The organism is Mesorhizobium sp. M0174, assembly GCF_040322275.1.
GTDB lineage: Bacteria > Pseudomonadota > Alphaproteobacteria > Rhizobiales > Rhizobiaceae > Mesorhizobium.
The window spans coordinates 553,483-599,552 of sequence record NZ_JAMYTB010000003.1; the positions used below are offsets into that span (position 1 = coordinate 553,483).

A 46,070-nucleotide genomic window follows, 5' to 3' on the forward strand; every position below is an offset into this window, starting at 1 on the left:
TCGGCTCGTCCGGCATCTGCATGCATCTGCTGACCATGCCGCCGGGCGCCCGCGCCAAGGCGCATATGCACGAAAGCCACGAAACCGCGATCTATGTGCTCTCGGGCGAGGTCCATACCTGGTACGGCGACCGGCTTGAACGGCATATCGTGGTCAAGGCCGGCGACCTTTTCTACATTCCGGCCGGCGTCCCGCATCTGCCGGCCAATCTGAGCGACAGCCCCGCCTCGGCGGTCATCGCCCGCACCGACCCCAACGAACAGGAAAGCGTCGTCCTGCTGCCGGAACTGGAGGGGATGGTCGCCTGAGGCCTGCGCCGAGACAGGAGACCCGGCCGTCATCGGCACCTGGAGACTTCCCCCATGACCATGCCGTCCTCATCGGCGATCACCAGTGCCTTGGCATTGTTGGGGCTGCGCCTGACGGTGAATGCGATTGGCGACTGGCCTTCCTCGCCTTCCGCCTCGCATAGGGTTTTCAGAGCCAGCGAACCGTCGGCCTGCGGCTGCTTTTCTGTGAACGTGCAGGCGCTGGTCGCCGTGATGAGTTCCGTGTCGTTGAGCAGCAGCATGTCCTCGGCATAGACCTCCTGGCCGTTCTTGTTGATGCAGCCCGACTTGTTGCCGTAAGGCTTGGACAAGTCGATCGCCGGCGCCGCGGCAGCCTGGGCCGCGGCCAGTACGGCTGCCGCGGCAAACAACATGCGAAACCTGCTCATGGTTGCGAACATGATTTGAGCGGCCCAATCTCATCGAGGCCGGGAATGGTCACGAAGAAACCGTCCTCTCCCTTGTTGGCAACCTTGACGATGTCAGTGGTCGACCCCTCCTCGCCCTCGGCGAAACAGCTGGAGCTCAACAACTGGGTCCCAGCCGTCGTCGTCAATCGCTGCACGAACCGGCAGCCACTGCCATAGGTTTCGATGCCGTCGGCTGTAAGCACGACATAGTCGTCGCCGTCCTGGTAGCCGGCGACAACACCCGCACACCCGACATCATTGCCATAGGAACCGGTCAGGACGCCTGCAGCCGCCGGACCGGCAGCCAGGATCAGCACAGCCGTTGAGACACTCGTTACCGGGCTGGCCAAGCTCAAACTCCCGTCGCCGGGATGCCTGTGCGTTCCACCTTGCGCGGTGCGGTGATGTCCTTCCAGGTCGACAGCGCCCGGTTGACCGCTGCATTCGGCTCGCGGCCGACAAACTCGCCATGACCGGGCTTCGCCTTGACCTCAGCCTCTTCGATCGCCAGTTCGCCGCGCGAGAAGACGAAGCGCGGCAGGCCTGTCACCTCAAAACCCTCGAAGACGTTGTAGTCGATCACCGATTGCTGCTTCTTGGCGGTGATCTTCTTCTTGCGCTTTGGGTCCCAGACGACGATATCGGCGTCGGCACCTTCGACGATGGCGCCCTTCTTCGGATACATGTTGAGGATCTTGGCGATGTTGGTCGAGGTCACCGCGACGAATTCGTTCATCGTCAGCCGGCCGGTGTTGACGCCCTTCGTCCACAGCACCGACAAGCGGTCCTCGAGCCCGCCGGTGCCGTTCGGGATCTTGGTGAAATCGCCGACGCCGTTGCGCTTCTGCTTGGTGGTGAAGGCGCAGTGATCGGTCGCCACCACCTGCAGCGACCCGGCCTGCAGGCCGGCCCAAAGCGAATCCTGGTGCAATTTGTTGCGGAAGGGCGGGCTCATGACGCGCCGCGCCGCATGGTCCCAGTCCTTGTCGAAATATTCGCTCTCGTCGAGCGTCAGGTGCTGGACCAGCGGCTCGCCGAACACGCGCATACCCTTCTGGCGCGCCCGGCGAATGGCTTCATGGGCCTGCTCGCAGGAGACGTGCACGACATAGAGCGGAACGCCCGCCATGTCGGCGATCATAATGGCGCGGTTGGTCGCTTCGCCTTCCACTTCCGGCGGTCGCGAATAGGCGTGACCTTCCGGGCCATTGTTGCCGGCCGCCAGCAGCTTCTGCGACAGGGCGGCAACCACGTCGCCATTCTCGGCATGGACCAGCGGCAGTGCGCCAAGATCGGCGCAGCGCTGGAACGACGAATACATCTCGTCGTCGTCGACCATCAGCGCGCCCTTGTAGGCCATGAAATGCTTGAACGAGGTGATGCCCTTGTCGACCACTTCTGCCATCTCGTCGAACACCTGCTTGCCCCACCAGGTGATCGCCATGTGGAAGGAATAATCGCAGGACGCCTTCGATGTCTTGTTGTCCCACATCTGCAGGGCTTCCAACAGCGACTGCTGCGGCGCCGGCAGGCAGAAATCGACGACCATCGTCGTGCCGCCGGAGAGTGCCGCGCGCGTGCCGCTCTCGAAATCGTCGGCCGAATAGGTGCCCATGAACGGCATTTCGAGATGCGTGTGCGGGTCGATGCCGCCCGGCATCACATAGCAGCCGGTGGCGTCAAACTCGTGGTCGCCATGCAGGTTGGAACCAATGGCGACGATCTTGCCGTGCTGCATCAGCAAATCGGCCTTCCAGGTGCGGTCGGCCGTGACGACGGTGCCGTTTCGGATGACTTTGGTCATTTTTTTGTTCCCTTGTTCTCTTCGCGCTTCTTGTGAGCGTCTTGCTTGATCAAACCGGTTCAGGATCGAAGCCGTCTCTACATCACTCCAACTTTCCGCAATATCTCCTCGACGCAACCATCGAACGAACTTGCCAAGTCTCCTGTCGAAAACCGCAGCACACGATAGCCCTGTCGGCCAAACCATGCATCGCGTATTCGATCCTTTTCCATTTGCTCAGGCGTGAAGTGATGCTCTCCGTCCACTTCGATCACGAGGTTCTTCTCATGCAAAACGAAGTCCGCGACGTAAGGTCCGATCGGCGCCTGCTTTCTCGCATGCAGCCCATAGAGGCGACGGAACTCCTTCAACTCAGACCAGAGCTTGCGCTCGCCTTCCGTCATGTTCCGGCGCAGCATCCTTGCACGCTTGATGGCGGCTGGATCGATGGCGCTCGGTGCCAAGACGAGTACCCCCACCCTCAATCTCTTCCCGCAAAGGCAGAGAAATCGCATAAGAATTTTTTGCGAAGAGGGACCCCCACCCTAACCCTCCCCACAAGGGGGAGGGAATGCTGCCGCGCAATCCGACTTACGACCTTGGCGTTGGAAACGTTGGTAATTTGCCGCAGATCAACGCCGACAGGAGTTCCCTCCCCCTTGTGGGGAGGGTTAGGGTGGGGGTCCCTCTTCGCAAGAATCCATCTGGTCCAGCCCAAACCTCTCACGCCACAATCACCGCCGTCTCGACCACCGCATGAAACAGCACGTCGGCGCCGGCCGCTGCCCATTCCTTGGTGATTTCCTCGGCCTCGTTGTGGCTGAGACCGTCGACGCAAGGGCACATCACCATTGCGGTGGGCGCAACGCGGTTGATCCAGCAAGCGTCATGGCCGGCGCCCGAGACGATATTGCGATGCGTATATCCCAAGCGCTCCGCCGCATCCCGCACAGCCTTGACGCAGCCCGCGTCGAAGGTGACCGGGTCGAAATGGCCGACCTGCTCGATTCGATATTTGATATCGAGCGCATCGCAGATCGTGTCGATGCCTTCGCGGATGCGCCCGTCCATGGCGTCCAGCACCTCCTTTTCCGGCGAACGGATGTCGATGGTGAAGACGGTGCGCCCAGCAATGATGTTGCGCGAGTTCGGATAGACCTCCATATGGCCCACTGCGCCGACGGCGTCGGGTTGGTAGTCCATGGCGATCTCGTGCACCAATTCGATCACCCGCGCCATGCCGAGCCCGGCATTGCGCCGCTTCGGCATCGGCGTCGAGCCGGTGTGCGCCTCCTTGCCGGTCAGCGTCACCTGCAGCCATTTCAACCCTTGCCCATGGGTGACGACACCGATGTCGATGCCCTCGTCCTCGAGGATCGGGCCCTGCTCGATATGCAATTCGAAGAAGGCGTGGATCTTTCGGTCACCGACTTTCTCGGTGCCCTTCCAGCCTATGCGTTCGAGCTCCTCGCCAAATTTCTTGCCGTCCTTGTCGACATGTGAATAGACGTCGGCCTGGTCGAGCACGCCGGCGAATACCCCGGACGCCATCATTGCCGGCGCAAAGCGGGCACCTTCCTCGTTGGTCCAGTTGGTGACGACAATCGGGTGCTTGGTCTTGATGCCGAGATCGTTGAGCGAGCGCACAACCTCCAGCCCACCGAGCACGCCGAGCACGCCGTCATATTTGCCGCCGGTCGGCTGGGTGTCGAGATGGCTGCCGACATAGACCGGCGGCAGGCTGGGGTCGGTGCCTTCGCGGCGGGCAAACATCGTGCCCATCTCGTCGACGCCCATTTCGAGCCCCGCCTCATCGCACCAGCGCTTGAACAGGTGCCGCCCTTCGCCGTCCTCGTCGGTAACGGTCTGGCGATTGTTGCCGCCGGCAATGCCGGGGCCGATCTTCGCCATCTCCATTATCGAATCCCACAAACGGTCTGAATTGATTCGCAGATTCTCGCCGGGGGCGGCCATATTCTAAAACCTCATCGGTTGCGGCACGCCAGCCTCCCCCTCCCCCTCGAGGGGAGGGTGGCCGCGAAGCGGTCGGGTGGGGTCGGCTGACATGCGCGCGACCTTCTCCTTGACCACCTGTGCGACATGCCAAGCGCTGTTTATGACATCGGGCTCATCGACGCGAAAGATATCGAACCCAAGCGATCGCAGATAGGCATCACGGACGGCGTCGTGCCGTTTGCCCTTCTCCTGTTCGTGCAAGTCGCCATCCACTTCCACCACCAGCTTTACAGCGAGGCAAGCGAAGTCGACGATATACGGTCCGATGGGGCACTGGCGCCGGAACTTGATGCCGGCCGATTTCAGCTCGCGCAGTTCATACCAAAGCAGGGATTCGCCCTTGGTCGCGTGAACTCGCAGCGCCCGTGCCTTTTGGCGCATTTCGAAGCTCACACGGGTACGGGGCATCAAAAACGACCTCGCAGCAAAAGATCAGGTCGGCGCACTGCCGCACCGACCCCACCCGGCCGCTTCGCGGCCACCCTCCCCTCAAGGGGGAGGGATATCCGCGCCCGGTTCTTCAATCCACCGCCCTCAGCACTTCGCGCACATGGTCGATCAATTCGTTGATCTGGCCTTTGGTGATGATCAGCGGCGGTGACAGCGCGATGATGTCGCCGGTGGTTCGGATCAATGCACCGCGCTCGAACGCCTTCACAAAAGCCGAGAAGGCGCGTTTCGTCGGCTGGCCGGCGATCGGCGCCAGTTCGACCGCACCGATCAGGCCGATATTGCGGATGTCGATGACGTTCGGCTCGCCCTTCAGCGAATGCAGCGCGTCCTCCCAGTACGACGCCAGTTCCTCGCCGCGCGTCAGCAGCCCCTCTTCCTTGTAGGTGTCGAGCGTGCCCAGCGCCGCGGCGCAGGCGATCGGATTGCCCGAATAGGTGTAGCCGTGGAAGAACTCGATCATGTGCTCGGGCCCGGTCATGAAGGCGTCGTGGATTTCCTTCTTCACGAACACCGCGCCCATCGGGATGACGCCGTTGGAGACGCCTTTGGCGGTGGTCATGATATCGGGCGTGACGCCGAAATAGTCGGCGGCAAACGGCGTGCCGAGACGGCCGAAACCGGTGATGACCTCATCGAAAATCAGCAAGATGCCGTGCTTGGTGCAGATCTCGCGAAGCTTCTGCAAATAGCCCTTCGGCGGCAGGATGACGCCGGTGGAACCGGCAACCGGCTCGACGATGACGGCGGCGATTGTCGAGGCGTCGTGCAGGGCGACGATACGCTCCAATTCGTTCGCCAGTTCGGCGCCATGCTCGGGTACGCCCTTGGTGAAGGAGTTCTTTTCCGGCAGATGGGTGTGTGGCATGTGATCGACGCCGCCGAGCAGCGTGCCGAACATCTTGCGGTTTGTAACGATGCCGCCAACCGAAATGCCGCCGAAATTGACGCCGTGATAGCCGCGTTCGCGGCCGATCAGGCGGGTGCGCGAGCCCTCGCCTTTTGCGCGGTGATAGGCGATGGCCATCTTCAGCGCGGTCTCGACCGATTCCGATCCGGAATTGGTGAAGAACACATGGTCCATGCCCTTCGGCGCGATATCGACCAGCCGGTTTGCAAGCTCGAACACGATCGGGTGACCCATCTGGAACGCCGGCGCATAATCGAGCTCTGCCGCCTGGCTCTGGATCGCCTCGGTGATTTTCGGACGGCAATGGCCGGCATTGACGCACCACAGGCCGGCGGTGCCGTCGAGAACCTTGCGCCTGTCGCTGGTCGTGTAATGCATGTCCTTGGCGGACACGAACATGCGCGGCGCCTGCTTGAACTGCCGGTTTGCCGTGAACGGCATCCAGAATGCGCTGAGATCGTTCGGCGTGACTTTCAGCCGGTTGGACATGACCAAGACTTCCCCTTGTAACCCGTTTCGATGCGGCTAACGCCTGGTCTTTCCAACACTTGGTCTTTGCTGCGTTTTCGTGCTACGCAAATTTTTGACCGGTTGGACAAACGTTAGCACCGCCTTATCAGCGGTCAAGGGATTACTAGCGGAAATGCGGCTTTCGAAGTGCGCTCCACAGGGCGGAGAAAAACTGGTCCAGAGAATTGGTCCAGACACCCCTCGCGGCGAAGGTTTTTCGAGGTGACGGGGGCGGTCGAAAGCTCCGCTCCTCGCCGCACCCGCATTCAGCTGGAAAAGCGCGAGCTCATCCTAGAGGCGGCGCTCGAAGTCTTCTCCACCAACGGTTTTCGCGGCTCGACCATCGACCAGATAGCCGAAGCCGCCGGCATGTCGAAGCCGAACCTGCTCTATTATTTCCGCCGCAAGGAGGACATCCACGAGACGCTGATGCAGCGGCTTCTCGACACCTGGCTGGCGCCGCTGCGCGAACTCGACGACATTGGCGATCCCTTGACCGAACTGCGCAGCTATATCAGGCGCAAGCTCGAAATGGCGCGCGATTTCCCGCGCGAGAGCCGGCTGTTCGCCAACGAGATCCTGCAGGGCGCGCCGCGCATCATGCCGATGCTGGAGGGCGAATTGAAGACACTGGTCGACGAGAAGGCCAACGTCATCAAGGGCTGGATGCGCGCCGGCAAGATTGCCCGCACCGACCCCTGGCACCTGATCTTCTCGATCTGGGCGACGACGCAGCACTATGCCGATTTCGACGTCCAGGTCCGCGCCGTGCTCGGCCCCGATCGCGGCGGCGACGGCCGCTTCGAGGATGCCGCAAGGTTTCTCGAGCAACTGTTCATTGACGGGCTGAAGCCGAAGGGCTGAGGCTTCAGCGAAGCGATGGGCATCACGCGCTGCGCCGCTCGGCCGGAAGCGTCTCCAGCAGTTGTTCGAGCTTGGCGATCGAGTTTTGCTCGGCGAGCGGCGTGTAGACGATCAGCTTCATGTCCGAGCCGTCGTCGATCGACAGGCTCATATGCTCGAAAGCCATAGCGCCCGCTATCGGGTGCCGGACATGCTTCACACCCGATAGGTTGCGGGCCACGTCGCGTAGCGGCCACCAGGCGCGAAACTCCGGGCTCGAGCGCGTCATCAGCGCGATCAGCCGCTCGAAATCCGGATCGCCGACATATCTGGCGCTTTCTGCCCGGAATGACGCCAGCACGGCACGCGCCAGTTCCTCCCAGTCGACGAGCAGGCGCCGGTGCTGCGGGCTGGTGAACACCATATGGACAATGTTGCGGGCATCGCCCTCCAGCAGACCATAGTCGCCGAACACGGCTGCCGCGGCAGAGTTCCAGGCCAGCACGTCCCAGCGCCGCCCAAGGACATAGGCCGGCTGCAGGACCAGGCTCTGCAGCATGTGCAGTAACGGGCTATCGACTTTTTCCGGCGCGTCGAAGCGACGCTCCGGCTGCGGTCGGCCGGCAAGGATGAACAGATGCCGTTGCTCGGCCGCGTCCAGGCGCAGCGCCCGGCTGAGCGCCGCCAGCACCTCTGCCGACGGCCGAACGTCGCGGCCCTGCTCCAGCCAGGTATACCAGGTTGTGCCGACGCCGGCGATCATCGCCACTTCCTCACGCCGCAGCCCGGGCGTGCGCCGGCGCAATCCCGTCGATATGCCGGTGGCCGAAGGCGTCAGCCTTTCGCGCCGCGAGCGCAGGAAGGCGCCAAGCTCGCGGCGGCGGCTGTCTTCGGCGGAGTGCGTGGTGGAATCCATCGGCGCTATTATAGCAGTACCGATACCAGGATAAAGTTTGAACTGTTTGGCAAGTGGCTGGTGCCCCATCTTTCCGCTCAGAGCTATGAGATGGAGGCTCCGAACATGGAACTGAAAGACAAGACAATCCTCATCACAGGGTCTACCGACGGTGTCGGCCGCGTCGTCGCGCAAAGGCTCGGCGCCGGCGGCGCGCGCATCCTGGTGCATGGCCGCGACGCGACAAGGGGCAAGGCGATCGTGGCCGAAATCGAAGCCGCCGGCGGCAAGGCCGAGCTGCTGGTCGCCGACCTCTCCTCCCTGGCGGAAGTTCGCCGCCTCGCCGAGGCCGTGCGCGCAAGGACCAAGCGGCTCGATGTCCTCATCAACAATGCCGGCGTCGGCACCGCCGGCCCAAACGCGAAACGGCAGGTCAGCGCCGACGGCTACGAGTTGCGCTTTGCCGTCAACTATCTCGCCGGTTTCCTGCTCACCACGGAGCTGCTGCCGCTGCTCAAGTCCAGCGCGCCGGCGCGCATCGTCAACGTCGCCTCGGCCGGCCAGCAGGCGATCGACTTCGACGACGTCATGCTGACCCGCTCCTATGACGGCGTCCGTGCCTACTGCCAGAGCAAGCTGGCGCAGATCATGTTCACCATCGATCTGGCGGAGCAGCTGAACGGCACCGGCGTCACGGTCAACAGCCTGCATCCGGCAAGCTACATGAACACTACGATGGTGCGGCAGGCGGGCATCACACCCTGGAGCTCCGTCGAAACAGGCGCCGAGGCCATCATCAACCTCGCCACATTGCCGGCGCTAGAGGGGCGAAGCGGCCTCTATTTCGACGGCCAAAGAGAATCCCGTGCTGATGCACAAGCCTATGACGCGAAGGCGAGGCAGCAGTTGCGCGAATTGAGTCTCGGCCTTGTCGGGCTCGCACGCTCCTCCGCAACATCGAAGAAAGAAAATTCATGATCGAGAAAACCAATCACACCGTGGTGGTCGGCGGCTCCTCCGGCATCGGCCTGGCCACCGCGAAAAAGCTGCTCGACACGGGCATGAAGGTGACGATCACCGGGCGCAACCAGGAAAGGCTCGACAACGCATGGCAAAGCCTTGGCGGCGCGGTCGAAAAAGCTGCCTTCGACGCCGCGAAGCCGGACGAGGTTCGCCAGTTCTTCAGCGATCTCGGCCCTTTCGATCACCTGGTGCTGGCCGCTAGCGGCGGCAAGGGGCTCGGCCCGTTCGAAACACTTGACCTGACCGACATCGGCGGTGGCGTCGACGAGAAGGTCCGGCCACAGCTCTCCTGCCTGCAGGCCGCCTTGCCGACGCTGAACAAGAGCGGCTCGGTGACTTTCATCTCGGCGGTGTCGGCGCAATTGTCGGCGCCCGGCGTCGCCGGCATCGCCGCCGTCAACGGCATGCTGCTGACCGTGGTGTCGATCCTGGCGATGGAGCTGAAGCCGTTACGCGTCAATGTCGTGGCGCCGGGTGTCATCGACACGCCATGGTGGGATTTTTTGCCCGACGATCAGCGGCAGGCGGTGTTTGCCGAATATGCCGGCAAGACGCCGGTCGGCCGCATCGGCCGCGCCGAGGACGTCGCCGAGGCGATTGCGTTCCTGGTTTCGAACAGCTTCGTCACCGGCCAGGTCCTGACCTGCGACGGAGGTTTGCGGTATGCGGCGTAAAGCGGCTGCCCCATGCGACGGTCGTTGTCAAAGCGGCTGCGCGATCAGCGCCAGAAATCCTCCGGTCAACGCCACGTTGCCTACAAAGCCATTGATGCGGGACGCGCGCTCCGGGCCCTGATGATCCCAGAAATTATGGAACATCGGCGTAGCGACAATCAGGAACAGGATCAGGCATGCCGCCGCCAGAGCGGTCCAGATGCCTGCGATCACCAGCGCTCCGGCGATGATCTGCAGGACGATCCCCAGCCACAGCACCAGCCGCGCCTGCGGCACGCCGCGCGTCGTCATCAATTGGCTCACCAACGCCGCGTTCTGAATGTTGCGTAGGCCGGCAAAGACAAAGGCGCCGCCAAGCAGCAGGCGGGCGGCGAATAGGATCTCATTATTAAAGCTTGAAAACATGCTGTCGGTCCTTGGAAAAGAGGCGCGCGGCGCAAGGCCGCGCGCCTGGTTCTCAAGCGGCCATGACCGCCGGCATCGGATGGATTGCATGGAACGGAACGCAAAGCCGGTTCCAGGTGTTGATCATGCCGAGCGCAACCGACAGCTTGACCAGCTCCTCTTCCGAGAAATGCTCGAGCGTCCTTGCATAGAGTTCGTCCGAAATATCGTTATCGGCGATCCTGGTCAGCGCGTCGGTCCAGGCGAATGCTGCGCGTTCACGCTCGGAAAACAGCGGCGATTCCTTCCAGGCGGAGACCAGATAGAGCCGCTGCTCGCTTTCGCCGTCGCGGCGCGCTTCGCGGCTATGCATCTCAACGCAATACGAGCAGCCATTGATCTGCGACGCCCTGAGCTTGATCAGATGCAACAGGCTTTTTTCGAGCCCGCATTCGTCGACTGCCTTGTTGAGCGCCGACACCGCCTTCATGATCTCCGGCGCCGCGCCGAAAAATTGCAGCCTCTGTTTCATCGTCTGTAGCCTTTCATGCTTGCTTGGTTGAACTTGATTTCTGCGGCCGCTGATGGCGCTCGACGAAGGCGCAGTTCGCGGCGATCGAACGGGGATCGGCATCGGCCGTGTATTCTGCAACGATGTCGGACAGCCGGGCGTCGGCGAGCGCGGCGCGATAGGCGCGCTCGGCCTTCAGCATGGCTACGTTGATGCCGCAAGGTTTGACATAGACCGAGGCATCGAGCTTCGCTGGGCCGCGCTGGCGGATTTCGGCGCAGCGGAAGGCCGGTTCGCGCCCCTCGACGGCCAGCACGATATCGAGCAGCGTTATGCGTTCCGCCGGCCGCGCCAGCCGGTAGCCGCCGTATGGCCCCGGCACCGATTCCAGAATGCCCGACGTTGTCAGCATGTTGAGATGCTTAAGCAGATAGCTCGGCGACAGCCCGAACGCTTCCGCCATGGCAGCACCCGGCATAGTCGCCGCGCCTTCCATGCCGGCTAGCATGGCGGCGCAGTGGATGGCCGCTTCGACGCCCTCGCCCAGCTTCATTTCGCTCTCCTATTCATGGATACATGTTATCCTGGATAAGAAGCATCCGCAATATCTATTTGAAAAAAGCGGCGCCCGCAGGTGCCGCTTTCCCACAACGCGCTGTTCGCTACTCCGCCGCCACCTTGGCCATCGGATTGTTCGGATGCGTCGTCCAGTTGGCATAGATCGGCGACACCGGCCTGCCGGTGCGCTGGTCGATCACGCCGGCCGCCAGCGGCTCCATGGTGATGCAATTCTCGACCGGACAGACATTGACACAGAGATTGCAGCCGACACATTCGGCCTCGATCACCTCGAAATGCCTGACGCCGTCGACCATGCTGGTGATCGCCTGGTGCGAGGTGTCCTCGCAGGCGATGTGGCAGCGGCCGCATTTGATGCAGGCGTCCTGGTCGATATGCGCCTTGGCGACGTAGTTGAGGTTGAGATACTGCCAGTCGGTGACGTTGGGGGTGGCGCGGCCGACGAAGTCGTCCAGCGAGGCATGGCCCTTCTCGTCCATCCAGTTTTCCAAGCCGGCGATCATCTCCTGCACGATCTTGAAGCCATAGGTCATCGCCGCCGTGCACACCTGCACATTGCCGGCGCCGAGCGCCATGAATTCGGCGGCGTCACGCCAGGTGGTGATGCCGCCGATGCCGGAGATCGGCAGGCCCTTCGTTTCCGGATCGCGCGCGATCTCGGCCACCATGTTCATGGCGATCGGCTTCACCGCCGGGCCGCAATAGCCGCCATGCGAACCCTTGCCGTCGATCGTCGGCTCCGGCGCGAAACTATCGAGATTGACGCCGGTGATCGAGTTGATGGTGTTGATCAGCGACACCGCGTCGGTGCCGCCGGCAAGGGCAGCGCGTGCCGGCTTGCGTATGTCGGTGATGTTGGGCGTCAGCTTGGTGATGACAGGCATGCGGGTGTTGGCCTTGCACCAGCGCACCACCATTTCGATGTATTCCGGCACCTGACCGACCGCCGCACCCATGCCGCGTTCCGACATGCCATGCGGGCAGCCGAAATTGAGTTCGATGCCGTCGGCGCCGGTCTCCTCGACCACCGGCAGGATCGCCTTCCAGGCATGCTCCTCGCACGGCACCATCAGCGAGACGACTATTGCCCGGTCGGGCCAGTCCATCTTGACCTGCTTGATCTCGCGCAGATTGACCTGCAGGTCGCGATCGGTGATCAGCTCGATGTTATTGAGGCCGAGCAGACGACGGTCGGCGCCCCAGATCGCGCCATAGCGTGGCCCGTTGACGTTGACCACCGGTGGGCCCTCTTCCCCGAGCGTCTTCCACACCACGCCTCCCCAGCCCGCCTTGAAGGCGCGGATGACGTTGTAAGCCTTGTCGGTCGGCGGCGCCGAGGCCAGCCAGAACGGGTTCGGCGACTTGATGCCGACGAAATTGTTGCGGATGTCTGCCATGCTCATGCCCTCCCGTTCGAGGTCAGTGCCCGATGAATGCTCTCCGCCGCATCGCGGCCTTGCGCGACGGCTGAAACAGTCAGGTCGTCGCCGCCGAAAATGCAGTCGCCGCCAGCCCAGACATTGGCCAGCGAGGTGCGCCCTTCCGCGTCGACCTTGATGCGGCCGGCTTCCAGGGCAAGCAAGGCTCCGCTGCCGTTGAGCGCAGCCGGGACAAAGCTCTGGCCGATCGCCTTGAACACCTGATCGGCGACGAGCGTCAGCCGCTCGCCGGTGCCGACGAGCCGGTCGCCGTCCATCGCGGTGTATTCGAGCTCGATCGCCGACACCTTGCCGGCGTCGGCAATGACCCGCTTCGGCTGCAACCAGTGCCGGATGATGACGCCGTTGGCGGCAGCCAGATCCTGTTCGAATTCGGAGGCATTCATGTGCTCCGGGCCGCGCCGATAGCAGATCGTCACCTCTTCGGCACCGAGCAGCTTCGATTGCACCGCCGCGTCGATCGCCGTCATGCCGCCGCCGATGACAACAACACGCCGTCCGACCGGCAGGCTGGCCAGATCACTGGCCTGACGCAGCTCGGCAATGAACTCGACGGCATTGGTGACGCCTTGCGCCTCCTCGCCGTCCGCTCGCAAGGCATTGACGCCGGCAAGCCCCATGCCGAGGAACACCGCATCGTAATTCCTGATCAGGTCCGACAGCTGGTAATCGCGGCCGAGCGCCTTGCCGTTCTGGATGTCGATGCCGCCGATCGACGTGACATAGTCGACTTCGGCCTGAGCGAAATTGTCGACGCTCTTATAGGCCGCGATACCGTACTCATTGAGGCCGCCGGGCTTCGGGCGGGCTTCCAGGATGGTCACGTCGTGGCCATGACGGGCAAGCCGATGCGCGGCCGCAAGCCCGGCCGGTCCGGCGCCGACCACGGCGACCGTCTTGCCGGTCGGTTCGGAGCGTTTGTAGAACTGCTTGTTTTCGGCCATCGCGACATCGGTGGCGTAGCGCTGAAGGCGACCAATCTGCACCGGCTTGCCTTCTGCCACCTCGCGCACGCAGACCTCTTCGCACAGCGTCTCGGTCGGGCAGACGCGGGCGCACATGCCGCCCAAAATATTCTGGTCGAAGATCGTCTTGGCCGAGCCGATCGGATTGCCGGTCGCGATCTGGCGGATGAACAGCGGGATGTCGATCGAGGTCGGGCACGCATTCATGCACGGCGCGTCGTAGCAGAAATAGCAGCGGTCGGATTCGACCAGCGCCTCGTGATGATCGAGCGGCGGATGCAGATCGGAAAAATTGTCGGCATATTGTTCCGGCGAAAGTCGCCCGCCGGCAATGCCTTGCTTGAACTGGCCTTCTGGCATCGTCAGTTCCCCATGTTCTTGTTTGGGGAAGGCTAGCACGTTTTATTTTTTTATCAATTGGTCAATTTTCGGCGCAAGCCGCTGGAACGGTTCAACAAACATGATAACCAAACTCATATTTTGACCTGCCTGATGGCTCTGTCGAAAGGCCGAAATGCCGCTTCGTCGGCGCTAGGCGCTTGCATAAGCTTGAGCACTTGATGCCATCCCCCGCGAACGAGGAAGAAACGCATAACAACCATGCGGATGCACGTCTCGCCGGCTAAGCCGCCACGAGCGATATAGGCCGCCGGCGTTCCAGCCGGGTGGTATAGACCGAAGATCCTCCGCTGTAGGAAAATCCAAACACAAAGCGCGCAGGCCACGGGCTGTGCGCCATAACTTTTTTGGCCGCTGTCTGATTTTCGTCGCGAAGATCGTCCTAGAATGGATCGCGCATGATCGATGTACAAACCGCAAGGAGCACGACAATGCCACAGTCCCCGATGCCCTTCTTCTGGTACGAGTTGATGACCACCGATCTCGACGCCGCCGAGGCGTTTTACACCTCGGTGGTGGGCTGGAGGGGGCAGCCTTTCGAAGGCGCCCCGGGCATGCCGCGCTATATCGTCATGAATGTCGGCGAGCGCGGCGTCGGCGGGCTGATGACGCTGCCCGAGGACGCGCGCAAGATGGGCATGCCGCCGGCCTGGATCGGTTATATCCTCACCAGGGACGTCGATGCCGCAACGGCGTCCCTCAAGAAGGCTGGTGGCGCGGTTCACCGCGAGCCCGACGACATTCCTGGCGTCGGCCGCTTCGCCGTCGTTGCCGACCCGCAAGGCGCGATATTCAACTTCCTGCAGCCCAGCGGCCCCGACCAGCCGCCGCTACCGTTGACGACACCCGGCAACATCGGCTGGCATGAGCTCTACACGTCAGACTGGAAGGCGGCGTTCGATTTCTATTCCAGCCAGTTCGGCTGGGAGAAGGGCGACGCCATGGATATGGGTCCGATGGGCGTCTACCAGCTTTTCGTCTTCGGCGGCGAGCCCGTTGGCGGCATAATGAACAAGCCCGAGCAGATCCCGGCGTCGGTCTGGCAGTTCTATTTCAACGTGCCCGGCATCGACGCGGCAGCCAAGCGTGTCACCGACAATGGCGGCAAGATCCTCATGGGTCCGATGGAGGTTCCCGGCGGCAGTTGGATCGTGCAGTGCACGGACCCGCAAGGCGCCCATTTCGCGCTAATGGCACCGACGCGGTAACAGGCCGCGCCAATTGCGGGGCCGCCTTCGTGCGGCCCCAAGACTGCAGCACTTCTCACGACTCACTCACCGCAGTTGATGGCAGGCCGGATCATGTGAATGGTCCGGCCTTTGGCGATGACCTATGGCCGGGCGAGGTGAAAATGGAGTCGTAGATGAAGCTTTTCGAAGGCCTGGCCGGATATCAACCGTTCGCTCTTGCCGCGTTGCGCATCATGACGGCGCTGCAGTTCATCGAGCACGGCACTCAGAAACTTTTCAATTTCCCTGTCGGCGACCATGCCGGCACCCTGAGCGGGCTGTCGCTGACTGCGGCCATCCTGGAATTCGCCGGCGGCATCCTGCTGGTATTGGGGCTTTTCACCAGGCCGGTGGCATTCCTTCTCAGCGGCGAGATGGCGATCGCCTATTTCATGGCGCACATGCCGCGCGACTTCTTCCCGGTCAACAACGGCGGCGATGCGGCAATATCGTTCTGCTTCATCTTCCTCTATCTGGTGTTCGCCGGCGCCGGCGCCCTGGCGCTGGATAACCGCCGGGTTTCGTAATTGACCGTCTCCCGGCCGTGGGCCCGCTGCCTCCGGCAGCTCCCCGGCGTTCGGAACCTTTCGCCGTGCCACCGGCACGGCGAATTCGCTGTGCGAACCGGTTCCTCACCCTCTCATCCGTTCGAAATTCGCGTCGAACAGCGGGGTCGGCTGCATGCGCGCGGCGTGGCGTTTGCCCAGAAGCTCAATCTCGAAACCGTAGGCCTCGTCGGCGATCTCTTTCGGCACATAACCGATGGCGACAGATTTTTTGGAATGATGTGCGTAGCCGCCGGACGTGACCCAGCCGCGCACGGCGCCGCCATACCAGATTGGCTCGTCGCCGATGACGTCGGCATCGGCAGCATCGACGACAAAGGCCCGCAGCCGCAGTCTGCCGCCTTGCTTGCGCTCGGCCAGCGCCGCCTGCTTGCCGATGAAATCGGCCTGCTTGCCGTAGGCGACGAAGCGGTCGAGGCCGGCCTCCAGCGGCCCATAGATCGGCCGGTATTCGCGCGCCCATGAGCCGTAATTCTTCTCGAGCCGCAGCGCATTGAGCGCGCGCGAGCCGAACAGGCCGATGCCGAATTCCTCGCCCGCCGCCATCAGCGCCTGATAGGCGGCACGCTGATATTCCGGCGCCACCCAGATTTCGTAGCCGAGGTCGCCGGTGTAGCTGACGCGCCCGACCAGGCACGGCGCCATGCCGATATCCATCCTGCTGATGGCCATGAATGGAAAGGCCGTATTCGACACGTCAGATCGTGTGACCTTTTCAAGAAGCTTCCGCGCGCTCGGCCCGGCGATCGATAAGCCGGTGAGTTTTGCTCCCAGCGCCTCGATGCTGACAGAGCCGTCCTCCGGCAGATGCGCTTCGAACCAGCGCATATGGTACTGCTCGGCGACGCCGGAGCCTGCCAGGAACCAATCGTCACTTTTAGAATTGCCGAGATTGGCCAGCGTGAAATCGCCGATCAGCCTGCCGTCTTCCTTCAGCATCGGCGCCAGCGTCATGCGGCCGGATTTCGGCAGCTTGCAGGCAAGCAAGCGGTCGAGCCAGGCCGCAGCGCCCTCGCCGGTTACCCTGTATTTGGCGAATGACGAGATTTCCGACAGACCAACGCCTTGCCGAACCGTCTCCACTTCTTTCGCGACATGCTCGAAATCACTCGAGCGGCGCCAGGAGAATTCGTCCTTGACCCCTTCGGGCGCGTACCACAGCGGCACCTCCAGCCCATAGGCGACCCCCCATTGCGAGCCCTTCGCCGACAACAGATCGTAGACCGGTGTCGTCTTGAGCGGCCGGCCGGCCGGTAATTCCTCGTTTGGGAAGCGGATCGAAAACCGCCGCGAATAGTTTTCGCGCACCTTGGCGTTGGTGTAGGCCATTGTGGCCCAGTCGCCGTAGCGCGAAACGTCCATCGCCCAGATATCCGCGCCGGGATCGCCTTCGATCATCCAGTTCGACAGCGCCAGCCCGACGCCGCCGCCCTGCGAGAACCCCGCCATGACACCACAGGCCACCCAGAACCCCGGCAGGCCGCGCACCGGCCCGACCAGCGGATTGCCGTCCGGCGCAAAGGTGAAGGGTCCGTTGATGATCTGCTTGATGCCGGTGTTCTGGAACGCCGGGAAATGCCGGAACCCGACCTCCAGCGACGGTGCGATGCGGTCGATGTCGGGTTCGAGCAGTTCGTGGCCGAAACTCCATGGCGTCTGGAACTCGGACCATGGCTTGTTGGCCTTTTCGTAAGTGCCCATCAGCATGCCGCCGCGCTCCTGGCGCAGATACAGCTCGCCGTCGAAATCGACTGCATGGATGATCTCCGTACCAGTCTTCTGGTTCCAGGCGGCGACTTCCGGCATGTCCTCGGTGATCAGGTACATGTGCTCCATCGCCAGCACCGGCAGCTCCAGCCCGACCATGCGGCCGACCTCACGCGCCCACAGGCCGCCGGCGTTGACGACATGCTCGGCCACCACCTCACCCTTGTTGGTGATGACACGCCACAACCCGTCGGCGCGCCGCACGATGTCCTCGACCTTGGTGAAACGCTCGACCTCGGCACCAAGCTTCCTCGCGGCCTTGGCGTAGGCGTGGGTGACGCCGGAGGGGTCGAGATGACCGTCCTCCTTGTTGCGAACGGCGCCGACGAACTGCTTGGGGTCGAGCAACGGCATCAGCTCGGCCGCCTCATCAGGCGATATCTCCTCGAGCTCGATGCCGAGATAGCGGCCCTTGGCGACGACGCCGCGCAGCCAGTCGAGGCGCGCCTCGGTCGCCGCCAGCAAGACGCCGCCAGTCAGATGCACGCCGGTCGCCTGGCCGGACAGTTCCTCGATCTCCTTGTAGAGCGAGATTGTGTATTTCTGCAGCTTGGCGACATTGGGATCGCCATTGATGGTGTGCATGCCGCCGGCGGCGTGCCAGGTCGAGCCGGAGGTCAATTCATTGCGCTCCAGGAGCACGATGTCGGTCCAGCCGTGACGGGCCAGATGGAACAGCACGGAGCACCCGACAACGCCACCGCCGATAACCACGACCTTTGCATGCGATTTCATGGGATTCTCTCTGACGTCAACGAGTTGGATGGGAACGATGAATTCGGGGAGGAGCCCCACGAGCGCGAGCCTTCGATCATCACGGCTCGCTTTGCCCGATCGCTTCCTTGCGCTTGGCCACGTATGCCTCCAGCGCTTCGCGCCTGGAGATTTCCATCACCGGCTCGACATAGTCCTCCAGCGCCTTCTTCCACAGCCGCGTCGCCCGCGCCGTGGCATCGAGCCCGCCAGCCTCCTGCCAGGCCTCGAAATTTTGCCAGTTGGACAGCATCGGCTGGTAGAAGGCTGTGGCGTAGCGCTCCAGCGTGTGCGGCTCGCCGAAGAAGTGGCCGCCGGTCGGAACCGCACCCAGAGCCTCGACAGCAAGCTCGGCCTCGTTGACCTCGATCGGGCGCAAAAACTCCATCATGTGCTGGATCATCTCGACATCGATGATGAACTTTTCGAACGACGCTGTCAGTCCGCCCTCTTGCCAGCCGGCGGCATGGTAGACGAGGTTGCCATGGCCGAGCACCGCGCCCCACAGCGCCATCAGCGTCTCATAGGCGCCTTGCGCGTCGGCGGCATTGGAAGCCGAGCCCGGCGTTGTGCGATAAGGCAGGTTGTAACGCCGCGCCAACTGTCCGGACGCGATATTCGCCTTGGTGTTTTCAGGCGTGCCGAACGCCGGCGCTCCCGATTTCATATCGACATTGGAGGTGAAGGCGCCATACATCACCGGCGCGCCGGGGCGGACGAGCTGCGTCAGCACCACGCCGAACAGCGCCTCGGCATTCTGCTGGGCGAGCGCGCCGGCAAGCGTCACCGGGCTCATCGCCCCCATCAGTGTGAACGGTGTTACCGCGACCGACTGGCCGAACTCGGCCATGGTCATCAGCCCCTCGGCCATCATCTCGTCGAAGCGGCGCGGCGAATTGACCGAGATGATGGTGGTGACGCCGGGATCGTCGCGCATCTCGTCAAGCGTCAGTCCGCGCGCGATTGCCATCATCTCGATGCCGTCGAGCGCCCTGCCGCGGCCGATGGCCGAGACGTGAAAGCTTTTGTCGGTCAGTGTCAGATTGGCGAAATAGGTGTCGAGATGACGGGAATTCGCCGGCAGTTCTACCGGCGCGCAGACCTGGTTGCCTAGCATGTGGATGCAGTTGAAATGCTGCGCCAGCCGGACGAGGTCGGAATAATCGCGCAAATTGCCGGCACGGCGGCCGCGCTCCATGTCGTGCACATTCGGCGGCCCGGCGACGAGGGTGAAGTTGATGGTGTTGCCGCCGAGGTGGACGGCATGGGCGGGATTGCGCGGCGTAAGCATATAGCTGGACTGTGTCGTCTTCAGCGCTTCCTCGACCATGCCGCGATCGATGCGGACGTTCATCGTGGCATGATCGACCTTGGCCCCGGCCTTCTCGAACAGCGACAGCGCCCGCGGGCTCATCACCTCGATGCCGAAATTCTCCAAGATATGCATCGACGCCTGGTGGATCGCCTCGATCTGGTCGGCCGAGAGCATCGCCATCGGCGGATAAGGGTTTGTCACCCGCCTGAGCGGCAGTTGCGGGATGGCGGTCGGTCCCCTGTTGCTGGTTCGCTCGGCGCCGCGCTTGCGTCTTGGTTCGATCATGCGGCGCATCAAAGCGCCGGCACGAGGATCGAGCTGTCAGAAATCCGCCATTTGCGGGCGTGATTTTAGCCAAGGCGGCATTCTTGGCAGTCATCCACTATGAAAGCGACGAAACAGGTCGAAATATCGACAATTGATCCGCTGGCCGGCAGAGATGGCGAGCGTTAAGAAACGCCGCAAGATTCCTTTTATGTTTTCGGCCTAATGCTCTTCCGATGCGTAGGTCGAGTTTTAGTAAAATTGTAGCGATTGCCGTGCCGCTGACGCTTTCGGCCTGCGCGACGCCGCCGAACCACATCAACGATGTCTGCGCCGTTTTCGACCAGAATGACGGCTGGTTCGACAATTGGCAGGCGGCGGCACAACGCGCCGAGCAGAAATACGGTGTGCCGGTTCCCGTGCTGATGGCGACGGTGCGCAAGGAGTCCGGCTTCAAGAGCAACGCCAGGCCGCCGCGCACCAAGCTGCTGGGCTTCATTCCCTGGAAACATATCTCCAGCGCCACCGGCTTCTCGCAGGCGCTCGACGGCACCTGGGCGCAATACCAGAACGAGACCGGCAGCTGGGCGGCGCGCCGCACCCGCTTTGCCGATGCCGTCGATTTCGTCGGCTGGTACCATTCCAAGACCGCCGAGACCCTCGGCGTCGCCCGCAACGACACCTACAATCTGTATCTCGCCTACTATCTCGGCTGGAATGCCTATAAGCGCGGCAATCGCGGCGACGCCGACGTGCAGCGCTATGCGCATGCCACCGAACAGATGGCGCAGGACTACGCCGCGCAGCTACGGCAATGCGCGCCCTAGCCTATTAACGGCTCTCAGCCGCCCTTGGGTTTGCGCGGCTTGCGCGTGGCGTCCTCGGCCTGGCGGCCGTCGCCGACAGTCGGCGGCATGATTGGTGCCACCGGGCTGTCGGCAGAGCTTGAGGTGCCGGTCTCTGAAACCTCGTCGCGAACCTCGTGACGGCGGGCTTTGGCGACCGCTTCGGCATTCTCCACTGCCTGGCCCTCGGCATCGGCTTCAACGCTGCCAGTCTTGCCATGCGGGCGCTTGGGCGGATCTCCGGCAAAGCCCGGGCCAACACCGTGGTTTGCATCATCCGGCACGCCCTCATTCGCGGCGTGCTCCTTGTCGAATTTGATCACCGGCTCCATTTTCGCCAGCACGTCGTCGGACAGCCAGCACAAGCTCATATGGCCGTCGCCGAGATTTTTGACTGGCGGCACCGTGGTTTCGCAAAGGTTGTCCGGCACCAGTGTCTTGTAGCCGCAGCGCGTCTGGAACGGACAGCCGGACGGCGGGTTCATCGCCGAAGGGATGTCGCCCTCCAGCACGATGTGCTTCTTGACCACGCTTGTGTCGGCGATCGGGATCGCCGACAGCAATGCCTCGGTATAGGGGTGATAGGGCGGCGCGAATATCTGGTCGGTCGTGCCTTGCTCAACGATATAGCCGAGATACATGACGACGACGCGGTCGGCGATGTAGCGCACCACCGACAGATCGTGGCTGATGAACAGCATCGTCGTCCTGTTCTTGCGCTGGATGTCCATCAAGAGCTCGGTCACCGCGGCCTGGACCGACACATCCAGTGCCGAGACCGGCTCGTCGGCCACCACCACCTTGGCGTCGCCGGCAAAGGCACGCGCAACGCCGATGCGCTGTTTCTGGCCGCCTGAAAGCTGGCGCGGCTTGCGCGACTCGAACGCCCTCGGCAGCTTCACCAGGTCGAGCAATTCCAGCATCCGCTTGCGGCGGTCGGCCACCGTGTCGCCGACATTGAACTTTTCCAGCGTACGGATGATCTGCGAACCGACCGAATGGCTGGGATTGAGCGTGTCGAACGGATTTTGGAACACCATCTGGATCGATGACACCGTGTCGACGCTGCGCTTCTCGATCCCGGTCGACTGGATCTCCTTATTGCCGAGCTTGACGCGGCCGGAGCTTGCCGTTTCGAGGCCGAGCAGCACCTTGGCCAGGGTCGATTTTCCGCAGCCGGATTCGCCGACGATAGCGACGGTCTCGGATTCGCGCGCCATGAACGAGATCGTCTCATTGGCCTTGACGACACGGCCCTCGCTCGAGCCGAACACTTCGCTGCCGCCGACCTTGTAGTACTTCCGGAGGTCTTCGATCTGGAGCACCGGCGCACCGGGCACCACCCGCTCGTTGACCTTCTTGGCGCCGGGTGGCAGCGCCTCCCAGTCGATCTCGTTGAAGCGCACACAGCGCGAGAAATGCCCGTCATGGCCTTCGACCGCGATCATCGGAATTTCGGCGGCGTTGCAGACGCCCTCGACGAAATGGTGGCAGCGCGGGCCGAAATTGCAGCCCTTCGGCCGCTCGTGCGGCAGCGGCAACTGCCCCGGGATCGAGATCAGCGGCCGCGAATTCTTGTCGGCGCCGGGCAGCGGGATCGAGCGGAACAGGCCTTGCGTGTAGGGATGGCGCATCCGGTCGAAGACGTCCTTGATCTTGCCGGTCTCCACCGCTTCGCCCGAATACATCACCGTAATGCGGTCGCAGGTCTCCAGGATCAGCCCGAGATTGTGCGATACGAAGATCATCGAGGTGCCGAACTTCTCGCCCAGCCCCTTGACCAGGTCGACGATGCCGGCTTCCACCGTCACGTCGAGCGCTGTCGTCGGCTCGTCGAGCAGGAGCAGCGCCGGCTTCGACAGCAGCGCCATGGCAATGACGATGCGCTGCTGCTGGCCGCCCGAAAGCTGGTGCGGATAGGAACGCATCATGCGTTCGGGATCCGGCAGCTTCACCGCGCGCACCATTTCCAAGGCGCGTTTATAAGCTTCGTCCTTCGACACCTTGTCGTGGATCAGTGGCACTTCCATCAGCTGCTGGCCGACCTTCATTGCCGGGTTCAGACTGGCCATCGGCTCCTGGTAGATCATCGCGATCTTGTTGCCGCGGATGGCGCGCAGTTCCTCGTCGGACAGTTCTCCCATGTCCTTGCCCTGGAACTTGATCTTTCCGCCGACGATCTTTCCGATGTTGGAGAGGTCGCGCATGATGCCGAGCGACACGGTCGACTTGCCGCAACCGGATTCGCCGACAATGCCCATTGCCTCGCCGGGCATGACCGTGCAGGAAAAATCCATGACCGCCGGGATCTCGCCCTTGCGGGTGAAGAAGGAGATCGACAGGTTCTCGATCTCGATGATCGGCCCATTGGTCGGGCCATTGGTCGGCTTGGCGGGATTTCGAACTGCCTCATTCATGGGTCGCTCCAATCCTTGTTCTTCAGGCACGTCGGGCCGAACCCGGCATCGGTCTTCCCAGCGTCAATCTTTCCCGGCATCAATCTTTCCCGGCATCAATCTTTCATAGACTGTTCGCGCAGCGAATCCGCCAGGAGGTTGAGGCCGAGCACGAACGACATCAACGCGATCGTCGGCGGCAGCGCCGGGTGGATGAAGGAGCGCAGCAGCCGGCTTGCATCCTTGATCGCCGTGCCCCAGTCCGGGCTTTCCGGCGCTAGTCCCAGCCCGAAATAGCCGAGCGTGCCGAGCAGGATCGTAGTGTAGCCGATGCGCAGGCAGGCGTCGACGATCAGCGGCCCGCGCGCATTGGGCAATATCTCCCACAGCATGATGTACCAGGGCGATTCACCGCGCGTTTGAGCCGCCGCAACATAGTCGCGCGTTTTGATGTCCATGACCAGGCCGCGCACGATGCGGAACACGCCCGGGCTGGAGGCGAACACCACCGCCACGAAGATGTTGAGCTGGTTGGGATCGATGTGGATGATTTTGAACGGATCGGCATCGAAGACAAGGCCGGCATAGATCCAGCCGCCAAGCACCAACGTCAGGCCAAGCAGGATATAGAGGCGGTCGGGACGGTTCTTGTAGCGCGTCCAGAACAACACACTGAAGAAGATGATCGGAAACAGGAAGAACAGCCCTGCCATCGCGTAGGGGATCGGCGTGTCCATGATGCCCGGCGTCACCAGCAGGTAGAACAGCAGGATCACCGGGAAGGCCAGCACAAGGTTTGCGAGGAAGGACAGCACCGTATCGATCCTGCCGCCATAATAGCCGGCCGGCAGGCCGAGCGTAATACCGACCATCAGCGCAAAACCGGTCGCCGCCGGCGCGATGATCAGCACGATCTGGCTGCCATAGACCATGCGGGAGAACACGTCGCGGGCGAGCTTGTCGCCGCCGAAATAGTATATAAGTTTCGACGCCGGCTCGATCGCGCCCGGCAGCGCGTCCTTCATGATCGGCACCTGGGCAAGCGGATCGAAGGGCGAGATGGTCGACGCGAAGATCGCCGTAAACAGCCAGAACAGGCAGATGCCAACGCCGACGATGCCGACGCCGCTGTCGAAAAGCTGGCCGTAAAGGCCTAGTTTCTTCTTGTAGCCGAAGCTCGCTCCCATCACCAGGGCGAGAGCGATCCAGACCGGCCAGAAGCGGGCAAGCACGCCGAGTACGACGTTGAGGGCGCTGAGATATTCGACCTGCATCCGCCCGGTCTCCTATTGAACTCTGATGCGCGGATTGAGGAACGCGTAGCCGACATCGGAGATGAGCTGTGTGATCAGGACGATAAACACCGAGACCAGTGAACAGCCGAGCAGAAGATCGATGTCGTTGTTGCCGGCAGCCTCGACCAGCGTGTAGCCGAAACCCTGGTAGCGGAACATCACCTCGACGATAACGACACCGGTGAGCAGCCAGGGAAACTGCAGCATGATGACCGTGAACGGTGCGATCAGCGCATTGCGCAGAGCGTGCTTTATCACCACGCTGCCGAAGGAGAGGCCCTTCAGCCGGGCGGTTCGGATATATTGCTGTGTCATCACCTCCACCATCGAGGCGCGGGTCATGCGGGCGATGTAGCCGATGCCGTAGATCGCCAGCGTCATTACCGGCAAGGTGAAATTGTAGAAGGTGATGCCCTGGCTGGCCGAGGCCGCCGAACCGTTCAGCACGCCGAGCCAGGAGGCGAAGATCACGGTGAAGATGACGCCCGAAACGTATTCGGGCGTCGCCGTCGAGGCGATCGAAGCCACCGACAATGTACGGTCGGTGCGTGAGCCCTCGCGCATGCCGGCGAGAATGCCGATCAAAAGCGAGACCGGCACCATCACGGCCAGCACGCAGAGCATCAGGATGCCGGTGGCGCTGAGCGCCGGGAAGAGTTTCGAAGCGACCGTCGTCTTGAACTTCGTCGAGCAACCGAAATCGCCTTGCAGGATGCCGGAGAATGTCGGCACGACCGGATCGTTGCAGAAGGAGAAACGCTGTGCGGGCTTGCCGGTCGCCGGGTCGGTCACCGGCTGCTTTGGCATGATGCCCAGCCATTGGCCGTAGCGGACAAAGAAATTCTGCCGATAGCCATGGTTGACCAGCCAGGCCTCAAGCTGCTCGGCGGATGTGTGCATTTCGGTCTGGCTGATCGCCAGCTTCTTCAGATTGGGCCCGAGATTGACCAGGAAGAAGACGATCATCGTCAGGCACAGCATCGTCAATGCCATGGTGCCGAGACGCCTGATAACGAAAGAAAGCATGGCGGTCCCCTGCCGGTCGGGTTGGGGGTTGGAACCGGTTTGCAAGCCGCCCTGCCGCCACGGCAGAACAAGCCTTCAGACCAGTCCCAGATGCAATACCCTTTTTATTGCAGACCCCGGCCGAAGAGTCCGCAACTTTTTGCTGCGCCGACTTCCGGTCCATGGATCATGCAAAGAGCGACGGAAAGGGGCGAGACGCCCCTTTCCGGATCGTCCGGTCAGGCCTGCTCGAGCCAGACCTTGCCATAGTCGCGCTCGAAGGTCGGGTGCATCTTGTAGTTCTGCACCGCCTTGACCGAATGGCTGTAGAGCTTGCGCCAATAAGGCTGGATGATAATGCCGGAATCCTGCAGGATCTGCTCGATGTCCTTCATCATTTCCTTGCGCTTGGCGGCGTCGGCGACTGCGAGCGCAGCATTGAGCTTGGCATCCCACTCCGGATTCGACCAGGCCGTCTCGTTCCAGGCTTCACCTGTGCGATAGCCGATCGCCAGAACCTGGACGCCGAGCGGCCGCATGTTCCAGTTGGTCATCGACAGCGGATACTTCGTCCAGTCGTTCCAGAAGGTCGAACCCGGCAGCACGGTACGCTTCACCTTGATGCCGGCGTCGCGCATCTGCGCGGCGATCGCATCGCCTGTATTCTTGTGCCAGTCCTCGTCGACCGTGATCAGCTCGTGCTCGAAATCGGCCTGGCCGGCTTCCGCCATCAGCGCCTTCGCCTTTGCCGGGTCGCGAGCAATCTTCGGCAGTTCGTAGTATTCCGGATGGATCGGGGCGACATGGTGGTTTTCGGCAACCGTGCCGGCATTGCCGTAGCCGAGCTGGAGGACGACATTGTTGTCGACCGCGAGCTGCAGGGCGTTGCGAACCTTCTGGTCGCCATAAGGCTTGTTGGTCACATTGGTGCGGCAGACGATCGTCGAGGCGGTGACGATCTCCGACTTCACCAGGTCCATGCCGTCGAGGATCGACACATAGTCGGCCGACGTCTCGAAATTGGTGTGTACCTCGCCTGCTTCGAAGGCGCTGACCATGGCCGCCGGATCGGTGCCGTAGTCGACGAACTCGATGCCGTCGAGGAAGACCTCACCATCCCACCATTTGTTATCTTCGCGGCGCTTGTAGACCACTTTCTGGCCGACATCGTAGGAGACCAGCTCGAACGGCCCAGTGCCGATCGGGCAGGACTTGAAGTCGCCGCCTTTTTCATCGAACGTCTTGTGGACGATGAGGCCGGGATAGTCGCACACGTTGGGAATGAGGGCGATATCCGGCTTGCTGAGCGTCAGCTTGATCGTGTGGTCGTCGACCTTGGTCACCGCGCTCTCATCCAGTTTGTCGTCCTTGACCAGCGAACCGAGGCGACCCGGCATGGAATTGCCTTCGGCCTTCTTGTCGGCCCAACGCTTGAGGTTGAAGATGACGTCGTCTGCGGTGAACGGATCGCCGTTGTTCCAGGTGACGCCTTTGCGCACATGCAGCGTGTATTCGGTAGCGTCGTCATTCACGTCCCAGCTCTCCAGCAGATAGGGGCGGAATGTGTATTCGGTGGTATATTTGACCAGCGGCTCGAGCGCCTGGCGCTCGGCATTGGCGATTTCCGACCAGTCGGCCTTGCGCGGATCCTTCGGATCCTTGATCCATTGCGCGACCTTCAACACGCCGCCTTTCTTGCCCTGGACCTCTTCCGCTTTGGCCGGCGTCGGGTCTGCAAGGCCAAGCATGCCATAGGCCATCGCCGTCGAGGCTCCGAAGACGCTGGCGAGAGCCAGAAATTCGCGACGATCCATCTTGCCTGCCTTGGCGTCTTCGGCCATGGCCAGGATGTGATCGGGAACGCGGTCGCCGTTACTCTTGTAGATCGTCATGACTAACTCCCATTGTTGGCTTTCTGCCTTTTAACATTCCGCATCCGCGCCATGATGTCAAAGACGGCACGGATTGGGAACATGCCAAGGAATGTGCAACTTTGGAAGCAGGCCGGTTCGCGCGTTAACGACAGTCTTGGCGCAAATTTGCTAGTGCGCCAGGGATTTCGCCCGAAATCTCCACGGGCAATTAAACCGGGACATTTGCTGCTGCGCCGCTCGTTCATCGGGCAACCAGCTGTTCTGCGCGAACGGCCGGTTTCAATATTCCCGTTCGTAGAAAACACCGCCTTTGGCTTCGCCGGCGTCGGTTGCCTCACCACGCAGCTTGACGCCGCGCCCAACGTCGAGATCGACGGTTGCCTTGCCCGAGCCCGGCCTGTCGCCCTTCTGGATCGTCACGTAGGTGCGGTCGTTGAGATACTTGCCCGCCGAGACGGCGGTGCCGCCCTCTTCGTCGGTGATCACGTCGAGGTCGTCGACGCCGATCGCGCTGCGCAGGTTCTGCAGCAGGGAGGTCGAGCCGCCGATGCCGGCCAGTTGTCCGGCAGCCTCGGCAAGCTGAGCGATCTGCAGCGGCGACAGGTTCGACATCGAACGGCCGAAGATCAGCTGCGCCAGCACCTCGTCCTCCGGCAGCGCCGGTACCGAGGAGAAGGTGAATTTCGGGTTGGTCGCCTCGCCCGACACCACGATGGTCACGGTGGCGCTGGTCGTCTTCGATTGCGCCGTGAGATTGAGGTAGGGCACCAGAGAGCCGGAAAAGCCGACCGTGCCTTCGGTGAAGGTCAGCCGCTTGGCAAGGATCGTCAGCCGACCGCGCCGCAAGGTGAAGGTGCCGACCGCCTGGGGTGACGATGCCGGGCCGGTCAGCCGCAACGACCCGCCGAGTTCGGCGTCGACGCCCCTGCCCTGGATGAAGATCTGGCTCGGCGCATTGACCGTGACGTCGAGAATGAGGCCGCTGCCGCCGCCACCGCTGCTTGCAGCGGCCGGGTGCAACGCCTTGTCCTGCGCACGCACGGCGGCCGGCGCATTCTTGTGCTTGACGTTGAGCTCGGCCAGCGAGCCGGGCAGTTTTTCGGGTACGGTGATGACGGTCTTGGCCAGGTTGACGGTACCGGAAATCATCGGCGCGGAGGTGAGCGGCCCCTTAACGGTCAGGTCGCCGCCAAGATTGGCGGTGACTACCTTGCCGTCGGTATAGCGGCCGTCGACAAGCTTGATCGACAGATCGGCCGGAAAACCCTTAGCCGGATCGATGCCGACGGTGCCGCTGGCCGAAAGGCTGCCGCGCGTCGACAGCGTGCCGGTCAGTCGATTGATCCTTGCCACGCCGCCACCGACGGCGACATCGGCAGTGATGTCGTTGATCGCAAGCCCCGAACGCGCGTCGAGCAGGCGGGCGCCTGACGTGCGGACCGTGCCTGAGATCACCGGCGACGTCGCCGGGCCGCGTACCTGTATATCGACGTCGGCCGTGCCGCTCAGGGACAAGCCTTGCGCGGCGAGTGTCCTGGTGAGGAATGCGAACGGCACCTTGCCGGAAAAGTTGAGATCAAGGGTGGGCGCGCCTGATGTCGTCATCGTGCCGCCGCCCTTGAGACCGAGGCCGGCGGCATCGCTCATGTTGGCGTCGAAGGTCAGTCTGTTGCCCGAATACGTACCTGAGGATAAAACGCCCATGGCGCCGAAGCCTGCACCACGGGTCTGCGACGTCTGAACGCCTGCTGCATCGATCTTGAAAGCAACGGCCGGATTGGCCGGCGCACCCGTCACCTTCACCGTGCCCGAGATGGAACCGGCGGCATCGAGGCCCGGCGAAAAACTGTTGGCTATCGAGATCGGGACGCGGGCCAGCGTCGCGTTGAGGTCGAGCGCCTGCCCAGCTTTGCCCGTGACCGTCGCCGTGCCGCCGCCGAGGTTGAGCACCAGCCTGTCGAGGCTGGGCACTCCATTGGCGATGTTGATGGTCGAGGCCTGGGCGATAGCCGCCTTGATGCCGCGGATGGTCGCCTCGCCGGAGGCAAGTTCGACCGTCGTCGTGCCGTTGACCGCCTTGACCCGCCCACCGGCTTTCAGCGGAATATCCTTGACGGTGGCGCCACCGGAAAAACCGGTCCATTCGCCGTCGCGCTTGAGATCGACGTCGACGCCACGGATAACCGTGCCGCCGGAGGTCACGCTGTCGGCACGGATTTTGCCCGAGATCACCGGTGCCGCCAGATAGTTGGCGATCAGCGCATCGATGCTCACGGCCTTGGCCGAGACATCGCCGCGCGAGATCGAGCCCGTCATCGCCTTGACGGCGACCTGCGGCACGGCGCCCGCCTTGGAGAAGGCGATCGTGCCGCGCACATCGCCGTCGGCCTTTTCCAGTGCCAGGGCAGCAAGCGGACCGATATCGGGCAGGTCGAGCGCTACCGTGCCGACCGGGACGAAGGCATCGTCGAGCGCCAGGTCGCCGGAAATACGGTTCTTGCCCAGCGACAGCAAAAGCCCATTGATGGCGCGTTTGCCGTCCGATGTCGCCAGCACGGCGCTGCCCTGCAGCGGTTGACCCGCGACGTTTCCGGTGAGTTGCACATTCGCAGCCGGGTTGGCGGCATCAGCCTTGCCGGTGGCAGTGAGCTTCAGGCCAGTGATCTCGCGCGCCGCGACCGAAAGCCTGTCGCTGTTGACAGTCAGGGACAGATCCGGCCCAGTGCTGGCGCCTTGCGCATTCAGCGCGAAAGAGATGGCGCCTTTGGCGTCCTTGGATACCAGCGAGACGTCGCCCAGCGCGCCTTTGACGTCGGCGCTGAGCTTGTTGGCGGCAAGGCTCGCCTGCCCGTCTGCCGTTAGCGAACCGGACGACAGCCTGACGGCGTTGGCGGTGACATTGCCGTTGGCGTCTCGCTTCAGCGCGGCACTGAGTTGTGTTCGCGCGGCGAGCACGCCACGTACCGCCGCCGGCAGCGCCGCCGACGCGGCATCCGCCTTGAGATTTAGATCGATGGCGCCGTCGGCCAGCGAGACCCGCCCGTTGAAGCCGCTGTTCAACGCGTCGCTGGTCACTGTGCCGCTATCGATGATGACAGCGTCGGCGGCAAGGCTGCCGGCGAGTTTGGCAGTGACCTTGCCGGCGATCAGCGGTGCGACTGTCGGATTGTCGATGCCGATTTTTTCAGCGGTCACGGTGCCGGAGATCGGCCCGCTCCGGGCTTTCACGTCGAAGCGATCGGAGTGCAGCGCCAGCGTGATGCCCTCGACCTTAGCCAGATTGGTGGCGGCCGATGGCAGCGTCGCGGAGATGTCGAGCTTCGGCTGCGTGCCCTGCCCGGCCGCCTTTAGCGATATCGCCTGCAGCTCGAGCTTGATCGGACTTGCCTTGCTGCCGAACGACAGCGGCAGGCTCGGACCGGTCGAGGCGAGGTCGAGCGAGAAATCGCTGGCGCCGTTCGGATTGATGGTGCCGGCTGCCTTGCCGGAGATTTTCTCGCCGGCAAGCGTCGCCTGCTCGATGGCCAGGCCGCTGACCGAGGAGAAGCGGCCTGCCGCATCGAGATCGAGCGGCCCGAGCCCGGCCCGCCGGGTCTGGTTGGTTTCGGCGCCGCTGAGCCGGGCGTTGAAACGGACGTCGGGGGCAGCCGACGATCCCGTGACCTGCGCGGTGCCGCTGAGCGCGCCCACGGCATCGAGACCCGGTGAAAAATCATTGGCAAGCGCTGCCGGCACCGCCGACAAGGTGGCAGCGAGATCGAGCGTCTGGCCAGCCGTACCCGACACGGCAACCGAACCGCCGCCGACACCGAGCGCCAGGTTCTCAATGCTCACCATGCCATTGGCGATTGTCAGCGCCGACGGCTGTGCGATCGCTGCCTTGATGCCGCGGATGATTGCCTCGCCCGAGGCAAGCTCGATGCTGGTGATGCCGTTCGCGATCCTGACCCGCCCGGCCGCGCTGGCCGGAATGCCGGCGACCGTGGCGCCGCCGCTAAAGCCGGTCCAGTCGCCGTTGCGCTTCAGGTCGACATCGATGCCGCTGATCACCGTGGTTCCGGAAGTGATCATGTCGGCCTTGACTTTGCCGGCGATCGCCGGGGCTTTGAGATAATTGGCGACCAGCGCGTTGACGGCGATTGTCTTGGCCGCCAGTTCGCCGCGCGAAATCGCGGTGCTCGTCGCATCGATCGCGACCGTCGGTGCTCCATTGTCGTTGGCGAAGCGGATCGTGCCACGCACGTCGCCGGCTAGCGTTTGGCCGGCAAGTCTGGCCAGCGGGGCAATATCGGCGGCATCGAGGGCCAACGTGCCGAGCGGCAGCAGGTTGTCGTCGAGCCCGAGGTCGCCGGAGACCTTGTTGTCGGCCAGCGAGACGGCAAGTCCATTGATGGAGCGCTTTCCGTCGGTCGTGACCAGCGATGCCTTGAGGTCGAGCGGCTGGTCGTCGACCGAGCCGGTCAGCGAGACATCGGCGGCGGGACTGGCGATATCGGCCTTGCCGCGCGCGCTCAGCTTGATCTGCTTCACCGCATGGCCGGACGCCGTCAGGCTGTCGCTGCTGGCCGAAACCGAGAAGTCCGGCGCGGTGCGCGCACCGCTTGCGGTCAGCGCGAAATCGACTGCGCCGCCGACCTTCGCGCCAACCAGCGGCGACAGCACCGACACGTCGCCGAGCGTTCCTTTGATATCGGCTCGGATATCGGTGCCCTGCGCGCTGGCGGTGCCGCTGGCGTTGAGCGTGCCGGAGGTGAGCTGCAGTGCATTGGCGGCAAACGCACCGTCCGGGTCGCGGGTCGCGGTTGCGGAAAACTGCACGCGCTGGCCGAGAACCGAACTGATCTGCGGCGGCAGCGCCGTCGAAGCCGCGTCGGCATTCATCTTGAGCGTCATCGACAGATCGGCCAGCACCACGGTGGCCGTTACGGACGCATTGAGCGCGTCGCTGCGCAGCGTGCCTTGGTCGACGACGACCTGGTCCTTGCTGACGGAGCCGGCGAGACCGGCGCTGACCCTGCCCGTTATCAGCGGCGCCAACGTCGCAACGTCGGTGTTCAGGCCGGCCGCCGTCAGCTTGATGGTGACAGGCCCGCTACGGTTCTGGATGTCGAAACCATCCGAATGCACTTGCCCGATCAGGTCGTCCACCCGCGTGCCGCCCGCCACCACCGAGACCAGCGACGCGCCGATATCGACCATCGGCGCCTTGCCATCGCCGAAAGCGCGGGCCGTGGCGTCCTTGATCGCCACGGTTATCGGCTGCGCCTCGCTGCCGAGACTAAGCACGATCGGCGGCCCCTTTGCGGCGAGCTTAACGGAAAGATCGCTGGCACCGTTCGGATCGACAGTGCCGGCGGCCGTCGCGTGCACGGCATCGCTGTCGATATTGGCGCGCTCCACGTCGACGCCGCCGGCCGCGGTCGCTGTGCCGGCGAGGTCGAAGCTGGTCTTGCCGGCAAACAGCGGCTTCAGATTTTCGGGCAGGAAGCGCTCGAACTCGCCGTCACCCTTGGCCTCGACATAATGACCCTTGTTCGTGAGCTGATGACGACCGGTAAGCTGGGTGACGATCCGGCGATCGACGACAAAGGTCCCGATGCCATTCCAGTTGGCGAGCGGTCCGGTGCCGGAAACGACAATCTCGACCGGCGGCGCGCCCGGCAGCTTGAGCAGGTTGGCGATGATGCCGCCGGCCGGCTCGGATGCCCTCAAGTCGAGGTCGAGCTTGTTGTCGGCCGGCGCGAATTGGGCTTTGGCGTCGACCGTGCCTTGCTTGCCGTCATGGCGAACGATGTTGAGATTGGTCTCGATAGCCAACGGCGAGGCATCCGCCTTGAGCGCTCCCTTGGCTGCGAGCTCGGCAACACCGCTGCCGGCCAGAGCCTGCCCGAGTGCGATTTCGGGAAGGTCGAGCTGCTTGACATCGATGGAAACCGGCAGCGTGGTCGCCCCGCTTTGGCGCGGCTGTGTATTGGCCATCGGCAGCCTTGCCAACTCGATACGCTCGGCCCCAATGCGATCGGCGCTGAAGCTCTTCGACAGGAGTGCCAGCGGCGACCAGTCGACGGCCACCTTGCGCGCCACCATCCAGGCGCCTTCGCGATCCTCCAGAACGACATGATCGACCCTCAGCGCGCCCGACCAGATACCGTCGATGCCGACGACAGTGACCTTGCGATCACTGGTCGAGGCCATGGTCGAGATGATGCCGGCAAGGTTTTCGCGGCCGCGCTCGGTCTTGGTCAGCACGACGAGCGCCCCCACCGCCGCTGCCACGACGATGAGCAGCGTGTAGAAAAGGATACGAAGGATGCGCCTGAATATTGCCATCAGAATGCCTGGCCGATGCCGGCATAAATGCCGAAATGAGGATCGTCGGGGCCGCGGTTGAGCGGCACTGCCGCGTCGATGCGGAGCGGCCCGAACGCCGTCAGATAGCGCAAGCCTACACCCGCGCCGACCTTCATGTCCGAAAAATCGGGAACCTGCCTCGTCGACACCGTGCCGGCATCGACGAACGGCACAACGCCGATCTTGTCGGTGACGGCGATGCGCATCTCGACCGAGGTCTCGAAGAAGGAAAGCCCTCCGATCGGCTCTCCATTGCTGTCCTTCGGGCCGATGCCTTGATAAGCATAGCCGCGCACCGAACCGCCGCCGCCTGAGTAGAAGCGGCGATCTGCCGGAACATCTTGAAGACTGGCGCCGATGATAGAGCCGATGGCGACACGTTCGGCGAAAACGAATTTCGAGGCCGAATCGAGCGACTGGTAGGCCGACCCCTCGCCCTTCAGCTTGACGAAGGCAGCCCCGCTCAAAATGTCGTAGCTCGGCTCGGCATAGGCCAGCACCCTGAAGCCCCGGGTCGGATTGAGCTTGCTGTCGCGATTGTCGTAGACATATTGCAGTGGAATGCTGGCGATCAGATAGGTGTGCTTGCCGAAAGCGTCGTGGATCCTCGAATAATCCAGCGCGACTTGCGCGGAAACCGTCTGCTTCTTGTCGAGTTCGTAGGATAGGCCGGTACTGCCCTTGACCGAGAAATGGTCATAGGCGTCGGGGTGCTCCAGCACAGCATTGACGCTGGCAATGAATTTCGACGCCGGCCCGACCACGCCCGGCTTTTCGAACATGACGCCGGCATTGTAATTGAGCTGGGTCAAGTCGTTGCTGCCGATGCCGCTGATCTTGCCGTCGATGCGCAGCTTTTCGGCGCGGCCAAACAGATTGCGATGCCCCCAATAGCCTTCGAGGCCCAGCCCTTCGGTGTTTGAGAAGCTGCCGCCAATGCCGAAATAGCGCGGCTTGCGTTCGCTGACCTGGACACCGATCGGGACATTGCCCTCGGCGTCGAGGGCGTCGGCTTCCTTCACCGTCACGCTGTTGAAGACCTCGAGGCCGAGCAGCCGGTCGCGTGCATCGTCGATCTCATCGGGCGAATACTGGCGGCCACGCTTCAGACCGGTCATATATTCGGTGAAGTCGCGGTCGACCTTTTCGGTACCCTCGACAGTGGTGTCGCCATAGCCGGCGACCGGGCCGGCCGCGACGGTGAGCGTCACGTCGAGCGTCGAACCGGTGTGCTCGGCGACGATCTCGCGGCCCGTCACCTTGGCCAGCGGCCTGCCTTCTTGCTTGAGTGCCCGCACGATCGCCGCCTCGGCCTTGAGCACGGCGCCCGAACTGGCGTCACCGCCGGCGATCAGACCGAAATCGGCACTTGCCAGCCCCGCTGCATCGCCTTTCAGTCTGATGTTGCCAAGCGTGAATTTCGGCCCGGCCGCTATGCTTATCACCACCGGAATCGGCTGCGGGCCGGAAAACTCGGCATCGGGCGGCAGATCGTCGAGCGGCTTGCCCTGAATAGTGATGGTGACGACCCCCTCGTAGCGGGCGTCCGCGTAGAGCGCGGCGACAAGTTGCTCACGGTCGCTGCGCGCCTTGGCCAAAAGACCCAGCGAACCTGATACCGGGTGTTCCTCGTCGGCTTTCAGCGCCGAGGCGTTTTCGAGCTTCTCGGCGAGATCCTTGTCGGCGTCGGGCGTCTCGATCGTCACGGCATAACGCAGCGGGTCAACGATGTCGGCATCTTCGTCCTTCGACGATCCCCATAGCTTGATGCCGAAAATCTCGAAGGCTGCCGCATTTCCGGTCTCGACAATAAGTACCGCCGAGCACAGCAAGGCGAAAAGCAGGGCGCGCGAAAGCGCGCGCCGTTGCGCGGTTCCTCCCGACATCTGCCTTTCATACGCCGGCATTACGCTCCTAGCCTAGCTCGCAAACCTAAAATTGGAATGAAGTTCTGAAGCACTCGTAAAGGGGCCACAATCCAATTGCTGAAATAGACAGGGCTTGGAACTCACACCTTCTGCGTCGCCGCAAGAAAGCGTGATCCCCTGTCCTATGGAGCTACTACCGGTCATCGGCCGGAAAGCAAACCGTTGGCAGGCGGATCCTGCCGCGTCCTGATGTTGACAAGCGCCACTGAAGCTTGAAGATTTCTGGACGTCAGCACTTGTCTGGAGGGGTTTATGGCAATGCGCGCGGCTCGTGGTCTATCGATTCTTTTCCTTCTCTTTTTTGCCTGGAGCGGTGTCGCGCAAGCGGCCGAAGCCCGGCGGGTGGTGACATCGGACAATTCCGACTATTTCGGTTTCGATCTCAGATCCGACCAGAATGTCAGCCTCGACCAGTGCAAGACCACCTGCCTCGGCGACCCGGCCTGCCGCGCCTTCACCTACAACCTCAAGGCCAAATGGTGCTTTCTTAAATCCGATTACAACTCGTTGAAACCCTTCAGCGGCGCCGTCGCCGGCAAGGTCGTCAACATCGATGGCGATCCCGACATCGGCGCGCCACCCGAACTCGCCTTCTTCCCGAACTGGATGGCAGACCAGGCCCAGCAATACCGCAACAAGCTCACTGGCCCGACCTACACCAAGCCGACCGAGGGGCTGACGGCGCTGAGGGCCGCCGCCGAACAGTCGGCGCTGACGGGCGATCATCGCGCGGCCATGCACAAATACGAGGCGGCGGTTTCGGCGTTGCCTGATGACGGCCAGCTCTGGCTCGAGCTGGCGCGCGAAACGCTTGCCGTCCATCCGACCGCCAACAGTTCGGAGCCGTCGACGCTGCCGGCGAACGCCACTTCCGCCGCCTTCAATGCCTACAAATTGCTGCGCACCACCAGGACGCGCGCCGACGTGCTGGCGCTGCTCGGGGACGGCCTTGATCGCCGCGATCTCTACAGGCCGGCCCTGCAGGCCTACGAGGCGAGCCTCGCTCTCGTCAATTCGCCGGCAGTCAGGGCCGCCTACCAGGATCTCAAGGCCCGCAAGGGCTTCCGCGTCATCGATCATACCGTCGATGCCGACACCAGCGCGCCACGCATCTGCGCGCAGTTCTCCGAGGAGCTGGTCAAGACCGGCGTCGACTACTCGCAGTTCGTTACTGTCGACAACGCCGCTCCCAAGGGCGTCGAAGCCAAGGACAAGCAGATCTGCGTCGAAGGGCTCGAGCACGGCCAACATTATGACGTGACCTTCCGCGCCGGCCTGCCGGCCGCCATTGGCGAGGTCACCGCGGCACCGGTGGTTCTATCGATATATGTGCAGGACCGCGCGCCTTCGGCCCGCTTCACCGGCGACAGCTTCGTGCTGCCCGCCGGCGCACGCCGCGGCATACCGGTCGTCACCGTCAACATGAATGCCGCCGAAATGAAGCTCTTCCGCATCGGCGACCGCTCGCTGGCCCAACTTCTGTCGGGATATCAGTTCCTGCGCCAGCTTGACGGCTACGACATTTCGAACATCTCCGAACAGATGGGCGAGCCGGTCTGGCAGGGCCAGCTCGACATCGCCAACGACCTCAACAAGGAAGTCACCACCTCCTTCCCAATCGATGAGGCGTTGCCGAAGCGCAAGCCCGGCGTCTATGTGCTGACCGCACAAGCCGTCGACGATCGCAGCGACGACTATGATTCGCACGCCACGCAATGGTTCGTCGTCTCCGATATCGGCCTGTCGACCTATACCGGACAGGATGGACTGAACGTCTTTGCGCGTTCGCTCGCAACCGCCAAGCCGATTGCCGGCGCCGAGCTGACGCTGCTGGCCAGGAACAATGAAATCCTCGGCACCGCGACCACCGACGCGGAAGGGCGGGCGGTGTTCAATCCCGGCCTGACGCGCGGCGACAGCGGCATGGCGCCGGCCGTGCTGATGGCCAAACAGGGCGACGACGATTTCGTCTTCCTCGATATGGGCCGCGCCGGCTTCGACCTGTCCGACCGTGGCGTCGCCGGACGGCCGGCACCTGGCGCGCTCGACGTCTATGCCTGGACCGAGCGCGGCATCTACCGCGCCGGCGAAGATGTCCATGTCGCGGCTCTTGCCCGCGACAGTGCCGCCAAGGCGGTCGAGAACCTGCCGCTGACCTTCATCTTCTCGCGGCCCGACGGCGTCGAGGACCGCCGCATCGTCAGCGACGGCGCGTCGGCCGGTGGTCACGCGGTCGACCTGCCGCTGGAACCCAACGCCATGCGCGGCACCTGGACGGTGGCGATCCATACCGATCCCAAGCAGGCGGCGGTTGCCAGCCAGATGTTCCTGGTCGAGGACTTCGTACCGGACCGCATCGAGTTCGACCTGTCCTCCGACAAGCAGGAGATCGCCCAGGGCGAGACCGCCAACATTACCGTCGACGGCCGCTTTCTCTACGGCGCGCCGGCCGCGGGCCTCGCGCTCGAAGGCGAATTGACGCTGTCGACCGCCCGCGATTGGGACCGCTTCAAAGGCTATTCCTTCGGTCTCGCCGACGAACAGTCGGCTGAACCGACAGTGACGCCCTTCACTGGCCTGCCGGTGGTCGGCGAGGACGGCAAGGCGACCTTCCCGGTCTCCGTCGATCAATTGCCATCCACCACCAAGCTGGTCGATGCCAAGATCACGGTCAGGATGCGTGAAACCGGCGGCCGTGCCGTCGAGCGCTCGCTGAATATCGGCATCCGCCCGCAGGGCCACATGATCGGCATCCGCCCGGATTTCGACGGAGACGAGGTGCCGCAAGGCGGCACGGCCAAGTTCAGCCTGGTCGCCGTCGACCCAGACGGCAAGCGTGAGGCGCTGAAGGGCGCACAGTGGTCGTTGGTCAAGGTCGAGCGCAGCTACCAGTGGTATCGCTCGAGCAACTCCTGGAACTATGAGCCGGTCACCTTCACCAAGGCGGTGGCCAACGGCCAGGTCGACCTGAGCGCCGATGGCGAGGCTACGGTGTCGCTGCCGGTCGACTGGGGCCGCTACCGGCTCGAGATCGAGACAGCGGATCCGGAAGGCCCGGCCACCAGCTATGAGTTCGACGCCGGCTGGTATGTCAGTTCCACCACCACCGAAACGCCCGACGGCCTCGAGATCGCCCTCGACAAGGATACCTATGCGGCGGGTGAAGTGGCCAAGCTCAAAGTGTCGCCGCACTTTGCCGGCGAGTTGCTCGTCACCATCGGCGCCGACAAGCTCCTGAAGACCGTCACCGCCAGCGTGCCGGCCGGCGGCAGCACTGTCGACATCCCGGTCGGCGACGACTGGGGCGCCGGCGCCTACGTCACGGCAACGCTATTCAGGCCGGGCGATGCGCAAGAGACACGCATGCCGGCGCGCGCCATCGGCGTCAAATGGCTGAAGCTCGATCCCGGCTCGCGGAAGCTTGCGGTCAGCTTGGCGACGCCGGGCAAGACCATGCCGCGCCAGCAGCTGTCGATCCCGGTCGCCGTTGCCGGCGTGCAGCCCGGCACCAACGCCTATGTCATGGTCGCGGCCGTCGACGTCGGCATCCTCAACCTGACCAACTACAAGGTACCGGATCCGGAGAACTGGTTCTTCGGGCAGCGCATGCTCGGTCTCGAGGTTCGCGACATCTATGGCCGGCTGATCGACGGCTCGCTGGGCACAACCGGTAAGCTGCGCACCGGCGGCGACGGCGCCAACATGCAATCGCAAGGCAGTCCGCCGACCGAAAAGCTGGTCGCCTTCTTCTCCGGCCCGGTCCAGCTTGACGCCGACGGCAAGGCGCAGATCGACTTCGACATTCCGCAGTTCAACGGCACCGTGCGCGTCATGGCCGTCGCCTGGACCAAGGAAGCGGTTGGCCATGCCCAGTCCGACGTCATCGTGCGTGATCCGGTGGTAATCACCGCAGGCCTGCCGCGCTTTCTGGCGCCCGGCGATTCCGCCGTCATGCGGCTCGACGTCGCCGACACCGACGGCCCCGCAGGGGACTACAAGCTGACCGTCAACACGACAGGCGACCTGTCAACCGGCAATGCCGCCTTGCCTGAAAAGCTGACGCTCGCCAAAGGCAAGCGGCAGACACTGACCGTGCCGTTGATTGCGCAGACCGCAGGCAACGCCTCGATCACCATCAGGCTTGCGCATGCCGACGGCACCGCCGTCGAGCAGACGCTCTATGTGCCGGTGCGCCCGGCGCAACTGCCGGTGACCACCCGCATGGTCGTTGACCTCAAGGGCAATGGCGGCGCGCTGCGCGTCGACAAGGAACTGCTGGCGGCAAGCCTGCTCGATGGCGCTTCGGTCAGCGTCGGCGTTTCGCAGGCGGCTGCCTTCGACGTGCCGTCGCTGCTGATGACGCTCGACCGCTATCCCTATGGTTGCGCTGAACAGACCACCAGCCGCGCCATGCCGCTTCTCTACGTCAACGACATGGCTTCCGGCATCGGCATGGCCAGCGACCCCGATCTGCATGGCCGCGTCCAGGACGCCATCTACAAGGTGCTGAGCTACCAGGCATCGGCCGGCAGCTTCGGCCTGTGGGGTCCGGGTTCCGGCGATCTGTGGCTCGACGCCTATGTCACCGATTTCCTGACCCGGGCGCGCGAGCAGAAGTACGACGTGCCGGCCTTGGCGATGAACCAGGCGCTGAGCAATCTGCAGAACGCGATCGGCTACGATCAGGACGTCCAGGATCGTGGCAGCGAGATCGCCTACGCGCTCTATGTGCTTGCCCGCAACAAGAAGGCCTCGGCCGGCGATCTGCGTTATTATGCCGACACCCAGCTCGAGGCCTTTACCAGCCCGATGGCCGTCGCCCAGCTGGCGGCGTCTCTCGCGCTCTACGGTGACACGCAGCGCTCGGAGGCAACCTTCCAGGCCGCGCTGCAACTGGCCAAGTCGACACCCGAATATGACTATTACCGATCCGACTATGGCTCGCCGCTGCGTGACGGCGCGGCGATCCTGGCGCTTGCCGCGGAAAGCAAGCCGGTGCCGACCATCGTGCCGGCGCTGATCCAGTTGGTGACCAGGGAACGCGCCGACGCTAGGTGGACCAGCACGCAGGACGAGTCCTGGATGCTGCTGGCGGCCCGGGCGCTGAAGGCCGGCAATGATTCGATCGCGCTGACCGTCAACGGCGCACCGCATGCCGGCGGCTATTCGGACCAGATCGCCGGTGGCGACCTGGCCGACAGTCCGCTGACCATCGTTAATACCGGCAGAAATCCGCTGCAGGCGGTCGTCACCACTGTGGCCTCGCCGATCCAGCCTCTGCCGGCCGGCGGCAACGGCTTTACCATCAGCCGTACCTACTACAAGCTCGACGGCACAGAGGCCAACGTGACGGAGGTCAAGCAGAACGAACGCTATGTCGTCGTGCTCAAGGTTTACGAGCAGAACACCTGGCCTTCGCGGCTGCTGATCACCGACCTGCTGCCGGCCGGCTTCGAGATCGACAATCCGGGCCTGGTCTCCAGCGCTCAGTTGACGAACTTCTCCTGGCTGGCTCAGACCGATGCCGCCCATCTCGAATTCCGCGACGACCGTTTCGTCGCGGCGTTCAATCCCAACGACGGCGACGGCGACCGCAACATCACGCTCGCCTACGTCGTGCGCGCGGTGACGCCGGGCACCTATGCCCACCCGGCGGCAACGATCGAGGACATGTACCGGCCGCAATATTCGGCCCGCACCGCCACCGGCATGATGGAGGTCAAGGCGCCGTAAGGCAAAAAAGGCGGATAGGAATATGGCGATGGCGCTGCCCCTCATTGCCCTGCCGGGCATTTCTTCCCATATAGAGACGGGGAGGAAGAGCCATGCGCCGAAGTTTTCGCCGAACTTTGACGCCGCAGAAAAGGCGCCAAGGGTCGCGACAGCCCCCTTCTCCCCATCACTAAACGGGGAGAAGGTGCCAGCAGGCGGATGAGAGGCGGCGCCATGCTCTCCAGAAAGTTCCTGCGCCGAGCGGCCATCACGGGCATTTCCTTGGCCGGTCTCGCTGCAATCACCGCCATCGCCCTCTGGCAGCTCGACCGCGCATTTCCGCCGCCGCTGCCGGCTGCTTTGACGGTCTCGACCGAGGTGCAGGACCGAGACGGCCAACTGCTGCGCGCCTTCGCTACGCCGGACGGCTACTGGCGGCTCGCTACCAGCCTGGACCAGGTCGACAAGCAGTTCGTCGACATGCTGGTCACCTATGAGGACAAGCGTTTCTGGGGTCATCAAGGCATCGACGTGCTGGCACTGGCGAGTGCCGCCGGCCAGTTCGCGACCAGCGGCCATATCGTCTCCGGCGGTTCGACGCTCTCGATGCAGCTCGCCCGCCTGATCGAGCCACGCGACAGCCGCAGCCTCGGCTCGAAGATCAAGCAGATGCTGCGCGCCCTGCAAATCGAACGGCGGCTTTCCAAGCGCGAGATCCTCGAACGCTATCTGACGCTGGCGCCCTATGGCGGCAATCTCGAAAGTGTGCGCGCCGCTTCGCTCGCCTATTTCGGCAAGGAGCCGAAACGGCTGACGGTCTCGGAGGCCGCCCTGCTCGTCGCCTTGCCGCAATTGCCGGAAAAGCGACGCCCTGATCGCAATCTCGAGATTGCCCACGCTGCCCGCGACAGGGTGCTGACCCGCATGGTCTCGGCAGGCCTGCTCGGCGAACGTGAGGCCGCGCGTGCCGCGCTCGACGATGTGTCGGGGCTGCGGCGCACTTTGCCGGCGCTCGCTGCCCATGCGGCCTATGCAATGCTGCCCAAGGCCATCCCCGGCCAGAAGCTGCAACTGACGATCCGCAAGAGTGTCCAGGAAGGGCTGGAGGAGGTGGCGAAAGATGCAGCCGCCAGGCTCGGCCCTCGCCTCTCGGTGGCCATGGTGCTGGCCGATGCCCGTACCGGCGATATCCTTGGCGAGGTCGGCTCTGCCGATTTCTTCGATGCCACTCGTTCGGGCTGGATCGACATGACCAAAGTCGTTCGCTCGCCTGGCTCGACGCTGAAGCCGTTCATCTATGGTCTCGCCTTCGAACAAGGCCTGGTGGCGCAGGAGATGCTGATCGAGGACAGCCCAGCCGATTTCTCCGGCTACCGGCCGAAGAACTTCGACATGGGCTATCAGGGCGATGTCAGCATCAGGCAGGCGCTGCAATTGTCGCTCAACGTTCCGGCGATCCGCGTGCTCGACGCGGTCGGCCCGGCCCGGCTGATGGCGCGCTTTCGCCAGGCCGATGTGACCCCTGTACTGCCCGTCAACGAGGCGCCTGGCCTGGCAATCGGCCTCGGTGGCGTCGGGATGACACTGCGCGACCTGGTTCAGCTCTATGCCGGCCTTGCCAATGGCGGCAAGGCACACACGCTGCGTGACGGCACCGAGCCGGAGAATGCCGAACGCTCGACCACCACCATCCTCGACGGACAGGCGACCTGGCAGATCACCGACATCCTGTCAGGCGTCAAGCCGCCTCAGGGTGCCGCCCAACGCGGCATCGCTTACAAGACCGGCACCTCCTACGGCTATCGCGACGCCTGGTCGGTCGGCTTTGACGGCCGCTATGTGCTCGGCGTATGGGTCGGCCGCCCCGACGCCGGCGCGGTGCCCGGCCTGTCCGGCTACATCTCGGCGGCGCCCATCCTGTTCGAAGGCTTTGTCCGTTCCGGCCTGGCCGCCGTACCACTGCCAAGCCAGCCGTCCGGCGTCCGGCGTCCGAAACGCGAGGAGCTGCCGGTGACGCTGACGCGCTTCGGCGCAGGCACCGATGGGCTGGTGCAGGCGACGCCGACCGAACCTGCGCCAACCATCATCTTTCCGCCCGACGGCGCCCGCGTCGATCTCGGCACTTCCTCGGCCGACGCCTCGCCGCTGGTCCTCAAGCTGCAGGGCGGCCGCGCACCATTCCGCTGGCTGGCCAACGGCAAGCCGCTGGTCGGCATCGACCGGCGGCGCACCGCGACCTGGCAGCCGGACGGCGCCGGCTATTCGACCCTGACCGTGATCGACGCGGCGGGACGCGCGGCCAGCGTAAAGGTTTTTGTCGAGTGAAAATTTCCCTTGAATAGATTCCGGCAGGTAATTCAGGGGATTGGGGTTTACGCCTTGCTTTCGGCCGCCGGTATTTCCTCGGCCTTTGCTGACACCCTCCCCGCCGGCTTTGTTCGGCTGGCCGACATCGATCCCAGTATTCGGCAGGATATCCGCTATGCCGGCCTCGAAAATTTCTTGCATCGCAAGGTAAGCGGCTACGACGCGCCGGTATGCGTCCTCACCAGGCAAGCGGCGCAAGCGCTATCGGCAGTGCAGAAAGCGATTGCTGCCGAAGGGCTGACGCTGGTCGTGTTCGACTGCTACCGCCCTGCGCGGGCTGTCTCCGACATGAGTGAATGGACAAAAACGGGCGGGCCACCGGACCTGCAATGGTATCCAAAGGTCAAGCGCAAGGATCTCATCGCCAAGGGTTATATCGGCGAACTGTCCACCCATTCGCGCGGATCGACGGTCGATGTCGCGATCGCCCGGGTCAACCATAAAAAACAGGCCGGCCGCACGAGCGCTCCGAAACCGGCCTGCGGCGCGACCGATGCCGACACCCTCGATTTCGGCACCGGTTTCGACTGTTTCGATCCGGCGAGCGAAACGGCTCACCGAGCGATAGACAATGAAGCCGCGGCTAACCGCAAAAGACTTGTCGAGGCGATGCGCGCCGGCGGCTTCAAGAATTACGCGCGCGAATGGTGGCACTTCACGCTGGAAAACGAGCCGTTTCCAAGAGAGCGCTTCAACTTTCCCGTTACCGGCGAATAAGCCGCCGAAACCTCGTTCAGACGACACGCAGCCATTGCCGAAGAGCTGGGCGTCCCTAGTTAATCGCGTCGGGAGCGCGATCACGGTCCATGCGGGAAAATAGTTCCTCGCATCGCCGAAACCAGGCGAAAAATTGCTTCAATGAGCCAAAAAAGGCAACATTGATTGCATCTAAATTCTATCAATTCGGTAGATTTGGCGCGAGTTCAACGGAGGCGGAAATGACCAAACCTCATTTCAGGAAACTGCTCGGCGCACTGGTCGCCACATCTGTCCAGTTCGGCACGCTCGGTTTCGCGTTTGCCGACACCACCATTCTCAACGTGTCCTATGATCCGACGCGTGAGCTCTACAAGCAGTTCGACGAGGCCTTCATTGCCCACTGGAAGGCCGAGACAGGCGAGACGGTCACCGTCCAGCAGTCGCATGGCGGGTCGGGCGCGCAGGCCCGCGCCGTGATCGACGGCCTCGACGCCGACGTGGTGACGCTGGCGCTCGAAGGCGATATCAACGCGATTGTCTCGAAATCGAAGAGGATCAATCCCGACTGGCGGACGAAATTCGAAAACAATTCCGCGCCTTACACCTCGACCATCATCTTTCTGGTCCGCAAGGGAAACCCCAAAGGCATCCATGACTGGAGCGATCTGGTCAAGGACGATGTCCAGGTGATCACACCCAATCCGAAGACCTCCGGTGGCGCGCGCTGGAACTATCTCGCCGCCTGGGCCTACGCCAGCGCCAAGGATGGCGGCGACGAGGCCAAGACCAAGGAATTCGTCGGCAATCTCTATGCGCATGTCCCGGTTCTCGACACTGGTGCGCGCGGCGCCACCGTGACCTTCGCGCAAAAAGGGCTGGGCGACGTGCTGCTCGCCTGGGAAAACGAGGCCTATCTGGCGCTCGACGAGTTCGGCGCCGACAATTTCGATATCGTCTACCCGCCGACCTCGATCCTGGCCGAGCCGCCGGTCGCCGTGGTCGACGCCAATGTCGACGCCAAAGGCACACGCAAAGTTGCCGAAGCCTATCTGAGCTATCTCTATTCCAAGGAAGGCCAGACGATCATCGCCAAGAACCATTATCGCCCTTCGAAGCCCGAGTTGGTGCCGGCGGAGGACTTGGCCAAGCTGCCTGAGATCAAGCTGATCACCATCGACGACCCGCTTTTTGGCGGCTGGAAGAAGGCACAGCCTTATCATTTCGGCGATGGTGGTATATTCGACCAGATCTACAAGCCGGCCCAGTAGCATTTAGATCAGGACGACATGACCACAGCACCCGCCAAGGCGGGGTGGCGATTCAGGCAGCCGAGCGTCATTCCGGGTTTCGGATTGACGCTCGGCTTCTCGCTTGCCTACCTCACCCTCATCATCCTCATTCCCCTGTCCGGGCTGATCTGGCGCTCGGCGGCGCTCGGCTGGACCGACTTCTGGGCGATCGTCACCGACCGCCGCACCATCAACGCGCTTGAGATCAGCTTCGGCACCGCCTTCATTGCCGCCGCTGTCAACGTCGTCTTCGGCACGATCGTCGCGTGGGTACTGGTGCGCTACAGCTTTCCCG

Annotated in this window: 32 protein-coding genes and 1 pseudogene (1 of these 33 running past the window's edge); 12 read left to right on the forward strand and 21 right to left on the reverse strand. The window is 63.2% G+C overall.

Annotated elements, in window-relative coordinates:
* Nucleotides 1-308 carry the 3' portion of a cupin domain-containing protein gene (locus NKJ13_RS09250; protein ID WP_352740436.1) on the forward strand. 97 nt of this gene lie to the left of the window's left edge, so the window shows 308 of its 405 coding nt (coding positions 98-405); its start codon lies beyond the left edge, outside the window; the stop codon is at nucleotides 306-308.
* A 29-nt stretch (nucleotides 309-337) separates the two neighbouring features.
* On the opposite strand, the gene NKJ13_RS09255 is transcribed toward NKJ13_RS09250, so the two are convergent.
* The 7 genes from NKJ13_RS09255 to aptA form a co-directional block, all read right to left on the reverse strand.
* Nucleotides 338-718, reverse strand: a complete 381-nt coding sequence (locus tag NKJ13_RS09255) for a hypothetical protein (RefSeq protein ID WP_352740434.1) — start codon at nucleotides 716-718, stop codon at nucleotides 338-340.
* Nucleotides 715-1,089 carry a hypothetical protein gene (locus NKJ13_RS09260; protein ID WP_352740432.1) on the reverse strand — a complete coding sequence of 125 codons (375 nt, stop codon included), beginning with the start codon at nucleotides 1,087-1,089 and terminating at the stop codon, nucleotides 715-717. The genes NKJ13_RS09255 and NKJ13_RS09260 overlap by 4 nt, the downstream gene beginning before the upstream one ends.
* A 2-nt stretch (nucleotides 1,090-1,091) precedes the next feature.
* Nucleotides 1,092-2,543: a dihydropyrimidinase gene (gene hydA, locus NKJ13_RS09265; protein WP_352740430.1), complete on the reverse strand. Its 1,452-nt coding sequence runs from the start codon at nucleotides 2,541-2,543 to the stop codon at nucleotides 1,092-1,094.
* 77 nt (nucleotides 2,544-2,620) lie between these two features.
* On the reverse strand, nucleotides 2,621-3,001 hold the full coding sequence (locus NKJ13_RS09270) for an endonuclease domain-containing protein (protein WP_352740428.1): 381 nt from the start codon (nucleotides 2,999-3,001) through the stop codon (nucleotides 2,621-2,623).
* Between the two features lie 244 nt (nucleotides 3,002-3,245).
* Nucleotides 3,246-4,496: a Zn-dependent hydrolase gene (locus tag NKJ13_RS09275; protein WP_352740426.1), complete on the reverse strand. Its 1,251-nt coding sequence runs from the start codon at nucleotides 4,494-4,496 to the stop codon at nucleotides 3,246-3,248.
* Nucleotides 4,497-4,499: 3 nt separating this feature from the next.
* Nucleotides 4,500-4,919: an endonuclease domain-containing protein gene (locus NKJ13_RS09280; RefSeq protein ID WP_352740424.1), complete on the reverse strand. Its 420-nt coding sequence runs from the start codon at nucleotides 4,917-4,919 to the stop codon at nucleotides 4,500-4,502.
* Nucleotides 4,920-5,058: 139 nt separating this feature from the next.
* On the reverse strand, nucleotides 5,059-6,387 hold the full coding sequence (gene aptA, locus NKJ13_RS09285) for an omega-aminotransferase AptA (RefSeq protein WP_352740422.1): 1,329 nt from the start codon (nucleotides 6,385-6,387) through the stop codon (nucleotides 5,059-5,061).
* Between the two features lie 243 nt (nucleotides 6,388-6,630).
* Here aptA and NKJ13_RS09290 point away from each other — a divergent pair, with 243 nt between their 5' ends.
* Nucleotides 6,631-7,272, forward strand: a complete 642-nt coding sequence (locus NKJ13_RS09290; protein WP_254819042.1) for a TetR family transcriptional regulator C-terminal domain-containing protein — start codon at nucleotides 6,631-6,633, stop codon at nucleotides 7,270-7,272.
* Between the two features lie 22 nt (nucleotides 7,273-7,294).
* Here the strand turns inward: NKJ13_RS09290 and NKJ13_RS09295 are convergent, their stop codons facing one another.
* Nucleotides 7,295-8,167 carry a helix-turn-helix transcriptional regulator gene (locus NKJ13_RS09295; protein WP_352740421.1) on the reverse strand — a complete coding sequence of 291 codons (873 nt, stop codon included), beginning with the start codon at nucleotides 8,165-8,167 and terminating at the stop codon, nucleotides 7,295-7,297.
* A 105-nt stretch (nucleotides 8,168-8,272) separates the two neighbouring features.
* Here NKJ13_RS09295 and NKJ13_RS09300 point away from each other — a divergent pair, with 105 nt between their 5' ends.
* Together NKJ13_RS09300 and NKJ13_RS09305 are read left to right on the forward strand one after the other, a co-directional pair.
* On the forward strand, nucleotides 8,273-9,124 hold the full coding sequence (locus tag NKJ13_RS09300) for an SDR family NAD(P)-dependent oxidoreductase (RefSeq protein ID WP_352703426.1): 852 nt from the start codon (nucleotides 8,273-8,275) through the stop codon (nucleotides 9,122-9,124).
* Complete coding sequence (locus NKJ13_RS09305; protein ID WP_352777677.1) at nucleotides 9,121-9,843, forward strand: SDR family oxidoreductase; 723 nt, start codon at nucleotides 9,121-9,123, stop codon at nucleotides 9,841-9,843. Before NKJ13_RS09300 ends, NKJ13_RS09305 begins: the two co-directional genes overlap by 4 nt.
* A 27-nt stretch (nucleotides 9,844-9,870) precedes the next feature.
* Here the strand turns inward: NKJ13_RS09305 and NKJ13_RS09310 are convergent, their stop codons facing one another.
* The 5 genes from NKJ13_RS09310 to NKJ13_RS09330 all read right to left on the reverse strand — a co-directional run bounded on the left by NKJ13_RS09310 (nucleotide 9,871) and on the right by NKJ13_RS09330 (nucleotide 14,081).
* Entirely contained in the window at nucleotides 9,871-10,248 is a 378-nt protein-coding gene (locus NKJ13_RS09310) for a DoxX family protein (RefSeq protein WP_352475415.1), read from the reverse strand.
* A 52-nt stretch (nucleotides 10,249-10,300) separates the two neighbouring features.
* Nucleotides 10,301-10,759 carry a carboxymuconolactone decarboxylase family protein gene (locus tag NKJ13_RS09315; RefSeq protein ID WP_352475416.1) on the reverse strand — a complete coding sequence of 153 codons (459 nt, stop codon included), beginning with the start codon at nucleotides 10,757-10,759 and terminating at the stop codon, nucleotides 10,301-10,303.
* A 13-nt stretch (nucleotides 10,760-10,772) separates the two neighbouring features.
* Nucleotides 10,773-11,291, reverse strand: a complete 519-nt coding sequence (locus NKJ13_RS09320; protein ID WP_352644794.1) for an RrF2 family transcriptional regulator — start codon at nucleotides 11,289-11,291, stop codon at nucleotides 10,773-10,775.
* Between the two features lie 109 nt (nucleotides 11,292-11,400).
* Entirely contained in the window at nucleotides 11,401-12,714 is a 1,314-nt protein-coding gene (preA, locus tag NKJ13_RS09325; RefSeq protein WP_352644796.1) for an NAD-dependent dihydropyrimidine dehydrogenase subunit PreA, read from the reverse strand.
* 2 nt (nucleotides 12,715-12,716) lie between these two features.
* Nucleotides 12,717-14,081, reverse strand: coding sequence for an NAD(P)-dependent oxidoreductase (locus tag NKJ13_RS09330; RefSeq protein ID WP_352740676.1), 1,365 nt, complete (start codon nucleotides 14,079-14,081; stop codon nucleotides 12,717-12,719).
* A gap of 470 nt (nucleotides 14,082-14,551) precedes the next feature.
* Between NKJ13_RS09330 and NKJ13_RS09335 the strand changes: the two genes are divergently transcribed.
* Both NKJ13_RS09335 and NKJ13_RS09340 read left to right on the forward strand, forming a co-directional pair.
* Complete coding sequence (locus NKJ13_RS09335; protein ID WP_352703418.1) at nucleotides 14,552-15,328, forward strand: VOC family protein; 777 nt, start codon at nucleotides 14,552-14,554, stop codon at nucleotides 15,326-15,328.
* A gap of 155 nt (nucleotides 15,329-15,483) precedes the next feature.
* Complete coding sequence (locus NKJ13_RS09340) at nucleotides 15,484-15,876, forward strand: DoxX family protein (protein ID WP_352703416.1); 393 nt, start codon at nucleotides 15,484-15,486, stop codon at nucleotides 15,874-15,876.
* A gap of 105 nt (nucleotides 15,877-15,981) precedes the next feature.
* Here NKJ13_RS09340 and NKJ13_RS09345 read toward each other — a convergent pair whose 3' ends face one another.
* Both NKJ13_RS09345 and NKJ13_RS09350 read right to left on the reverse strand, forming a co-directional pair.
* On the reverse strand, nucleotides 15,982-18,417 hold the full coding sequence (locus NKJ13_RS09345; RefSeq protein WP_352703413.1) for a GcvT family protein: 2,436 nt from the start codon (nucleotides 18,415-18,417) through the stop codon (nucleotides 15,982-15,984).
* 79 nt (nucleotides 18,418-18,496) lie between these two features.
* The gene (locus NKJ13_RS09350) at nucleotides 18,497-20,035 is read right to left on the reverse strand and encodes a trimethylamine methyltransferase family protein (RefSeq protein WP_352703411.1); all 1,539 of its coding nucleotides are present in this window, start codon (nucleotides 20,033-20,035) and stop codon (nucleotides 18,497-18,499) included.
* Nucleotides 20,036-20,250: 215 nt separating this feature from the next.
* Between NKJ13_RS09350 and NKJ13_RS09355 the strand changes: the two genes are divergently transcribed.
* Nucleotides 20,251-20,841, forward strand: coding sequence for a transglycosylase SLT domain-containing protein (locus tag NKJ13_RS09355; protein ID WP_352740674.1), 591 nt, complete (start codon nucleotides 20,251-20,253; stop codon nucleotides 20,839-20,841).
* Between the two features lie 14 nt (nucleotides 20,842-20,855).
* On the opposite strand, the gene NKJ13_RS09360 is transcribed toward NKJ13_RS09355, so the two are convergent.
* The 6 genes from NKJ13_RS09360 to NKJ13_RS09385 form a co-directional block, all read right to left on the reverse strand.
* Nucleotides 20,856-23,276 (reverse strand): dipeptide ABC transporter ATP-binding protein, encoded by a 2,421-nt coding sequence (locus NKJ13_RS09360; RefSeq protein ID WP_352740672.1) that lies wholly within the window; start codon nucleotides 23,274-23,276, stop codon nucleotides 20,856-20,858.
* Between the two features lie 95 nt (nucleotides 23,277-23,371).
* Entirely contained in the window at nucleotides 23,372-24,529 is a 1,158-nt protein-coding gene (locus NKJ13_RS09365; protein WP_352475425.1) for an ABC transporter permease, read from the reverse strand.
* A gap of 12 nt (nucleotides 24,530-24,541) precedes the next feature.
* Nucleotides 24,542-25,576: an ABC transporter permease gene (locus NKJ13_RS09370; protein ID WP_352475426.1), complete on the reverse strand. Its 1,035-nt coding sequence runs from the start codon at nucleotides 25,574-25,576 to the stop codon at nucleotides 24,542-24,544.
* A 218-nt stretch (nucleotides 25,577-25,794) separates the two neighbouring features.
* Nucleotides 25,795-27,447 (reverse strand): ABC transporter substrate-binding protein, encoded by a 1,653-nt coding sequence (locus tag NKJ13_RS09375; RefSeq protein WP_352505544.1) that lies wholly within the window; start codon nucleotides 27,445-27,447, stop codon nucleotides 25,795-25,797.
* A gap of 261 nt (nucleotides 27,448-27,708) precedes the next feature.
* The gene (locus NKJ13_RS09380) at nucleotides 27,709-33,759 is read right to left on the reverse strand and encodes a translocation/assembly module TamB domain-containing protein (protein ID WP_352777679.1); all 6,051 of its coding nucleotides are present in this window, start codon (nucleotides 33,757-33,759) and stop codon (nucleotides 27,709-27,711) included.
* Nucleotides 33,759-35,687 carry an autotransporter assembly complex protein TamA gene (locus NKJ13_RS09385; protein WP_352505542.1) on the reverse strand — a complete coding sequence of 643 codons (1,929 nt, stop codon included), beginning with the start codon at nucleotides 35,685-35,687 and terminating at the stop codon, nucleotides 33,759-33,761. The genes NKJ13_RS09380 and NKJ13_RS09385 overlap by 1 nt, the downstream gene beginning before the upstream one ends.
* Nucleotides 35,688-35,960: 273 nt before the next feature.
* Here NKJ13_RS09385 and NKJ13_RS09390 point away from each other — a divergent pair, with 273 nt between their 5' ends.
* From NKJ13_RS09390 to NKJ13_RS09410, 5 genes and pseudogenes are all read left to right on the forward strand, one after another.
* Nucleotides 35,961-41,441: an alpha-2-macroglobulin family protein gene (locus tag NKJ13_RS09390; RefSeq protein ID WP_352777680.1), complete on the forward strand. Its 5,481-nt coding sequence runs from the start codon at nucleotides 35,961-35,963 to the stop codon at nucleotides 41,439-41,441.
* 213 nt (nucleotides 41,442-41,654) lie between these two features.
* Nucleotides 41,655-43,745, forward strand: a complete 2,091-nt coding sequence (pbpC, locus tag NKJ13_RS09395; RefSeq protein ID WP_352777683.1) for a penicillin-binding protein 1C — start codon at nucleotides 41,655-41,657, stop codon at nucleotides 43,743-43,745.
* A 54-nt stretch (nucleotides 43,746-43,799) separates the two neighbouring features.
* Nucleotides 43,800-44,504 carry a M15 family metallopeptidase gene (locus NKJ13_RS09400; protein ID WP_352740662.1) on the forward strand — a complete coding sequence of 235 codons (705 nt, stop codon included), beginning with the start codon at nucleotides 43,800-43,802 and terminating at the stop codon, nucleotides 44,502-44,504.
* Nucleotides 44,505-44,725: 221 nt separating this feature from the next.
* Nucleotides 44,726-45,754, forward strand: coding sequence for a sulfate ABC transporter substrate-binding protein (locus NKJ13_RS09405; RefSeq protein WP_352740660.1), 1,029 nt, complete (start codon nucleotides 44,726-44,728; stop codon nucleotides 45,752-45,754).
* Between the two features lie 18 nt (nucleotides 45,755-45,772).
* Nucleotides 45,773-46,070 (forward strand): annotated as a pseudogene (locus NKJ13_RS09410) (molybdate ABC transporter permease subunit); the annotation flags it as partial.

Excerpts from the sequence above, each read along its gene's own strand:
- NKJ13_RS09255 (WP_352740434.1), bottom strand. The coding sequence starts at position 718 with ATGAGCAGGTTTCGCATGTTGTTTGCCGCGGCAGCCGTACTGGCCGCG.
- hydA (WP_352740430.1), bottom strand. The coding sequence starts at position 2,543 with ATGACCAAAGTCATCCGAAACGGCACCGTCGTCACGGCCGACCGCACC.
- NKJ13_RS09275 (WP_352740426.1), bottom strand. The coding sequence starts at position 4,496 with ATGGCCGCCCCCGGCGAGAATCTGCGAATCAATTCAGACCGTTTGTGG.
- NKJ13_RS09280 (WP_352740424.1), bottom strand. The coding sequence starts at position 4,919 with ATGCGCCAAAAGGCACGGGCGCTGCGAGTTCACGCGACCAAGGGCGAA.
- aptA (WP_352740422.1), bottom strand. The coding sequence starts at position 6,387 with ATGTCCAACCGGCTGAAAGTCACGCCGAACGATCTCAGCGCATTCTGG.
- NKJ13_RS09295 (WP_352740421.1), bottom strand. The coding sequence starts at position 8,167 with ATGGATTCCACCACGCACTCCGCCGAAGACAGCCGCCGCCGCGAGCTT.
- NKJ13_RS09300 (WP_352703426.1), top strand. The coding sequence starts at position 8,273 with ATGGAACTGAAAGACAAGACAATCCTCATCACAGGGTCTACCGACGGT.
- NKJ13_RS09305 (WP_352777677.1), top strand. The coding sequence starts at position 9,121 with ATGATCGAGAAAACCAATCACACCGTGGTGGTCGGCGGCTCCTCCGGC.
- NKJ13_RS09310 (WP_352475415.1), bottom strand. The coding sequence starts at position 10,248 with ATGTTTTCAAGCTTTAATAATGAGATCCTATTCGCCGCCCGCCTGCTG.
- NKJ13_RS09315 (WP_352475416.1), bottom strand. The coding sequence starts at position 10,759 with ATGAAACAGAGGCTGCAATTTTTCGGCGCGGCGCCGGAGATCATGAAG.
- NKJ13_RS09320 (WP_352644794.1), bottom strand. The coding sequence starts at position 11,291 with ATGAAGCTGGGCGAGGGCGTCGAAGCGGCCATCCACTGCGCCGCCATG.
- preA (WP_352644796.1), bottom strand. The coding sequence starts at position 12,714 with ATGGCAGACATCCGCAACAATTTCGTCGGCATCAAGTCGCCGAACCCG.
- NKJ13_RS09330 (WP_352740676.1), bottom strand. The coding sequence starts at position 14,081 with ATGCCAGAAGGCCAGTTCAAGCAAGGCATTGCCGGCGGGCGACTTTCG.
- NKJ13_RS09335 (WP_352703418.1), top strand. The coding sequence starts at position 14,552 with ATGCCACAGTCCCCGATGCCCTTCTTCTGGTACGAGTTGATGACCACC.
- NKJ13_RS09340 (WP_352703416.1), top strand. The coding sequence starts at position 15,484 with ATGAAGCTTTTCGAAGGCCTGGCCGGATATCAACCGTTCGCTCTTGCC.
- NKJ13_RS09345 (WP_352703413.1), bottom strand. The coding sequence starts at position 18,417 with ATGAAATCGCATGCAAAGGTCGTGGTTATCGGCGGTGGCGTTGTCGGG.
- NKJ13_RS09350 (WP_352703411.1), bottom strand. The coding sequence starts at position 20,035 with ATGATCGAACCAAGACGCAAGCGCGGCGCCGAGCGAACCAGCAACAGG.
- NKJ13_RS09355 (WP_352740674.1), top strand. The coding sequence starts at position 20,251 with ATGCGTAGGTCGAGTTTTAGTAAAATTGTAGCGATTGCCGTGCCGCTG.
- NKJ13_RS09360 (WP_352740672.1), bottom strand. The coding sequence starts at position 23,276 with ATGAATGAGGCAGTTCGAAATCCCGCCAAGCCGACCAATGGCCCGACC.
- NKJ13_RS09365 (WP_352475425.1), bottom strand. The coding sequence starts at position 24,529 with ATGCAGGTCGAATATCTCAGCGCCCTCAACGTCGTACTCGGCGTGCTT.
- NKJ13_RS09370 (WP_352475426.1), bottom strand. The coding sequence starts at position 25,576 with ATGCTTTCTTTCGTTATCAGGCGTCTCGGCACCATGGCATTGACGATG.
- NKJ13_RS09375 (WP_352505544.1), bottom strand. The coding sequence starts at position 27,447 with ATGACGATCTACAAGAGTAACGGCGACCGCGTTCCCGATCACATCCTG.
- NKJ13_RS09380 (WP_352777679.1), bottom strand. The coding sequence starts at position 33,759 with ATGGCAATATTCAGGCGCATCCTTCGTATCCTTTTCTACACGCTGCTC.
- NKJ13_RS09385 (WP_352505542.1), bottom strand. The coding sequence starts at position 35,687 with ATGCCGGCGTATGAAAGGCAGATGTCGGGAGGAACCGCGCAACGGCGC.
- NKJ13_RS09390 (WP_352777680.1), top strand. The coding sequence starts at position 35,961 with ATGGCAATGCGCGCGGCTCGTGGTCTATCGATTCTTTTCCTTCTCTTT.
- pbpC (WP_352777683.1), top strand. The coding sequence starts at position 41,655 with ATGCTCTCCAGAAAGTTCCTGCGCCGAGCGGCCATCACGGGCATTTCC.
- NKJ13_RS09405 (WP_352740660.1), top strand. The coding sequence starts at position 44,726 with ATGACCAAACCTCATTTCAGGAAACTGCTCGGCGCACTGGTCGCCACA.